Origin of the sequence: Thalassospira sp., from assembly GCF_002709775.1 — a bacterium.
GTDB lineage: Bacteria > Pseudomonadota > Alphaproteobacteria > Rhodospirillales > Thalassospiraceae > Thalassospira.
Genome location: NZ_PAQR01000043.1, coordinates 56,801 through 103,812, shown reverse-complemented (window position 1 = coordinate 103,812; position 47,012 = coordinate 56,801). Strand labels below are relative to the sequence as shown.

The window sequence follows — 47,012 nt, the reverse complement described above, 5'->3', positions numbered from 1 at the left end:
GGGCGGGCCAGATTATCCTTCGGCGTAGCTCGAACAGACTTCCGTCGACCCGTCCTTGCGGATGAGGAAGACATCATAGGCCTCGCGGTCGTCTTCTGGCCCCATGCCGGGCGAGCCATAGGGCATCCCAGGCACGGCGAGACCGACTGCGTCCGGGCGCTCATCGAGAAGGCGGCGGATGTCAGCGGCCGGGACATGGCCTTCGATCACGTAGCCCTCGATTAGCGCGGTGTGGCAGGAGACCATGCGCTGCGGCACGCCATTGTCGAGCTTGAAGCGAACCAGCGACCCACCGAACATGTCCTGGCCGGTCGGCACAAAACCGTTCTCTTCGAGGTGGTTCATCCACGAGAGGCAGCAGCCGCATCCGTTCGTCTTGCGGACGTCGATCGCCGTCGTCTCTGCGAGGGCCTGGGCCGCCGGGAAAAGGGCGAGCGTGATGGCAAGAGCTTGGGTCATGCGTTTCATGGGTCAGAGCCTTTCGGTTGTCATTTCGGCAATCTCGCTGCCGAGGTTTTCATTCAGAAGCGCCCGCGCCTCGGCCAGACGCGAGAGCGCGGCGGTATCATCCGCTTCGCTCTCGGCTGCTTCGGCGAGCCGGTCGTCAGTGAGGGGGTCAGTCGGGCGCCCATCCACGAGGACTTCGTAGTGCAGGTTCGGGCCTGTCGCCGTGCCGGTCGCGCCGACGCGGCCGATCACATCTCCCGCCGCCACGCGTTGGCCTTGTACCAGGCCCTCCGGCACGGCGCTCAGATGCGCGTAGCGCGTCATGGTGTCGGACCCGTGCGAGATTTCAACCACGCGACCATAGCCGCCGCGCCAGCCGATGAAACTGACCCGCCCCGGTGCCGTCGCTTGAACCGGTGTCCCACGTGCCGCTGCGAAATCAACGCCGGTGTGCATCCGGACGTTGCCAAAGACCGGATGCGTGCGGCGTCCGAACACCGAGCTGAGGCGCGCACCCTCGACCGGCTGTGCGAAGACGCGCAGCACCTCGCCATCGACGTAGATCGTCGCCTGACCGCTGCCGTCGTCCGGCCATACGATCTCGTAAAGCGAACCGCCGATCTCCAGTGCGGCGAAGGCGAGCTCGGGCTGTCCGATCCTGTCCTCGCCGACCCGCGCCTCGCGCCAGAGAAGCCTTAGTGTCTCGCCACCGGCCATCTCGCGGCGGAAATCCACGGTCCCACCCAGCATCTGCGCAAGGTCCACGGCAAAACGGGCGGGTATCCCGGCTTCGTCGAGTGCCGCGAAGATCGAGCTGTTGATCACGACTTCGCCGGCAAGGGTTACGATCTCCGGATCCGGAGCCACGACCTGTGTGGACAACTGCTCGCCGAAAACCACCTCGATCCGAACCCCGTCCTCGACGGCGAGTGAGACGGTGCGGGGGCTGCCGTCCATGGTCGAAGCAACAGTGACCGAGTGCCCCGGCCGCAGCCGTCGCAGATCGTATTCCGCGCCAAGCGCGAGGGCAACTTCGGCTCTGTCAGGTGCCGCAAGTCCAGCTTCGGACAGCAAGAAATCGAGCGTCTCGCCAGGTGCAACGTCGCGCGACCACGTCGACAGCGGTGGCTCGATCGCCCGTACCGGCCTGTCGGCAACAGCGACCTGCAGAAGGGGCAGCGGGCTGAGATTGTGTGCATCATCTGCCCATGCCGTCACGGGCAGCGTCACGGGAATGTCAACGTTCTGGGGGACTTCAGGACGTTGGGGCATCCAGCTACCTGCCTGGGCAAGTTCCGGCGGCACGGGTTCTTTCGACAAAAGATCGGAGATGGCGATAGCCGCACCCGAAACCGTCCCCGCAATTGCAACACAAGCCGCCAAAGTTCTGAGCCTCATGTCGCCCCCTCCATTTCTTCTGCCAGCGCGCGACGGATCTTCGGCACCGCGAATTCTCTGGCTTCGTGATAGTCGATCATGGTGACGAACCGCCCGGAGGCTGCGAACAGGAAGACGCTCGCGGTGTGGTTCATCGTGTAATCGCCGCTCTCCGTCGGCACCCTTTCGTAGGTGGCGCGGAAGCCGTCCGCGACGCGCGCTATCTGCTCCTCCGGCCCCGTCCAGCCACGGATCGCAGGATGGAAGTAGCCGACATATTCGGCCATCGTTTCGACAGTGTCGCGCTCGGGATCGACCGTGATGAAAACCACGTTCATCTCGTCGGCCTCGTCTCCCAGATCGTCGAGCCATCCCGAAATGTCAGAGAGTGTGGTCGGGCAGACATCGGGACAGTAGGTGAAGCCGAAGAACGCCATCGTCGGTCGCCCGATGAGGGTTTCCGGCCCGACCGCGTTGCCCTCATGATCCGTCAGACGGAAGTCCATCTCGGTCAGGGCCACAGGCAGCTGCCCGACAGGTGCGGGTGCACCGGGTCCGTCGACCCGCCACCAACCGACGAAGAGCATCAGGGCGACCGCCCCGACACCAGCCGCACCATACCCCAGGATCGCCCGTCGCCGCATCAGTCCTGCGGCCCCCTCGCGGCGATGCCGAGGATCGGCACGTCGACCGTCACTTCGCCTCCGCCGTCGAAGAGCAGGGTCAGCGGAAAGGTTTCCCCTTCCGTCATCGGTTCTTGCAGCCGCATCAGCATTGCGTGCAGGCCCCCCGGCTCGAGCGCGACGCTCTCGCCCGGGGCGATTGTGATCTCGCCCGCCGGGCTCATCGAACTCACACCTTCGGCATTGGTCTTCGTCTCGTGGATCTCGGGCATCATCGCGAGCGGTGTCTTAAGGCCGATCAGCGTTACCGGCTCGTCGCCAGCGTTGCGGATCGTCATGTAGGCCGCCCCGGGACGGTTCATCCCGATGGAGGCGCGGGACCACGCGTTCTCGACGACGACATCCTCGGGTCCGGCCAGCGCGGGCACCGAGAGCCCTCCAAGGGTCAAAAGCGCCGCCAGTGTGCTGGTTAAAATATACTTTTTCATCGTTTTGATCCTGCCCTTTCCATTCATTTTTGCGCGGAAGCGACTTCGGCAGCCACCAATCGCCGCAGTTCTGCCTCCCCGAACGGATCGAGCGGCTTGCCGTTCACGAAGAATGTGGGCGTCTGGCGAATTCCCACGGTCTCTACATCGGCACGATCCTGATTCAGGATCGCCACTACACCCGGTGCCAGCATTTGCGTGCGCGCGGCCTCGGCATCGAGCCCGGCCGTGGCGGCGACCTGTAGGATCAGGCCGGGCGCCGGGGCACCGTGTGACGCCCATCTCGGCTGTTCCCGCAGAACGGCCTCGAGCACCGGCACGTAAACGTCCTGCATGCGCGCCGCCTCGAGCACGCGGATGGCTTCCTCGGATGCCGCGCCGTGGAAGGGCGTGTAGCGGATCACGACGCGGACAGCTTCCCCATGCTCGGCCATGATGTCCTTCACGATGGGATGAAAGGCGCGACAGGCCTCGCAGGCCGGATCGAAGAATTCGACGATCGTGACGGGCGCATCCGCAGGCCCGAGGATGGGCGAGTAGGGGCGGATCATCGCCTCCGCAAGTTCCGGAGCAACGGGCTCCGCTTCGGCCACTGGGCCGGGGCGGTTTGCAAACCAGGTGGCTCCGCCGAAACCGGCGGCGCCGAGGGCAACAACGGACAGGATCAGGCCGCGTCGATTCATGTTCGTGTGTCCTTTAATGAAAGGGCCGACAGCGCCCCGATCAGCGCGAAGGCGGCGAGCGCCATCAGCGGGATAGGGATGCCGAAGACCAGTTGGTTGTCATCGGTGCAAGAGGGGCCGGTGGCCGTGCAGGGCTGGACGCGTTCGGGAACAAGACCGACGTACAGCCCCATGTGCCACAGGGCGATTGCGCCGCCGCCAAGCGCCAATGCGATGCCGTAGCGCCCCACACGGCCGTCCCGCCACCAAAGGCCCAGCCCGAGGATAATGGCCAAGGGAAACATGAAGGCGCGCTGGAACCAGCACAGCACACAGGGCGTCTGCCCCAGCACCTCGCCGATGAAAAGCACGGCAAGCGAGGCGACAAGCGCGATGATCCACGCCAGCCCGAGGGCTGTTTCTCCGGATATGCGGTTCATGTCGATCAGATCCTCTCTTCCAGATCGGCGAGAATCTCTTCGGCCGGGGTGCCGTAGGGCCAGGAGTCGGCAAAGCCCGCGTCGGGATCGAAGAGGAACAGATGCGACGTGTGGCCCATCGTGTAACCATCCGGCGCCGCAGCCTCTTCGACGCGTTCAAAGAAGATCGGAAACGTCTCGGATGTGGCGGCGATTTGTTCCGGCGTGCCCGTCAGCCCGATGATGCCCGCATCGAACAGCGGGACGTATTCGGCGAGTGCGGCGGGCGTGTCCCGTTCGGGGTCGATTGTTATGAAAATCGGCTGGACCTTGGCGGCATCGTCGCCCAGACCGTCCATCACCGCCGCGACCTCTGACAGGGTCGTCGGGCAGACGTCGGGACAGTTGGTGAAGCCGAAAAACACCAGCATCCAGCGCCCCGCAAAGTCCTCCTCGGTTCGAACCATACCCTGGTGGTCCGTTAGTTCGAATTCAGCGAAAAAAGGCGGTTCGGCGTCGGTTCGGGCGCTATCGGCACGATAATCGGACCAGAGCAAAAGCCATACGAAGGCAAGCGCTGCCACGCCTGCCAAAACCCAAAGAAATTTCTGCGCCGAAGTAAGGGACAATCCTGTTCGCCTGCTTTTGATTCTTATTGCATGTGCGTATAAATCCTCTAGCAGCTAGAGGTTCAAGCGCGAAATCATGGTATAGCTTGAACTCACGCGTCTGTGAATCCGACACTTGTTTATTCCGACGACAAAACCTACACAAACTGTATCTTTTTCATGGAGGCGAAAATGCTCACGATCGGTACTCTGTCAAAGAAGACCGGCACAAAGGTGCAGACCATCAGGTACTACGAACAGATCGGACTCATGCCCGAACCCGGCAGGTCCGAAGGCGGGCAGAGGCGCTACGACAATGCACAGCTTGACCGACTGTCCTTCATCCGCCATTCGCGGCAACTCGGTTTCTCGCTCGATGCGATCCGCGAGCTGCTCGACCTCAGCGACCATCCCAACCGCCCCTGCGACGAGGCAGATGCCATCGCGCGTCGCCAGCTCAAACAGGTGGAGCAGCGCATGGCCCGCCTGAAGGCGCTGCGCACGGAACTGAAACGCATGGTCCACGAGTGCAGCGGCGGGCGGACAGCGGATTGCCGGGTGCTGGAGGTGTTGCGGGACCATTCTGAATGTCTGACCGAGCACGACGAGATTGGGGCCTGATTGGGCTCTGTTGCAACAGAGCCGTCTTCTGGCGCCGCGACAGCGTGCTGAAGTCGGGCACAGCCCAGTCCAGGCCGAACAGACGCAGCAGGCTCTCGACGAACCCGGTTGTATGGCGCAGGGCCATGCCGAACAGCACCTTCATCGTCAGGCAGGTCTGGATGGCGGCGTCGCTGTCGTCTGGCTGGCGCCCGCGCTTGCCGGTGGGCGCGGCTCCCCACATCATGGCGGGATCGAACCAGATCGTCAGCGAGCCCCGGCGCTTGAGCGCCTCGTTGTAGGCTGGCCAGTTCCGGGTCTTGTAGGTCGGGGGTATCGGTCTGCTCATGCAGCCCAGCTACCACGCTGGATTCACAAGATGAATCCCCTCAGACCATTTGTGCAACAGAGCCAGCGAACGCCCTTCTGACCGTCGCGCAGATCGCAGGCGGAATCGTTTCGAGCAGTCTCGCGCTGATCGCGGATGACCTGCACAACTTCTCGGATATGGCGTCGCTGGTGATCGCTTTCGCGGCGCGCAAGATCGCGCGGAGGCCTGCGGACGAGCGGATGACCTTCGGATACGGCCGGATCGAGATTGTCGCGGCACTGATCAACTACAAGACACTCATCCTCGTCGGCGTTTATCTGATCTACGAGGGCGGTATGCGCATTATCGATCCGCCCGAGGTTCAGGGTTGGACCGTCGTCATCCTCGGCGGCGTGGCGCTCGTGGTCGACGCTCTGACTGCGGCGCTCACCTGGTCCATGCAGAAGGGCAGCGTGAACATCCGCGCGCTCTTCCTGCACAACCTCTCGGATGCGCTCGCCTCGGTCGCCGTGATCGTCGGCGGCACGCTGATCATTCTCTACGACCTGCGCTGGGTCGATCCCGCAATCACCATCGGAATCGCGCTGTACATACTGTATCTCGCACTGACCGAGATCGGCGGCCCGATCCGGACACTGATGCTGGGCAGCCCGCCGGATATCGACAACTCGGCCGTGATCGCCGCGATGCGGGACGTGGACGGCGTTACGGATGTCCACCACGTGCACCTATGGCAGATGCAGGAACACGAGGCGGCGCTCGACTGCCACGTGGTCGTCGCCGAAGATGGATGGACGAGAATTGAGGCCATCAAGGGCAAGATCAAAGCACGACTGAGCGAACGCTTCGGCATCGCTCATTCCAGCCTCGAATTCGAGAATGAAAGGAACGCCCACACCAACGCCAACCTCTACGGTCACGGTAGTAATGGCCATGAATGATCAGGAGGACGAATTGACGGAAGAACGATATTATCTCGCACCTTCAAACACTTAAGAGCAGGGCAAGCAGTGTCAGCTTGGTGGAGAAGGTTGGATATCAGGCCCATCCCCTCCGCCATTTTCCAGACTAGAAAACTAAAAAGAGCTCACTGTGGGAATCACGCCTAATTAAGCTGGCATGATGCGCATTGAGCCAGCATCCCGCGTGCGAGGACAATTATTTTCACGATTTGAACATCAGATTTTTCTCTTTAAATAGTCCATTGATTTCATCACGCACACCCAGCCCGCCCCTTCCGAATATTCGCGCAAAAAGTAAATATTCACTACATTAACTTGAGAATGCATCAAGTTCAATCTACGCTCGACGCGATTATCCATCGACCAGCATCAATTGGTAGAACCACACGCGACAAGAACAAGCACAAACATTATAAATACAACCGAATTTTCCTTAGGGAATTTTCATCACACAATAAAAATTGAAAATAAATCTCAAACACACAGCAACGACCGCCTCAAAACTTTGAAAATTAAATTTATTTAATTAAAGGATATCATTTTCATCAAATGGAAAAAATGTGCAATTATAATTGCAACACTATAATATTTATTAATACCACACAAAACCCGCCTAACGAAAAATAAATGATATCACATATAAAGCAATTCCGCTAACAAGAACAACACCACCATAGTATACTTGAACAACAAAATCACTCATGAATATTCATAAAACATTAAATGACAATATCTTATTTCAGATTATGTATACCACTATTTTTACTGGCCGACTTTGGGGTGTTTTGGCAAATATTTTATCTACGAATTTACACGGCATAAGATGTTACCGAATAAGCAGGCAAGAATTTCTTCTATAAAATTAGCCCTAAATTTTATTTACAAAAACATTTTGAAATTGCACCGATTTAGCATTTATTCGTAACCCACTTTACGCAAAAAACAGTCGAAACAGGACTAACGGATATGGCGCAGGAAAAAATTTATGTAGCCGGCCACCTAGGCATGGTCGGCTCAGCTATTATTAGGACACTGCGATCTGAGGGCCATCAGAATATTATTACGCGCTCACGGTACGACCTAGACCTTTGCAGACAGACCGATGTGGAAGCCTTTTTTAAAAGCGAGAAACCAGACCAAGTCTATCTGGCAGCGGCAAAAGTTGGCGGAATACATGCCAACAACACTTATCCTGCTGATTTTATTTATCAAAACATAATGATTGAAGCTAACGTAATAGATGCCGCATTCCGAAATGGTGTCAAGAAATTGCTGTTCTTGGGATCCAGCTGCATCTACCCTAAGTTGGCGATACAACCGATGACTGAGAGTACACTACTGACAGGCCCCCTTGAACCAACAAACGAGCCGTATGCTTTGGCAAAAATTGCCGGCATCAAACTGTGCGAAAGCTATAATCGCCAGTACGGCAAAAGCCATAAAATTGAATACCGTAGCATTATGCCAACTAATCTGTATGGTCCTGGCGATAATTATCACGCAGAAAACTCACATGTAATCCCTGCTTTGATTCGACGCTTTCACGAAGCAAAAATCAATCGGCAGCGCTCCGTACCAGTGTGGGGCAGTGGAGTTCCAATGAGAGAATTTCTTTTCGTTGACGACCTTGCGACAGCATGCCTACACGTCATGCAACTTGAAAAAACTGTCTATGAAAAATTTACAAGTGAAATGCAAAGCCATATCAATGTGGGAACTGGCGAGGAAATCTCAATTTTGGCACTTGCAAAAGCCGTGAAGGAAATTGTCGGCTACCAAGGAGATATAACATTTGACCAAACCAAACCGGATGGAAGTCCTCGAAAGCTACTCGATAGTTCAAGGTTGAAAATGTCCGGCTGGGACGCGAAAGTTACGTTAAAAGAAGGCCTACAACTCGCTTACGACGATTTCCTGAAGACCAACTCTCTAAAAAACTGAAATATGAGCCATGAACGCAGAAAAAAAAGTCGCACTGATTACCGGGATTACGGGCCAAGATGGCGCATATCTTGCAGAACTTCTACTTGAGAAAGGCTACATCGTTCATGGAATCAAACGACGTACAAGCCTGTTCAATACAGACAGGATTGACCATCTTTATCGCGACAGGCACGAGAAAGATGTTCGGCTGTTTTTGCACCATGGCGACCTCACTGACAGCACCAGCCTCATAAGGGTTATCCAACAAACCCAGCCTGACGAGATTTACAATCTTGCAGCTCAGAGCCATGTTGCGGTCAGTTTTGAAGAGCCGGAGTATACAGCAAATTCCGATGCGCTGGGAGCTTTGCGTATATTGGAAGCAATCAGAATATTGGGGCTAGAGAAGAAGACACGTTATTATCAAGCTTCGACATCAGAATTATTTGGTCTTGTTCAAGAAACCCCGCAGAAAGAAACAACTGCGTTTTACCCTCGGAGCCCTTACGCTGTAGCAAAGCTTTATGCTTACTGGATAACTGTTAACTATCGTGAAGCTTACGGTATGTATGCTTGCAATGGCATTCTTTTTAATCATGAAAGCCCAATACGTGGTGAAACTTTTGTAACTCGCAAGATCACCAGAGCTTTAGCGCGCATTCACCTCGGTCTACAGGATTGCCTCTATTTGGGAAACCTTGATGCAAAACGCGATTGGGGACACGCCAAAGATTACGTTGAAATGCAGTGGCTTATGCTGCAACAGGATCAACCCGAGGACTTTGTAATATCGACCGGTCAACAATACAGTGTTCGAGACTTTGTAAACGCAGCTGCGAAAGAAATCAATATGCAGATTAGTTGGGAAGGCCAAGGTCTCGCTGAAAAAGGATATGATCGCTCTGGGAAGTGTATTGTCTCTGTTGATCCCCGTTATTTTCGTCCTGCAGAAGTTGAGACTTTACTCGGAGATCCTTCAAAAGCTAAGTCAAAGTTGGGCTGGACACCAAAGACCAGCTTCAATGAACTTGTAGCCGAAATGGTTAGAGAAGACCTTGAATCTGCCAAAAGGGACTCCTTGGTAAAGCAGTCCGGCTTCAAGACAATGGATTATAACGAATGAACTCCACTGTACATCATAATAGTGGCAGAGATCGTTTATGACTAAAAAAGTTGATAAGTCTTTTCCCAAAATAACGAGTAACCAACTCACAACGCTCTCGCCTTGGGTCACACTCAGCGCGAAGAACGTGTCATGGGACAGTGCTGAAAAGCCATCAGTATTCCATTCTTTCCAACAGGCCGACTACGTAACAATGCTCGGCGTACGACCTGATGGGCTTATTCCCATTGTAAAACAATTTAGACCAGCCGTTGAGGAGTTTACCCTTGAGTTGCCAGGAGGACTGCTAGATCGAAATGATGCTCCAGAAAACATTGCAATAGGCGAAATGCGAGAAGAGACTGGCCACAATGTTCTGCACTCCCCCACCTTTCTAGGTTGCCTTTACCCGGATACTGGTAGGCTGGAGAATCGTTTTTGGGCCTATTTTTCCGAAGTATCGCCTCAAGAAAACTCCGATTGGAATCAAGAACCCGGCATAGAAGTTATTCTGGTAACACGAAACGAACTTCGTGAAATGATCTTAGATGGTCGCTTCAAACAGGCGCTACACATAAGTGTAATTGGACTAGCACTTACTAAAGGACTATTTAAATGGAGCTAATGAAACATATCGATGATTATGCTGATCAACGTGTGTGTATTCTGGGACTTGGATATGTCGGTTTGACTCTGGCCGTTGCAATGGCAGACGTCGGATTTGAAGTCGTCGGGGTTGAAATCAGGGAAACAGTCGTAGATTTACTGTCTCAAGGTAAAGCTCATTTCCATGAACCGGGTTTAGAAGAGAAGCTCCAACAAGTAATAGCAACAGGAAATCTAACTTTTGCAAAAGAAGTGCCTGATGATTGGGCCGGCAAGGTTTATATCATAACAGTAGGAACACCATTAGCCAGCAACGGTCTGTCGCGGATCGACATGATCGAAAACGTAAGCAGACAAGTCGCCAGTAAGATGAAGGAAGGCGATCTCGTTATTATGCGCTCCACTGTCAAACTTGGGGTAACTCGGAAAATAGTAACCCCTATCCTTGATAGTGCTGGTTGTAAGTATCATTTAGCGTTTTGCCCTGAACGGACACTTGAAGGCAAAGCTTTGACAGAGTTACGTTCACTTCCGCAAATCGTAGGTGGCGCTACGTACGGTGCCGGAGTACGTGCATCTCAACTATTTCAGTTTCTTACCCCCACAGTAGTGCGCGTGAGTGATGTTGAGACCGCTGAAATGATCAAACTGATAGATAACTCTCAACGTGATGTTGCTTTTGCATATGCAAATGAAGTGGCAAGGTCGTGCGACGCTCTAGGCATTAGTGCTGCAGAGGTAATACGTGCTGGAAAACTTGGCTATTCGCGTACAAACCTTCCAATGCCCGGTCCTGTTGGCGGTCCCTGCCTTGAAAAGGATCCACATATACTTGCAGAGGGCTTAAGGGAATTGGGAATAACGCCCGCAATAACTTTGGCTGCTCGTACTCTCAATGAGAACCAACCGAATGAGATTGTGGACTATCTTCAACAAATCACTTCTGATTTCACCGGTTTCCCTGACTCACCGAATATTACTTTAATGGGAATCGCATTTAAAGGGCAGCCGTCAACAGATGACTTGCGGGGAACAATGGCACGGCCGATCCTCAGCGCTCTGAGGAATGCCTTTCCAACTGCTAACTTTAAAGGTTTCGACGCTGTCGTAGCAGAGAATGAAATCAAAGATTTTGGCCTGATGCCTGTTGCAACGCTAGAAGATGCCTTCAAGGAATCTGATATCGTGTTGATTCTGAACAACCATCCAATTTTTGCTTCTATGCCGGTTTCTGTTTTGGCAAATTTGATGAACGCGCCGGGGCTCATTTATGATTTTTGGAACTGTTTCGACGCATTAGACCTTCACCTCCCATCGGGAAGAGGTTATATGGCGCTTGGCAGTCATGGTAGAGCTAAATTACCAACAGGAGTATCTTGATGTCAAAGCGCTATCTAGTGACAGGAGGAACCGGCTTTATCGGTTCCGGCTTGGTGCGGAAACTGGTTCATGCTGGAAACGATGTTAGAGTTTTAGATAACAACTCTCGAGGCACAACTTCTAGGTTGTCCGATATTCTAACCGACATTGAAATAGTTGAGGCCGACATTAGAGATAGGGAATCTGTAATTGCTGCCTCAAGAGGAATAGACAGCATATTGCACCTTGCTTATGTCAACGGAACTGAATTCTTTTACTCAAAGCCTGAACTTGTGTTGGACATAGCAATGCGCGGCATGCTGAACGTCATCGATGCTTGCAGAGTTCAAGACATTGGAGAGCTGGTACTCGCTTCTAGTTCGGAAGTTTACCAGTCACCCCCTGTTATCCCGACGAAAGAAGATGCTCCGCTTATTGTACCGGATGTCATGAATCCTCGGTATTCCTACGGGGGAGGCAAACTTGCATGCGAGCTGATGGCAATCAATTACGGCCGCTCAGGCTTTGATCGTGTTATGATTTTTCGTCCTCACAATGTCTACGGCCCAGATATGGGCTGGGAACATGTAATCCCTCAGTTCGCATTAAGAGCTAAAGACCTGACCTCGAAACAGCCAGACGGAATTATTCCGTTTCCAATTTTGGGAGACGGGAGGCAAACACGTGCGTTTTGTCACATAGACGACTTCATAGAAGGCGTGCACAAAATACTCAACAAAGGAAAGCATCTTGAAATTTATCATGTTGGCAACCCTGAGGAACTCTCTATTTCAGAGGTAGCCGATCATGTTATCAAATGCTTTGGTCGTGAAGTTGACGTTCGTCCCGCCGCTGCACCAGAAGGAGAAACGAGCCGTCGTTGCCCTGACATTTCAAAGCTGCGCGACCTTGGGTACAATCCGAGTGTTGATTTCGCGGACGGCATAGCTACTACAGTTAAGTGGTACAGCGACAACGCGCATCTATCTCCGCTGAAAACCTGATAATTAATGGAATATCCAATGAAGCACACTTCTTGCCCTGTTACGAACTGTCAGATCTGCGACAGTCGAGACCTTTCATCCATTATTTTTCTGGGTTATCTGCCACCAGTTAACACTATGCCTCCGATAAATGCATCTCCTGTAGAGGAACCCAGCTTCCCGCTCGAGTTACTCCGTTGCGATGATTGTGGCCTAGTTCAGATAGGACTGGAAGTTTCACAAGAAATTCTATTTCCTGAGAGCTATCCCTATCTTTCGGGTTCTACTCGTATTCTAAGAGACAACTTTGCGCAGCAATATCAAGAAGTCCAAGATGTTGTCGGCCTAGAAGAAGATGATCTAGTAATTGATGTTGGCTCGAACGACGGCACCCTTCTCTACAACTACCTTTTGGGAGGCCACAAAGTTTTGGGGATTGAGCCATCCCAAGCAGCCGATGTAGCAATCAAACAAGGAATAAACACCGAAAAAACCTATTTTGGTCTCGAAACGGCACACCGTGTCAGGGAAAAGTTCGGAACGGCAAAAGTTGTGACAGCATGCAATGTGTTTGCACATATCACCGACGTGCATGCCGTTGTCGATGGAATCGTAAACATGTTGAGCGAAGATGGGGTTTTCGTTTCTGAGTCTCACTATCTTACAGATCTTGTCGAAACTCTTCAGTACGATACAATCTACCATGAACATCTGCGCTATTATCACCTTGGTGTAATTAAGTCTTTGCTAGAAGCGCATGGCCTTGAGGTGTTTCATGTAAACCGGATTCCAACTCATGGTGGTTCAATTCGCGTTTTCGCAGGACGTAAAGGGCAAAGGAAAGTCTTGCCTTCAGTGAACGCTTGCTTGCTAAGAGAAGAAGAACTGGGTATCAACAGCGGCGCCGGACTCGCCGATTTTCGCGCTCGGGTTATCCGATCAAAACTTGACCTGTATGCAATGCTTGCACCAATTAAAGCTGCCGGACATCGGATTTACGGAATCGGCGCTCCGTCCCGCGGAAGCACCTTAATCAATTACCTTGGGCTTGATGACGGAATACTTGACGCCGTAATGGAAGTCTCGACCTCGCACAAACTCAACAAATATATGCCAGGCACAAGAATCCCAGTCCTAGATGAACGCAAGCTGTACGAGGACCAACCAGAATATGCATTATTTTTGTCCTGGCACATAGCCGAAGAACTCGCACCGATTCTGCGCAGAAATGGCTTCAAAGGGAAGTTTATCGTCCCTCTAGCAAAACCTAAGATTATAGATTGATTATGGCAGAAGTACGTGTCGCAGTTGTCGGATTAGGTTTTGGTGCAGCAGTACATCTTCCTGCCCTGACATCGATACCTAATGCCACACTGATAGGTGTTTTGGGTAGGGATGCTTCAAAAACTTCTTCAGTACTAAACAGGCTAAGCCTCCAACAAGACCTGCTCGCTCACAGTATTGACGAGATCCTTGGACGAGAACCTAATGTTATTATGCTCGCAGTGCCTCCTCACGCAAACGAGCAACTTGCATTACGAGCCATACGATCTGGATGCGCTGTACTTTCAGAAAAGCCATTGTCGAATACCCTCGCGAGCGCACAGCGTTTGGCGGATGCAGCGAGAGAATCTAGCTTACTAACCGGTGTAGATTTCCAGTTCGCAGAACTGCCTGTTTTTCAGCGTCTCGCAACCGCAATATCAAGCGGCCTAATTGGGCAAGTAAATCACGTAGATATAACCTGGGCTGTGCACTCCTTTGCACAACAACATAGAAAATGGTCGTGGAAAACAGACCAAAAATGTGGAGGCGGAGTATTGAGCTTACTCGGGTCACATTTGTTATATTTGGTGGAATGGTTATTCGGACCGGTAGTGCGTCTAACCTCTAGCTGTTCCTCGTCAAGTACAGCACATTTCACCCCCACCGGAGAAACACCGGCTGAGGACTTTGTTAATTTGAGCCTCGAACATGCGTCGGGAACTATAGTAAACGCTGTTATCTCCAATTCTTCTCCGGGAATACACCGGCATCTTTGGCACATTTGCGGAACCGATGGATCGCTTGTACTTGAGAATAATACGCCGGATTATATGCAGGGTTTCACATTAAATGGAATGGAAGATAGCAACGATATTACCAGTCACAGGTTGAGAGAAGTATCCGACGACGGCCGTATCGCTCCCTTTCGGTCTTTGGCACAGAGGTTCCTATCCGAAGTGGCCTCTGGCAGTACTGTGTTCACCCCCAGTTTTCACGATGCTGTTCGCGTTCAGTATTTAATCGAATCCGCAAAATTATCTTCGGAAAACAGAAGAACTTTATCGGTACAAAACAATGCAGCACGCATCAGATAATGTGTTTTTTTTGGGGGTAATCATTTGACTTTCCGTCAGATCAAACCGAACATTTTTGTTTCGCCAGCAATACTTGCCCCATTACCTCCAATTATTGCTTTCGATATTGGCTCAAGAAACAGCCCACATGACGTAGCCCAAATTGCTTCCAGCTCATCATTCTCTTGCTTTGAACCTAATAGTGATTATTTCCAAACGCACCGCATAACTAACAAGATCGACCACCTATATATTACGAAAGTTGTGTAATACACGCCATACGCGTAACACAGAGAACAAATACAACTTTTATTCTCAGACGTAACGTAATTGGACTATGAATTAGTCCGTTAGAAGCACTAGACATTAACACAGCTAATGATCTTGAGTTGGCACAAGCGACCCTTTCCTACGAAAAAATATCTTAAAGAGAGTTACCCACATTGAGATTTATTTTAAGAGATCAATCAATTCGAGCTCTATACAAGTTTGGGGTAGCAAAGTTTGTGCGCAAGATTGGCTTCAAACTGAGCTCTCGTTACAGAAGAGAGCTAGCGTCCAATGAGCTACAGATTGCAAGTATCGGCCGCTCCAGACTTGATGCTGTAAGAAAGCAACTAGATGAGAGGATTGATTGCGCAAACAAAGTTGCACTTGTAAGCTCAATGGACGGCATATCAAATGTACTACTTCAACTTCCAATTATGTCGAGCCTATCGGCTTGCGGCATAGAACCTGTCGTGATTTTACCTTCTTTCGCTTCTGAACATCAGAAGTCATTATACCAAATGATCGGGGTACGTCGGTTTGCATACTGGGATTCAGAGGAAGCTTCGAAGGAATTCAAAGAAACCCTATCCCACCTTTCAACCTGCAAAACCCAAGAAGAAGTACTAGAAATTACCTGGAAAGGTATTCATGTCGGAAAATTTGCGGTTTCAACACTGATGCGACGGTTAAGGTCTGGGACAATAAATCCTTCAAGCCCTGGCGTATACGAGCAATTAAAAGTTTTACTTCGGAGAACCATTGATCACGCGAATAGCGCTCTTAACTTGATTGAAACCTGGCAACCTTGCACTGTGGTATTGATAGATCGGGGATACACACCCGAAGGCCCCATGTTTGAGGCATGCATGCAGAACAATATCACTCCAATCACTTTGAATTCAGCTCACAAAGACAATGCGCTCATCCTGAAAAGATACGACATTACAAACGAAAATGTTCACCCCGTTTCACTTTCAGATGACACATGGAGTCACCTCAAATCCATTCCCTGGGATGAAGAGAAATGGAAAGTGCTGAAGGATGAAATTGAATATTGTTACCGCTCCGGTCAATGGTATGGCGAAGTCGCGACCCAATTCAACACCGAAATCATGGACGAAAACGCGATAAAGTCTTACCTTGGGATTAACCCATTAAAGAAAACAGTTCTTATTTTTCCTCATATTTTTTGGGATGCTACTTTCTTTTGGGGCGAAGATGTCTTCAATGACTACGAAGAATGGTTTCGTGAGACAGTGAAACTTGCCTGGGAAAACACATCCGTCAATTGGATTATTAAAGTTCATCCCGCGAACGTAGTGAAAAATATTCGTGACCGTAGTAATGCTGAATTTTCCGAACTTACAGTATTAAAAGAATTCGGGAAAATTCCGGATCACATCCATGTTGTCCCTGCAGACACTCAGATATCTACATTGTCCCTATACCAGATAGGAGACGTTTGCTTGACTGTTCGTGGAACAGTCGGTATCGAAGCCGCAGTATATGGACTAACGGTAGTCACTGCCGGAACTGGCAGATACGACAGATTGGGCTTCACAATTGACGTTGAGACAAGGGAGCAATATCGCCAAATCTTGAGCGAAATTGATAACATTGAAGCACCAGATACCAGCAAAATTGAGCTTGCGCGTAGGTACGCATATGGCATTTTTCTAACTCGTCCGGTATTGCCAGAATCCATTAACTTCACATACTCAAAATCGAGAGAAGCTAAGCTAACCGTTTCGATATCGGAAAAAGCAAGAGAAGACATCTTCTATTGCAAGGACATCCAATTACTCGAAAACTGGATACATTCTGGTGAACATGACGTACTAAATGCATGATTAACGATATTTTACATTTGAAGCTGAAAGTTTATATAAACACAATAAAAATATTTTATTTATTGCCTGATTGGTAAATATCTATATGCTCTTGGACAATTTTATCAATATCAAATTCTTTCTCTGCCTTTTCCCTTCCGGCTCTTCCCATTGAAATGCAGAGAGCAGGGTTTTCAAGCAGATTTTGCAAGGCATCTGCGAGAGAAATACTATCTCTAGGTGGTATAATTACGCCCGTTACTCCATCCTTAACAGCATCTCGACACCCCGGCATATCCGTTGTTACGATCGGTCGTCCACTAGCCGCAGCCTCAATCAGAACCTTAGGAAGCCCTTCTCCATAGAAAGATGGAAGAGTTACGATAGTCGCTTCCTTCATAACATTAACTATATCGGACCTATACCCTAAACGCTCAACTATTCCTTCGCGATCAATATCTTGTAGGTCTTCTAAAGACAAACTAGTTGGGTTCCCGGGATCAATATCGCCGACCAACTCGAAACGTGCGCGTACACCTCGGACTTTTAATATTCTAGCTGCCTCAACAAATTGCCACACCCCTTTATCGGAAAGCAACCTACACGCCATAACCACACGAGGCATGCCACCGGGCAGATCAGACATTTCGTACGACCGCAAATCTACCCCAGAGCCCTTGATAATCTTGGTATCCTTCGTGCTCAGCCCGGCGAGACGAGTAAGGCAATCTAGATCTGTAGAGTTTTGAAAGATGACTGTCTGATTTCTGTGGGACAGAGCTATACGATATGCGACAGCTACCACAGAACGAAGGAGACTTGCTTTGATCCCCTTGGCAACGAATGTATGCCCCAATCCAGAAATTGCGGCAACTAGTCGACGAACACCCAGAATCCTCGCAGCAATGCCACCGTATATCACTGGCTTAATAGTAACCAGGTGAACAACATCGGCCTTTACGTTAAAGAAGACCTTAAACACTTGGATAAAGGCCTTAATCTCCTTCAAAAGGTTGCTTTTACCTCGGGATATTGAGATCTTATGAACAGTAAAACCGCATTCCTCCAAGCTTTTCATGCCGTCTGTAATGCTTACAGCAACATGCACTTCGAAGCCCTGTTTTTGAGCGGCAATAGCTAGTGGTAATCGATGCGATAGAAAGAACCAATCCACATTTACCACATACAAAAGACGCTTCCCCATCGCCTTAGCGCTCAACAATTTCGGTGGGACGCAAAAGAATCTCTATCTCAGCAACCATGAAATCTTCATCTGGCATTGCTTTAAACTCGGATGCAAGGTTCGCACGTTTGATCGGCATACGTTCCCATTTTGTCTCAGAAAGAACTTTGACCGAGAAGCCCGCTTGCCGAAACAGCTCAATCATCTCGCTCGGGCGCAGTCGATTTGTGTAAAATCCTGCATCACTAAAAAACGAGCTTTCCCAAACTTTGTCCGTGAAACGTAAGTTATTTAAACCGCCAGAAAGATGGTCACGAAAGTCGATGCTGTGAACACCAATGCCATCAGGACTTACTACCCGGCGCAATTGCCTAGTAAACTCCGGAAACTCAGCTCTGGACACATGCTCCAAAACCACTTGCGACCAGAAGAAGTCAACAACTCCTTCTGGGATTTCTTTCAATGACTCTGTGCCCTCTGTTAAGTATTTAATATTTAATGCTCGAAGAGTTTCCGCCACGTCGATTGTATGTGACGAGATTGGCAGTTCCTTACCATTTCTTTTGAGTTTTTGAGCCACTTCACGAAAATCATTAATAGACGTATTGGCGAAATGTCCTGCGTCGACTAGCCACACAGACTTTGCACCAAACGCGCTCGCGACTGCACCAGATAAAATTGAATCACCTGGACCCAACTCAAGACAGCTGAACCCATCGCGTAATTTTCGGCATTCTACTGCCTTTGCGAAGTATCTTTCAAATGTACTAACTGCTCGTTCTGGGTCGTCCATTTGACCGTGCCGAAAGAGGCCTAGCTTTTGCCAAAACCGGTAAGAGAAAGGTAATTTGGATAAAAATAGCTTTGCGAGAACTTTCATCCACCACGGCACAAATTTCATCAAACCCATCTCTTCACCTTTTCCAGCCATAGCTGAAACATTAGCAACGTCCAGATAGGACCTGCAAAATTAACCTTACAATTCAAGTGTTGTCGCCATACAAAATTAACCTGATCAGGATCAAAAAACCCTTGCTCGTGTAATAGATTACTCGAGAGATTTGATGTTGCCCATTCTCGCAAAGGTCCGCGCAACCATGAATCTAAAGGAATACCAAATCCCATTTTCGGTCGCTTCATCAACTCTTTTGGTACATAGCGATACAGAACCTCTTTAAGCAACCATTTGCTCTCGTTGCCCCTCAATTTCATATCAATTGGTAGGGACCAAGACAGTTGGACTACTTCTTCATCAAGGAGAGGGACCCGGGCCTCAAGCCCTGCGCGCATGGTTGCTCGGTCGACCTTGGTAAGAATGTCATCTGCAAGATATCCTTTCGAATCCCACACCATCTGTCTTTCAATATCCGACAGGTCTAAATGGTTAGAACTCGAAGTGTAGTTGCAGTTAGTTGCATGCTTTTTACATTCTGATGCCATTATACTTTCAGGACTTGGCCACTGGGAAATCAATGCTCTTTGAATGTCCGACAGGTCAGACGATCCCAATACTCGTCCAATCTGGTGAATCTTTTGACCAGGAAGACTATACCTTGCAGACGGTGGTAGCACTCTAGAGATAGTATCCCATGCTGCAGGTGGAACAGATCGTCCTAAAACCGATATGAGCTTCCGAGCAGGGAACGGGACTTGTTTCAGTCTTTTCCAAAACTCGGAAACAGTCGCATACCTATCATATCCAGCAAATAACTCGTCTCCTCCATCCCCTGAAAGAGCCACCGTGACGTCCTCTCTGGCAAGACGCGATAGCAAATAAGTCGGAATCTGTGAAACGTCTGCAAACGGTTCATCATAAATATCAGGCAGTTCAGGGATTACCGACAGAGCGTCTCCATCAGTGATGTAGAGCTCAGTATGATCAGTGTTCAAACAATGTGCTACAGCAGCTGCATGCTGTGCTTCGTTATAATCTTGCTCATAAAAGCCAATTGAGAACGTCTTTACCTTTGTCGGACTAGAGGTTTGCATTAGAGCAGTCACCAATGTGGAATCAACTCCACCGGACAAAAACGCGCCCAGAGGCACATCTGAAACCATCTGTCTCTCAACACTTGCGAGAACTGCCCGCTCCAGGGTGTCAGCAGCTTCTTTTGCATCACATATTTGATTGCTGCGCCCAAACTGAACTGCTTTCTCCAACTGCCAATACGGCTCAGGTGCTCGCATCGTGCCTTCATGAAACTCTGCAACATGTCCCGGCTGAAGCTTAAATACACCATCAAAAATGCTAAGCGGTGCGGGGACATACCCCAACCTCAAGTACTCAGTTAAAGCTACACATGATATTTCAGGAACTTTACTCTCATAAACAGCGATCGGTTTGAGCTCAGACGAAAACATAATTTTGCCGTTGCACTCTGTATAATAGAGCGGCTTAATTCCCATCCGGTCTCGGGCAAGAAATAATTTTTTATCTTCAGAGTCCCAAACAGCGAAAGCAAACATACCGTTTAGACGAGTTAGGGTGTCTTTTACCCCCCATGCCTCAAATGCACTTAGCAACACCTCAGTGTCTGAGTGGCTGCGAAAAGACATACCCAACTGTTCTAAGCTGAACCGCAACACTTTGAAGTTATAGATTTCACCATTGAAGGTAACAATATATCGGCCACTAGCTGAAACCATTGGTTGCGCGCCAGCTGGAGACAAGTCAATGATCGACAGCCGGGTATGCCCTAATCCGACCCGAGCATCATCGGAAACCCAAGTCCCATATCCATCAGGTCCTCGATGTCGCAAGGCCGACGTCATTTTATCTAAGCTCTCTTTAGATACTTGATCTCCGTTGGGAACGACTACCCCAGCAATACCACACATGCTTAGTTGCGCCTTCCTTGAACAGCTACAGATTTCAAGTCTTCAAACACACCCAATGCGATATTCTTCCATGATAGATCATTACATGCAGTATTGAGGCCTCCTTGCGATATCTGAGTGTAGAAATCAGCCGACAACAATAATCGTTCTAACCCTTTGGTTAAACTTTCTGCATCAACGGAAGAAGTAATCACGCCATTAATTTCGTGCTTTACTTGCTCACGCAAGCCAGCAATCGGGGTAACAACAACAGGCATTCCATAGGCCATCGCCAAGCCAACAACGCCAGATTGACTGGCCTCGCGATATGGTAGAACCAGAATATCGCATCGCTCGAAGATCCCTAAGATCTCTGCCTCATCAATCCAGCGATTTACTAGCTTAATGTCTTTCAATTTAGCTATGTCTTCAAGATAAGGGCCAAGATCGCCCCCCCCCCAAATCTCTAATTCGACCTTCGGGACCGCCTCTTTCAATCCTCTAAATGCCTTTAGCAGAAGGTCCAAACCTTTGTAAGGCAGAACACGGCCAAAGAACAGAATGCGTGGCCGACGCTCAACCGGTAGAATACGTGGAGTATCTCTTATATATTCGCCAAAATGCCCGTGAACTGATCGAAAAATTCTATTTTTGGGGTAAGAAAATTGTTCTTGTAAGCTGTTTCCGACCGAACTGGTTAAAACAATAGCACCGTCTGACTTTCGAATATCGTAGTCCAATAGAAGACGTCGCCAAAGCTGATCTTCTCCAGGATGTCGATTTGCATCGTGAACTACTAACACATACTTCACGTGAAACTTTGCAAAGGCACCAACAATGCTCCAATTCCACAAATGATCCATCGTGCATACAACAATGTCTATGTCATTGTCCTTTAGGTATTTAAAGAACTTATACTTGATCCAAGGAAGCCTTATAAGACCAGCGACAAACCCGAAAACACTATTGTATGTGCTTATATCAAAACGCCCAAAAGCCGAAACATCTGAAAACTTGGAATACAGTTCTGACTGGCGAGACAACGATAGATGTAATTCGAGCTGATCAATTTTTGCCAATTCCTTTGACAGCTCTAAAGTATATTTAGGCCCCCCACCTCGGCGCCCCCAATGCCAAATCAAAACTTTCATGAGACAATTATTTTTCTTCTATTTAAACGAAAACTAATAGTTAATCTCAAACAATGCCTGGACGCCGTCTTCCGATATTGCCACGACCCGCCATCTGGTAATGTGAAATAAATCGATAAACTCCATCCATGCTTTGAATTCATGGTTTACCGAATATAATTCATCGAACAAAATGTAATAGTGGTGCCTCATTTGTCCGCAAATGGCGTCCAGAACAGGTCTGGTACTCATGTATATATCTGCATCAAAATGCAGCAGCTGCACATCTTTCAACTTTTCCGCGACGCAAAAGCTTGGGATTGTGTGGCAAAACAATCCCTTGTGGATTTTTATGTTTTCTTGAGGCACGGGCGGAATTTCACCAGTTCTTGTCACAAACTCTTCAACATTTACTTTCTGATCAGGAAAGTCATTCCATAACTCTGCGGGGTAACCAAAGCCCTTGATTGCTCCCTTTGGCAGCTTATCCCAAGCTTCCGGAATCCCTTCGAAACAGTCAAAACCATGGAATTCAGTTGAGCCAGGAAGGTTTTTCCAGAAATAGTACAGTGACCCGCCATTGTTTGTGCCGAACTCAAGAACCTTGCCTCCTTCCCCAAGACATCTAACCCTCTCAATCGCGATATCCCATATCTTGTGCTTCGACCCACTCTTCGAAAAACTAGGGACGATGAGAACATTTTGGTTAGGTGCTACTTCCTGTTTCCAGAAATGTTCAAAACTCAGAGTGTTCGCAATTTTTTGAATCAGCATGGAAAATCTATACAACGCCTTGGCGAATCCTTCACCAAAGATAGATAAATTAACAATAGTTCTACGCCATACACTAGGATGTTTGCATTTCAACTCAGACAAAACCTTCCCCCTGTCCCCTAGACCGACAAATCTAACTAAAAATCATTAGAGCAAAGACAGCACATATTACCAGTATAAATCACTACACTTGTTCAATTTTTCTCGGAAGCTTTATCTCGCCCGACAATGAACTAATATACCGCGAAGATATCAAGCCGATGAACTGCCACAACCAAATAACCCGATACTGATCAGCTAACAAGCTACTCAAAAACAAAGAAACAAATGCGAACAACAGAAAAACTTTATATTGGTTCGCCTCCGTCTGAGAGATCTCCCCCCCCCCAGAAATTGAGAGTATAGATTTAAGCACAACAATCCAGAGGCTCACCCACACCAAAAACCCCAATGCTCCTTGTTCTGCCAGTATCGTTATGAATAAGTTATGAGCACTGTTACCCACGCCAAAGCCATTTTCGCTGTACTCTTTCAGCATCCCTGGTCCCGTTCCAAATACAGGGAACTCCACCCACGTACTAAGTGCATTTATTAGAAGATAAATTCTCTCTAATCCAGGCACGCCCCCATACTCTGTCATAGCGAGCCCTCCTCTGGTTTTTGAGAGCAAACTATTGAGGAACACGTCGGGATCAAAGAAAATCTGGGCAATAGAATTTGACGTCAAAAGGTAATAAGTGAATGATATGTCACCAACATCAGCGCAAGAAAAGAACCTGAAATACCAGGCCGTTGTTAAAAATAGAATACCACTAGCTAGAATAAAAACTGCATAAAGCCCCATTCTTTTATCCCTGAGACTCAGGACGAGCATTATACAAAGAATGGTATAGATCACAAAAACCGATCTTGATACCGCGAATAGTAAAAACGAAAATATCACAAACAACAAAAAAACTAATGCACGCCTTAAGGTTATATTTGAAGCATTACGGTGCACCAAATAAAATAAAAACGGGATCGCAGCCAACATATAAGAGGAAAAATAATTTGGATTACCAAAACTACTTGAAACCTGTCCACTCGAATTAATAGGCCCCCCCTTTAAACCTCCAAAACAAGAAGCTACATCGTTCAATGAAAGGACCGCATATAAAATAGCGACAAATAATGCCACCATGACCGCACGAAATAGAGATATCAAATCCTCTTTATTTATCAATGAATTTGCCAAAACGAAGCAATAACTAACCGCGAGAGAAAGACCGGCAATTTCGGCAATACCGTACTTTATCTCATCCCACACAATGAAATTGGCCCGGAGAAGATAAGCAAAAAAGGACACTGAAGCGACAAAAGGGATAAAAATCAGGTTACTATCTATACTTCTCCAGCAAACAGCTAAAAACCTACCGCGAACGAAAAAGCCAATTACGGCACTTACTGCGAAAAAATCACCTATACCCTGAGTAAAGAAATGCGGAATAGGAGGAGCGTTCAACAATGGCGTGGAAACAATTGAAAGTATTAATCCAGATTTGAAATCCCATACCCCAAACACGAACAAAGGAATAAGCATAATCCATATTAAATTTACACCAAAAATTTCGTAACCTTCACCTATTTTTATCGATGATATATACACAGCATAACTAAATAATATCCAAAAAGATGTAAAAAACATCTCTTTAAAACCATAAATTCTAGCACCAGAAATAGATAAGTTGTTCCGAGGAACGCTCAAGTCAAACATTTTGCAATTCAGTCATATCTATCATTGATAAAAAATTTCTTTAAAACCATGCTCACTGGTAGTAACACTAAAATGATTTGGTGCCTTGTGCTTAACCCATCCACCTAAGTTTGATTTCCATTTGAGATACACATATATGGACCACAAAAATACTGAGTGGTCATATTTTCCTATAGCATGCTCATGTAATAACCGATCGCATTCCTTAGGATCGAATTGATTTTGCGACCTAACAAGATTTTTTAGATCTTGCCTAATATTTCCAGTTCGAAACCAGCTTCTGATTGGGAGTAAAAATCCCTTTTTTGGCCTATCTATAATGCTTCGAGGCAAAACATTAGAGAAAGCGTCTTTCAGAATTCTTTTCCGAACGCTACCAAATATTTTATATTCTTCCGGCAATTGAAGTGCAAATTTTACGATATCACTATCAAGAAACGGCAGGCGAACTTCTAGCCCATGCATCATTGCTGCATAGTCAACCTTCTTAAGCATGTCATTGGGCAGATTGAACATTATGTCCATCATTTGAATATCTTTAAGGTCACCCAATCCAAATTGCTTGGCATCTATTGTCTCATTGAACTGTGCTGAGGCTAAATTCATGGACCGTAGATGGCTATGATCAGCATATGTCCGCCAACTCAGGTAACTCTCCCACGGAGTTCGCTTCAGGTTTTTAAGGAAAAGGGCTGCGGCTCTGAGTTTCGGGTTTTTAATGAGGGCAGGGTTCGATGAAACTGGAACGTTCATCATAACCGACCTAAGCCAAGAGGGCATCGTAGCACCCATCATGATCGCAGGATATACACCGTATCCCCCAAATAGTTCATCGGCCGCGTCGCCGCCCAAAGCCACTTTTTCGTCTATTTGCGCGCAAATCAATGACGTCGGGATTATAGATGCATCAGCAAATGGCTCCCCTAAAGCATCTAAAACTTGGTCACATCCATCACGAACTGTGTCTTCAGTTACCTCAACCACACAATGCTCTACATTTGGAAGGGAACCGGCCACTTCCTTGGCGTAGACTGTCTCATCGAATTCAGGATCGTTGGGAAACCCTAGCGAATACGCCTTTATCTTGCTTGTACTGACTTCAGATGCAATCGTAGTTATAATTGAGCTGTCTATCCCTCCGCTTAAGAGGGTCGCGACAGGCACATCCGCACTCTCTAAACGCAATCGTGTTGCCGTAGTCAGGACAGTTCGCAACTCTCCAACTGCGTCATTATAACCAAAGCCTCTGTTGGTTTCGATTGAATCGACCTCTGAGCGAAGGTTGTAGTAGGTTCCCTTAGAAATCCCTTCGTCCTCTGTCCACTGCAACCAAGCCCCCGGCGCAAGTTGCTCCACTCCTCTGAAAATACTCTTAGGTGCAGGGATATAAGAGAATTGAAAATACTGGGCAAGTGCCGTGTCGTTCTCTTCCAGGATGTTTTTCCCGGCAATTCTAATCAAAGGCGGCAACTCCGACGCAAACGTTACTCCCAGTGCATCGCAATGAAAGAACAACGGTTTTTCGCCGAAACGATCTCTTGCCAAGCTTAGTGTCCGGGATTGCCTATCCCAAACAGCAAAAGCAAACATGCCTTCAAGGCGATTTAAGCAATCTCTTCCCCATTGTAGCCAGGCACAGAGCAAAACCTCGGAATCAGAATTCGTAGAAAACTCGTGACCAAGCGCGGCTAGCTCAGAGCGTATGCACCTATGGTTATAAATCTCTCCGTTGAAAACAAGCACATGAGAGCGCGTTTGCATAGGTTGCGAAGCGCGCTCTTCCAAGTCTACGATAGCCAGACGCCGATGCCCTAGGCAAACTCCATCGTCAACCCACAGCCTTCCGCCATCAGGGCCACGATGTCGAATTAGATCAAGTGCAGCTCCAAAATCTTCTTGATTCGGCAAACCAGTGCGGCGCCCAACCCATCCTAGAATACCGCACATTTAACGTTTCACTCCCAATAGCACGTCATAGAGAGTATCGTACCGCCTTCTACTTGCCCAAATTGAGTACTTTTCGCCAACGTGTGCCCTTGAATGCTTCCCCAAGCTTGCAGCCAAGGATTGATTGCCCAACAGCTCGCATACACCTTGAGCCAATGCTTCAGGGTTTCGATCAACAATTAAACCGGTTACACCGTCAATGTGACATTCGGATACGCCTGGTGCATCTCCAACAACTGCAGGAAGGCCAGAGGCCATACCTTCGAGCACTGCGTTACTCATGCCTTCCCATTCTGATGCAGAGACATATATCGAAGCTTTTGCTAGAACGGCCGGAACATCGCGCCTTCGTCCGAGCAAAACAACATGGTCAACTAATTCTTTTTTCCTAATTTCATATTCCAAAACCTCTCTTTCAGGCCCTTCCCCGACAATCCACAACTTAGTATTCGGATAATTATCTATAATATTACTTAGCGCCTCTAAAAGCATTAGATGACCTTTAGAAGGTATCAATCTACCTACAGAAATTAATATATCTCCACGTTTCAAAGGTAGATTTTCTGTAATATTTTGGGCGGCAGCGTCAAACTCATGGAGATTTATACCATTCTCCAGGGCCAACAACTTGGAAACATCAGTATAAGGATGTAGTGAGGACACTACTGATTGGGAGTTTCCAGCAACAACGTTAAATGGCGCATACAAAAGCCGAAAAATCTTTTTCAGGCGGCTCACTTTTTTTGTCGTTCTGTGAACATATGCCCAACCTATATCCCGATACATCATTGCAATAGGCCATGCAACAAGCGCGGCTTGGAAGCCATGGACAACGCAAATATCAATATTTCGATTTTTTAGTACCCTCCACAGCCGCCATTGAAAGAATATCAGGTAAGGCAGAAGCAAGAAAAACTCACTCCATGCCAAGCCCGCTCGTTGTGATCTTTGAGAAAAAGTAATCTGCTGCAAGCGCTTAGAGCGCTTTCGAAAAAGCTCAGCACACTCATCGTCCTTGAACAAAAAAGCGAAATTTTCGTTCAATTTTTCATTACTATTAGCGGCAAATAATTGAGAAAGTTGCTGCTCTCCTCCATTTACCCCATACGTTCGCATTAAGTGCAAAACATTAATATCGTTCTCTAGAGCAACGACCACTTAGATTATCTCTCTCAAAATAGATCAAAAAGGCGGCTAAATTTTCACTTTAATTGACGCAACCTACGCACCAGTTGCCATTTTATATGCTTCAGCAAAAAATCAAACCAACCACCTATCCAACTCCGCCCATACCGACGTGCTATTCGCTTAGACTCTGCAAATGCCCAATCTGGTCTCTGGTAACTTATTCCGCCTGCGTACATCACGGTTACTGGAACTTCAATATAGCGCGTCGGGAAGCGTTGCGTTAACTTCAAAACCATGTCGTAATCGGCAGCTATCCGGTACTGAGTATCGAATAGCCCGACTTCACAATACATGCGCCTAGGTACAAACATAACGGGTTGCGGCATGTGCGAAGCTCGGAGCTCACGCTTACGCGAATACGGCTCCCCAAGCAGTCGCCGCTTACCGAGCATGTCAACATATAACATTTGTGCATGGCAAACGGCGTTTCGGTCCAATTCCGGTATTAATTTTGCCAACGTATCAGTAGAGAAATATACGTCATCTGCATTAAGGAAATGGATTACTTCTCCTTGGGCTAAAGACAAGCCCTTATTCATCGCGTCATATAATCCATTGTCCGGTTCACTAACAAAGGTGGAAATTGCATTCCCATATCCGCGAATAATATCAGTCGTACCATCCGTCGAGGCACCATCGACAATAATATACTCAAGCCCATCTATACTCTGAGCCAAAACACTGTCGATGCAGCGGCCAATAACAGAGGCACCATTTCTGACAACAGTTATAACAGATACAAAAGGCTTGGGCGTTTTTTCGGTATGATTTTCTGCAGTCATTCAATTAATGGCCTAATCTAATCTCATGGCATAAACCTATAAAAGCATTTGCCTGATCACGGAGCGAGAAGGTTTCTTCAGCATGCTCTCTAGCATTGACACGCATGTCAGACAACTTCCCTAAATCAGAAAGCATATCGAGAATTGCGCGCCCTAAGCTATCTCTCTCTGCAACCTCGACAAGACGACCATTCTTCCCATCCCGAACAATATCGGGCATGCCGCAAAGATCAAATGCCGCAACCGGCGTTCCACATGCTATCGCCTCTAGAGCAATGTTAGGGAGATTGTCCTCAACAGACGGAACGACCATTACGTCAGCAAGATTATATGCAGATACTAGCTCTTCATCACTCTCCAGACGGCCAAGAGAAATTGAACTTATAGGCAAATCTGATGTCTGAAAGCTATTGCTGCCGAATGTTACCGCACAAACCTCGGGGGCAAGAGGGCTCTCAGAAATCAACTGCAACGCATTCTTTAATTTGTCATATCCTTTACGATGATCATCAGCTGGGCTCATTGCACCAAAAGCAATGACTAGCTTATCTTCCGGCACCCCCCATCTTTTCCTCGCTAGAGAGCGGTCAACAGGGCGATAAGTGGTTAGATCAACACCTGTTGGTATAACCTCAATACGCAGGCCATCAAACAATGAGCTACGCTTCGCCAAAGCCGCCATCCAGTTACTTGGAGCTACTATTGTTAGATTAAGTGAGCGCCAATGCACTTTTTTTTCAAGCCATAGCTTATGCGATACATCGGAAGGTGAAGGAGACCGAAGTTTCGGGCAGTTACCACAAGCAACTTCAAATCGGTCACAACTCCCTGGGTAGTGGCAGCCGCCTGTAAAAGGCCAGCAATCTGATAAACGCCATATCAATGGCTTAGCCAACGTGGCCAACTTTTCTGGAGTTAAGCAAGCGCCATTCACCCAATAAGCCAGAATCACTTCCGCTTCTTGCACCAATAGATTTTTCGGTGGATCCAACAATGAAAATCGGGGGAAAGAGAGGAATTCTGATGCATTCACAGCAAGGTTCCGTGACACCTTTGCTTCAATATATTCATAGAGCCTATTACGCTGATGCCCAAAAGCATTGCGAGCGATAGTTTCGACCGAAGAATCTGATGTTCGCTTCCGGCTGACCAACATTTTTGAGTCCACGTTGGCATTCTGGAACGATGTATGGATGCGATAAGCCGCTCTTCCAGCACCACTGCCACCGTCACTATGGCTCAAATGCAACACCTTCATCTGACAAAACCTTTACCTCAAAAATAAAATTAACCTTGCACGCAAAAAGCATTTAGAAACCTCGCTTCTTGATTAAAGTAGAGAGCTCAAAATCCGATCATGGCACCTAAAAACACACGCAATTTCAAATTACTTTTTTTTTGATTCGTTAAAACGCTCAATCGACAACATTCTCACTAGAAAAGTTGGCGAATTTTTCTAAAGTCTCCTTACTTACATGATGCTCGATACCCTCGGCATCAAACTCGGCGATCTCGGGGTCAACTCCGATGGAGACGAGGAAGTTATAGACGATCTGGTGGCGTTCGCGACATTTTTTGGCGAGGGTTTCGCCTTTTTCTGTCAGGAAGATTGAACGGTAGGGGCGGGAGGTGACGTAGCCGTCGCGTTCCAGGCGTTTGATGGTGTTATTGACCGTGGCCGCCGTTACGCCAAAGCGTTCGGCCAGGGCGACCGAGCGCGCTTCGCCTTCCTCAGCGATCAGGTCACCGATCATTTCGACGTAATCTTCGGTCACTTCGCGGGCATGTGCGTCGCGCAAGCGTGCGAACACTTCGGCCTTGTTGTGACGCGGGTTCAGCGGCGTGTCTTCGCCCATTGATCTCTCCACTCCAGACTCCTGAAACCTTCATAACAAGTAAGTACGCAAATAGCAATTTAGCCTTGACTAACTTTAAAAGTCCGCACATAAATAGGGGATATTCACCAGAGTAATTCCAATTTGCCGCCGGATGCCCTGATGCTGCTTTTCCCCACCCTTCGCCATCTTACCTTCTGCTTTGCCCTGCTTGTCCTCGCATTGATTGCCGGCACGAGCATGTCACATGCTAAACCGCTCAATGTGGTTGCGACGACATCGATGATTGCCGACGCCGCCCGCCAGGTCGCTGGTGATCGCGCAGAGGTCAAGGCGCTCATGGGCCCGGGTGTGGATCCGCACTCCTATCGTCAGACCAGAAGCGACATTGCCGCCATGGCGCGCGCCGATCTTGTGCTGTGGCATGGGCTTTATCTGGAAGCGCAGCTGGAAGAGTTCTTTGGCGATCTTGGCAAACGCCGCAATGTGGTTGCGGTTGGCGGGGCCGTCGCCCGTGACAAGCTTTTGAGTCATGCCGACTATGAGGGCCGGTTTGACCCGCATGTCTGGATGGATCCGAAACTTTGGGAGACGGTGGTTTATGCCGTGCGCGATGCGCTGATTGCGACCGACCCGGATGGTGAGTCGACCTATAGCACCAATGCCGATGCCCATGTTGCCGAGATCGAAAAGCTGATCGACTATATGTCAAAGGTCACCGCCACGGTGCCCAAGCAAAGCCGCGTGCTGTTGACCGCCCATGACGCCTTTAGCTATTTCGGACGCGGCTATGATTTTGACGTACTGGGCATTCAGGGCATCTCAACAGAATCCGAAGCCGGCCTGCGTCGGGTCGAGGAACTAGTCGACACCATCGTTGATCGCAAGATTTCCGCCGTGTTTGTTGAAAGTTCCGTCCCCGAGCGTAATGTCCGCGCCCTGATCGAAGGGGCCGAGGCCCGTGGCCAGAAGGTTACGATTGGTGGTACGCTTTATTCCGATGCGATGGGCGATCCGGGCACCTATGAAGGTACTTATATCGGCATGATCGATCATAATGCGACACTGATCACCCGTGCCCTGGGCGGCGATGCCCCCGAAGGCGGTTTTCAGGGCAAGCTTGCCGCCGGTTCGTAAGGTTGGCTCGATTTAAAGCGAAACACACGACGTAAAACGAAACAGGACGACCCCCATGAGCAGCGCCAAACTGGTTGCAGAGTCAGGCAAGATACTCGACGTCGCGGCAAAGGATGCGCCGCTGACCGTGCGCGGCCTGACCGTGTCTTATGGCAACAAGCCAGCGGTATTTTCCGTTGATGCGTCCATCCCGGCAGGATCGATGACGGCAATCATCGGCCCGAATGGTGCGGGCAAGTCGACGTTTCTTAAAGGCACACTTGGCGTTGTGCCCCGCCTGTCGGGTGAAGTGCGGATTTTTGGCAAGCTGTTTGAAGATGCGCGTGATCGGGTTGCCTATGTGCCGCAGCGCGCCAGTGTTGATTGGGATTTTCCGGCCCGCGTGATCGACGTTGTCCTGATGGGACTTTACGGATCGGTCGGGCTGTTTCGCCTGTGGCGGGCGCGCCATCGTGCACAGGCAATGGACTGCCTGAAACGTGTCGGCATGGCCGACTTTGCCGACCGCCAGATTGGTCAGCTTTCCGGTGGACAGCAGCAACGTGTGTTCCTGGCCCGTGCCTTGGCCCAAAATGCAGAGTTCTATCTGCTCGATGAGCCGTTTGCCGGTGTTGATGCCGCGACCGAACGCGCCATTGTTTCCGTACTCAAGGAGCTTAAGGCCGAAGGCCGCACGGTGGTCTGCGTGCATCATGATCTGTCGACGGTGGCGGAATATTTTGATCGGGTACTTTTGATCAATGTGCGGCGCATTGCCGAAGGCCCGGTCGACACGACCTTTACGGCCGAAAACCTTCAGGAAACCTATGGCGGGCGGCTTGCCGCCACCCATATCGATGAATTGCATCTGGCGTAACGCGCATGGGATTTGTTGATTATTTCATAAGCGCCCTTTTCCTGCAGGCTGGCTACAACAGCGCGCTTGTTGCCATTGGTGCGGGGCTGCTTGGCCTGTCGGCTGGCAGTGCCGGGGCGTTTATTTTTCTGCGCAAACGCGCGCTTGTTTCCGACGCCATCAGTCACGCCACCCTGCCCGGTGTCGGCCTTGCCTTTATCATCATGGTGGCGTTTGGCAGTGACGGGCGCTGGTTGCCGGGGCTTATCCTTGGATCGGCAATTTCATCGGCCATCGGGCTTTTGATGGTCGAATGGATCACCCGCAAAACCCGCCTGACCGAGGATGCCGCGATTGGCGCGGTCCTGTCGGTGTTTTTCGGGTTTGGCATTGTGCTTTTGACCGTGATCCAGACCATGTCATCAGGCCGTCAGGCCGGGCTTGAGAACTTCCTGCTGGGCTCAACGGCCGGCATGCTGATCTCAGAAGCCACCACGATTGCGATTGCGGGGGCACTGGCGGCAGCATTTGTGTTCCTGCTGCGTCGCCCGATGACGCTGGTGGCGTTTGATCCGGAATATGCCGCGACCACCGGGGTCAATGTCCGCAATATCGACCTTGCCATGATGGGGCTTGCCCTGATTGTCACGGTGATTGGTCTTAAGATCGTCGGGCTTATCCTGATTGTAGCCCTTTTGATCATTCCGCCGGTTGCGGCACGTTTCTGGACTAATCAGGTTGGCAAGATGATCGGCATTGCCGCGGTTATTGGCGGGCTTTCAGGTTATATCGGTGCGGTATTGTCGGCCGCTGAAGCATCGCTTCCAACCGGGCCAATCATTGTTCTGGTCGCCTTTGGTTTCTTTTTGATATCCGCTTTGTTCTCGCCGTTGCGCGGCGGGTTGGCATCAGCCCTGCGGCATCAACGGTTCCAGCGGCGCGTACATCGCCGGCAGGGCTTACTGTCACTCGCTCGCCGTGAACCGATTTATGACGGGCTGACCATTCGCATTCTGCGCCGTGCCGGAATGATCCGTGCTGATGGGGTTGCCACCGCACGTGGCCGGATTGCCGCAGAAAAGGCCGCCCATGATGAGGCCCGCTGGGCGATGGCGCGCCGGATGTTGCCCGATGATTCCGCGATTGAACGGTATGATGGTCTCACCCCGATCGAACGGATGATGACGCCCGATCAGATTGCCGAGATCGATCGCATGATCCTGAGCGCGCAAAACGCACAAGCCCAGCAAGGAGCAACGACATGATCGATGATCTGATCACGGCCCTTGGCGCGGAATTTGTCCAACTCAGCCTGACGCCAATCGTGATTGGCACACTGGCCGCCATTGCCTGTGCGCTTCCGGGCAATTTCCTGTTGCTGCGCCGTCAGGCCCTGATTGGCGATGCCATCAGTCATGTGGTTCTGCCGGGTATTGTCGCGGCCTTTCTGGTGACCGGAACGATTACCGCCGTGCCGATGATGATCGGCGCAGGTGCGGCCGCCATCGTTGCGGTGATCATGATCGAAATCGTCAAACGGTTGGGTCGGGTTGAGCCGGGGGCGGCCATGGGGCTGGTCTTCACTACCCTTTTTGCCGCGGGTGTTCTGTTCCTTGAAATCACTGACACCAGTTCGGTGCATATCGATGTGCAGCATGCGTTGCTGGGCAATCTTGAAAGCCTGATCTGGTTTGACGCCGAAGGCTGGGGATCGCTTCTTGATCCCGCAGCCCTTGCCACCCTGCCCCCGCAATTGCCGCGTTTGGCGGTTGTTCTGGTGGGCATTACCCTGTTCATTTTCCTGTTCTGGAAAGAACTGAAAATCTCGACATTTGATGCGGCCTTTGCCGGTGCCATTGGCATTCGTCCCCGCGCCCTTGGCTTTGCATTGGTGGTTGCCACCGCCGTTGCGGCAGTGGCCGCCTTTGATGCGGTCGGGTCGATCATCGTGATTGCGATGTTTGTCTGCCCGCCCGCAAGTGCGCGCCTGATGACAAACCAGCTTGCCCGTCAGGTCGGATGGTCGGTTATCTTTGCCACCATTTCAGCTGTTCTCGGTTATGTCTTTGCCGGTTACGGCCCGGGCTGGTTCGGATCACCCTATGCGGTCAGTGCGGCGGGAATGATTGCCACGGTTTCGGGGGTGATCCTGATCCTGACCTGCCTGTTTGGTCCGCAACGCAAACGCACCGGTCAGCACGCCGAAGCCTGATTGTTTGATCTGGCACGCCTGCTCGAGCACGGGCATAGTAAAGCGATGAGTGATCGCGCGCGAAACAGCCTTCAACGGATATGTCTGATTGCCATCCTAGTTCTGACCGGTGGGGCAGCAAGCCATGCCCAGACGGAACAGTTGGCCACCGAGTTGCGTCATTTTGGTGACATCGAACTTGTGGTGTTTGAAGGGCGTGAGGATTTCCTAAGCAAGATCGACGCGGCACTCGGTCTTGGCAATATCAAGAACCCGGATCAGACCTTTGCCAGATTGCCCCGTTCGCCGTTTACGGTGACTGGTCGCAAGGGTGATGCGGCGCTGGCAACCTGCCGGATTTTTGTCCCGACCAAACTCACACCGGAAAGCAAAACCGAAATCTTTGCCGAACTGATGCGCAACTGGTTTGGCGCAAAGCTTCACTATGCCAGCACGGCTGATCTGACATTTCGCTGGCTGATTTTTCATGAAGTGCGCCATTGCCAGCCCGATCATTTCGGCGGTGACGTGGTCAAAGATCATCAGGATGAGCATGAGGCCGATCTGTTTGCGTTTAAGCAACTGGCTACTGCGCAAAATCGCGATCAGTTGGCCACAGACATCATCGCATTCAGAATGATCACCGCCGCCCTGATAGCAGAGCCCAGTCATATGACGGGTTTGTCGCTGAAGCGTGCCGTTGAAGAAAGGCCGCCACTTAATGCCAAGACGGAAATAGCCGCCTTCAAGGCCGTCCGCGCGATGATCGGCGCGCAGGCCAAATCAATTGCAACAACGGTCAATCCGACGAATCGCGAACTGATCCGTGCGATTACCGAATTGCGCCACGATACCGATCAGGCAACCGATCCGCTGAATACGGAAATCCTGATTGCACTGGATGATGCGATTGCGCATTTCGCGCCGGACCTGCATCAATCGGTCGCAACAGTCCGGTAGACTGATCCCGGTGGATCAACCCTTGGCCGTCCGGCCCGCCTTGCGCCAGAATGTCATGGCGACACAGCGATCACGATCAAGACCGAGTTCCTTGCGCCAATAGGCATGGATCGGTTTGTAATCCGCCTGCTCCACCCCGGCCCAGCAATAGATGTGATCACGTGCATCGGGCATCTCAACCGATCGAATGGCATCCTGAATCAGACTGCGTTCGACCGCCTGGGCGTCATCGCGAAACAGCCATTGGACCTTGATCTGGCTGTTGGTGGGAACGGCGATGACGTCGGATTTGCTGCCGACTTCGATAATGGCGTGCCCCGTTACATGATCCGGCATTTCAGCCAGATATCGTCCAATGGCCGGAAGTGCTGTTTCGTCGCCGGCAAACAACATCCAGTCAGCATCCGGCAATGCGGTCCCGAGCGGCCCGGTCATGGCGACCACGTCGCCAGCACTGGCATGCATGGCAAAGGCCGATCCCGGGCCGTTATCACCATGCATGACGAAATCGACATCAATCCAGCCTGCCTTGGCATCCATCGCACGGATCGTATAGACGCGCTGTTCGATGGTGTTTTCCCCGCTGGGCCAAACCGGCATGCCGTTATCAGCCAAGGTTGGCCATTGCGGATTTTCCTGCCCGCGTGGCGGAATCAAAAGACGCACATGAATGCTGTCACTGTCATAGGCCTCAAGGTCATCGGCATGCAGGCGCAAGCGGCGCATATGCGGTGAAAGATCGGTGATCTCGCCCACACGCAGTTCACAGAAATTGGGCAGCTTGCCATTGCTTTTGCCCGCCCCCTGCCAACGGCAATCAAGATCGGCATCAGGAACAGCCCCCTGCAGCACCGATATGATCGCCGACTTCATCTGCATGACATCGACTTCGGTCGTTGCCCCCACCTCGACCTCAAGCGTGGTATCGGTGCTGCTTAGCTGGATATGGCCGATGGAGACCGATATGCGTGTGTAATCCGCATCACCCGTCACATCGCAATCATGTTCACGATAGAAATCGGCCGCCTGTTTGATCAGGGCAGCACTGCCGGGAAGTGCGATACGTGTCTTGGCCGTCAGAAGCGATGTGGGCATGAAATTCTCGGATGGTGGGACGCGAATGGAATGTACCCACCGTAATAATAACAATGATAGGCATTCTCAATAAAAATTATCATTGATTTTCATCGCCCGTGATAGATGTTTGGCAATTGCGCTTGCCTGCCCCGCACGGCAACCCCAACACTCATCTGATCATCGGAAGTCTGAACAAAGCGATGCCTGACAAAATCCGCCGTCTTAAATCATTCGAGTTTCCCCAGGCCGTTGAATGGGCCGCCAAAGAGGGCTGGAACCCCGGCATCAATGATGCAGAGGTGTTTTTTAACACCGACACCGATGGCTTCTGGGGCGCGTTTGACAAGCAGGGACTGGCAGCCGCGATCTCGGCGGTTCAGTACAGTTCGGATTTCGGGTTCGTCGGATTTTACATCTGCCGTCAGGATCGTCGTGGTTCCGGTCTTGGCTATCGCCTGTGGCAGACGGTGCTTGAGGACAGTGTGCTTAAGACCATTGGCCTTGATGGTGTCGTTGATCAGCAGGACAATTATCGCAAATCCGGTTTTGAATTTGCCCATCGCAATGTCCGCTATGGCGGTGTCGTAACAGCCAATGTCGAAACCCCGGATGATCTGTTCACCCTTGAGGTGAACGACATCGCGATTGTCGATGCGTTCGAGCAGACCTGCAAGCTTTTCCCCGAAAGCCGGATCGAGTTCCTGCGTGGCTGGATCGGCAATGAAAAGCATACGGCACTTGCCCTTAAGGGGCCGATGGGATTGCGCGCCTATGGCGTGATCCGCCCGTGTCAGGAAGGCCACAAGGTTGGGCCGCTTTTCGCCCCGAATGCCAAGGATGCCGAAATCCTGTTTGGCGCGCTTTTGCAAAGCCGCGATGATCAGACCGGCAAGGTCTATCTTGATGTGCCCGAACCCAATCAGGCGGCAGTTGATCTGGCGACCGCACATGGCATGGTGCCGGAATTTGAGACCGCACGCATGTATAAGGGCCCGGCACCCGAACTTGATCTTGATATGATTTTCGGGATTTCGTCCTTCGAGCTCGGCTAGTTTCGGTCCAACTTTACCCGTAAGACATTGCAAACATCAGAAATTGTCAGGATTGCACTCCTGTTCTTTCACGCGCGCCCGGTGTAAAACCGGGCATCCTGCCAAACGAATATGATCATATTATTCTTAGGTGGGGTTGAGGAGTGCGCGAAAGTCTGGCAACAAACATTTAACGCCAAAAGTATAGCGTTGGTTATTCCAACGCCGTAATTTTACAATCAGGCGGGACTGTTTGTGGGAAGTCTTTCACTTCTACGAGCAAGAAGTTATTGCAAGCATATGGAAAACGGGATGTGCAACCCCAATTTCAGAAGTGTAGTGCGCGTTTCATTTCCATCTGGTAGCCGCCCATACAGGGGACTTTCATCTGTGTGGTTGTCAGACCAATGATCAAGTTGTGACCCGCTACGTATTGTTTTCAGTGACGGGACAATACGTTTAAAGAATTTGTTTTAAAGCCGGATACCAAAAACCGACATGGATATAGCGACACTTATTGGCATTATCGCCGGGATGGGCGTTATTTTTGGCGCCATTTTGCTGGGCGGCAGCCTGAGTTCATTTGTCGACGTACCATCGATCATGGTGGTGTTTGGCGGGACAGCGGCGGCAACCCTGATCAAGTTCCCGATGCGCGACGTGGTCAAGTCGCTCAAGATCGGGATCGGCATTGCTTTCAAAAACCCCAAGGAAGATCCGCTTTCGATTTACGAAAAGGCGATTGAGCTTGCCGGCCTTGTGCGCAAGAACGGTCTTCTGGGCTTAGAGAATGTCGAGATTGACAACGAAATCATGGCGCGCGGCATCCGGATGTGCGTTGACGGCCATAGCGGCGAAGTCATCAGAAGCTCGATCTCGAGCGAAGTGGAAAAATCCATCCAGAATGACGAGCTTGGCGAACTGATGTTCCGCGGTATCGGTGATACCGCACCGGCCTTTGGCATGATTGGGACGCTTGTTGGTCTGGTGCAGATGCTGGCCAACCTTTCAGACCCGGACGCCATCGGCCCGGCCATGGCAATTGCGATGCTGACAACGTTTTACGGTGCGGTTCTTGCCAACCTGATTGCGCTTCCGGTTGCCGACAAGCTGGCGCTCAAGGTGGATCGTTTGAAAAACACCAAACAATTGATCATTGAATCAGTCGTGCAAATCCAGGCCAGCCAGAGCCCGATGGTCATGAAGGAAATCCTGGGTCCGTATCTTCCGGGCGGTGTTCCGGCCGACGAAGAAGGCGGCGGAGAATGATCATGATGGCTCAGATCAAACAGGCAACAGGCTGGGCATAGGCCATGGCAAAGAAACCCGCAGCAGGCGCACCGGCTTGGATGGCGACGTTCGCCGATCTGATGTCGTTGCTGCTTGTCCTGTTTGTGCTGCTGCTGACCTTCGCCGAGATGGATGTCATCCGCTACAAACAGATTGCCGGGTCTGTAAAGGCCGCATTCGGGTTTTCCCAACAGGATCAGCTGGCCGGCGTGATCGAACTCGACGGGTCGATTGTCGGCAAGTCGCTTAAGGCGCCAACACCTGACACTCCGCGCGTGGTTTCAGAAATCCCCCAGGCCGAAACGCCGGAAGTTGAAAGCAACGAAACCGACAGCAAGGAAGAAAAGGCCGAGGCGCTTGAAGAAACGCTAAGCACTGTTCTTGATAATATGGGTCTTCAGGATCAGGTCGGTTTGGAGCGCATTGACGGCGAAGTTGTCATGCGCTTCCCCAACGAACTGGCCTTCCCGTCCGGCTCATCGGGCATGACCGAAGAATTTGCCGCCATCCTGAACCGCGTCGCCCCGGTCATCAACCAGACCGAAGGGGAAATTCAGGTCGCCGGCCACACCGATAATGTTCCGGTTTCATCTTCGTCTCCCTATATATCAAACTGGGACTTGTCAGCGGCACGCGCGACATCGGTTTTGCACTACCTGATCAATCAGAATGGTACTGATCCGAGCCGAATGGTGATCCAGGGTTACGGCGAAAGCCGACCGCTTGAAAGCAATGACACCCCGGAAGGCCGTGCCACCAACCGCCGCGTCGAGATCACCATTGAAATGGTCGAGAGCAACTATGACGGTGAAGGTGCCGGTGCAGGCAACGGGAGTGCCGCGGGCGCCCCAACATCTGATGGCGGGGATGATGTTGGTGACGGCGATATTGGCACAGGGGATGCCAATAACGACGAGGCGTCGGGAAGACGGCGTACATTTAGCATTCCTGCTGGTCCCTGACGGATTTTGATCCACGGGTCCGACGGCCCGGGTCGGCCAGAATATGCGAGCAAAGGGGACATCACGCATCATGGCGAGCCATGACAACAAGAAAAAGACGATCCTGTATGCGGACTACAGCGAACGTAACATCACCGCAGCGCGCGCCGCTGTGGAACCCCTTGGCTTTGGCAAATTCATTGATTGTGATGATCGCGAACGCACGGTCGAAATGGTTTCCGAACTCAAGCCGGATCTGGTGTTGATCGGTCTTTATCTTGATGGCATTCGCGGCATTTCCACCATTCGCGCCATTCGTGATTCCGCAACCGACGACAACCCGCATGGGCGTGAAGTTCCGATCCTTTTGGGTGCCCCCAAACTTGACCGGCGCGGCATGCGCGATGCGGTCGATGCCGGGATCGAAGGCGTATTTCGCCAGCCGGTCGACCCCGAACGCCTTGCCAAAATCATTGAAGCGGTCCTGAAAAAACCGCGCCGTTTCGTATTTGAAGAAAACTATTTCGGCCCGGCCCGACCGCAAGACCTTGCCAAGATGGCCGGATCAAAACCCGCAAAGAAGCCAACCGCCAGTGCGACCCCGGCGGCGGCCGATAACCCCACCAGCAAGGCACAACCTGAAACTCCGGCGGTCGAAGTTCCGGAAAGTGCAACGATTGCCAAGACACCGGAAAATGATGGTGCCGGTCCGATCACGCGCACCCGCACGCCAAAGGCATCGCCGGCTGTTGGCATGACGACCAATCTTGATCTCGCTGATGCCAAACCGCGCCTGAATGGCACGGGGCAGACATTTGGCGATGGTGAGCTTGTTGGCGCGCCCAGTGCCGGCGACAAGAAAACCGGCAAGCAGAACCTTGAAGCCGTGCAGTCCGCGCGCGAGGCTTTAAGCCCGGCGACGGCGCGCAGCGAAGACAAACCGTCCGACACCCCGGATGAGGAGATCGAAGCCGAAGAAGACATCGAGGTCGAGGACGAAGAGCTTGTTGAAATTGATCTGCAGGAAGCGCTGATCAGTCACAAGCTTTGGGTCGATACCGGCGGGCGCGAAGGCACAGTCATGTCCATCGAACACGCCGATCTGCGCGATGCAGAGCTTGAAGGCATCGACCTTAGTCGCTGTGGCCTGCCCTTCGCCAGTTTCCAGCGTGCCAATTGCAAGGATGCGGTGCTGCGCCGTTGCAACCTGATTGCGGCTGACTTCGTTGAAAGCAACCTCGACAATGCCAATCTGGCGGCAAGCCGTTTGACCGGGGCACGGTTTAACAAGGCGATGGTGCGCAACACGGTGTTTTTGGGATCGGACCTGTCGAACGCCAATTTCCGGGGCCTGCAGATGATCAATTGCGATCTGAGTGGCACCAATCTTTCGGGCGCAGATTTCCGGGATGCCGATCTAAGCTGCACACGCGGCCTGTTTGCCGAGCAAATCCAGCGCGCACGCGTCAACGCCAATACCCGCCTGCCCCGCGACCTTAAGCTGCGCGGTTAATCCAGATCACAGACCATATGCAGGCTCGGAAAGCTGAAATCCGGGGCAAAGGGTGCGGCGAAATCGCCAATCACCCGAAAACCGCGTGTTTCATAAAACCGTCTGGCACTCAGCGTGGAATAGCATTCAAAGCGCGTGACATTCTCAGACGCCTTGGCATCTTCTACGCAACGGTCAAACAGCATGCTGGCAATGCCCATGCGCGCATAAGCCGGATCGACCGCGAAATGGCGGACATGGGCCAGCCCCGTTTGCACATCTGCATCATCGCTGCCCGGACGGACTGCTGTCCAGCCACCGGCACCAACGACATCGCCCGCTTCGGTCTTGGCCAGATAATAGGTGCCCGATGCCAGAAGATCCGGGTTGGCCCGGGCGAGAAAGGCCATGCCACGTTCAAGAACATCGGGCGCATAGTCATCGACGAGAAACGTCGCGTAGGATCGCTTGAACAGTGCCGTGACGGCGTCCGCATCATCGGGTGTGGCAATGTGAAGCGTGATCGCGGCCATATGCGTTCCTAGCTATCTGCGGCCAAACATCTTTTCGATGTCATTGAGCTTAAGCTCGACATAGGTCGGGCGGCCATGGTTGCACTGTCCCGAATGCGGGGTAGCTTCCATCTGGCGCAAAAGCGCATTCATTTCATCGGCATTAAGTTTGCGGCCAGAACGCACCGATCCATGACAGGCCATGGTCGCACAGACATACATAAGCCGGTCTTTCAGCGCCATGCCCTGCCCCAGTTCGGCGATTTCATCGGCCATGTCGCGCACCAGTGCGCTGACATCGACCTTGCCCAGCATGGCGGGCACTTCCCGCACAACAATTGCACCGGGACCAAACGGCTCGATCACCAAACCAAGCTCGGCAAATTCCTCTGCACGTTCGGCAATACGATCAGCGGATGCCTCGTCGAGTTCGACCACTTCGGGCAGCAACAGTCCCTGACGCTTCACGCCACTTTCGGCGAGATCAGCCTTCATGCGTTCATAGACAATGCGTTCATGGGCGGCATGCTGATCGACAATCACCAACCCGTCACGGGTCTGGGCAATGATGTAGTTGGCATGGACCTGCCCGCGCGCCGCCCCCAGCGGATGATCAACAAACTTGCCTTCATCAGCGATGTTATCAATGCGGGCCGATGGCGCAGCCGCGTCATAGCCGCCAGTCAACGCTGCGGCTGCGGCAGCAGCAAAACCGCCTTCACCGCCTCCGATGTTAGCGCTACCACCCGATCCGCCAAATTCACGTCCGCGATCAAAAAGCCCGCCATAATTCCCCTGATTTTCCATCGGGGCCTGGGCAGCGTAATTGCGTTCAATGGCAGCATGACCGGGCACACTTGGCTGATATTGCCCGATGTTAAATCCGCCGCCCGTCCCGGTGCGTGCGCCACCGCCATAAGGAAGCGAGGGTCCCTCACCTTCGCGGCGCACAGCGCCCAGCGCCATGTCGGCGACTGTGGTCGAGGCCCGATGGCCTGCGCCGGCCAGTGCATGTTTCAACGCCCCGACAATCAGCCCGCGCACCAATCCGGGATCGCGGAACCGGACCTCGGTCTTGCCGGGATGGACGTTGACGTCGACATCACGCGGCGTCAGCTCAAAGAAAAGTGCCAATAACGGGTGACGATCACGCGCCAGGAAATCCTGATAGGCGCCGCGCACAGCCCCTTGCAACAGCCGGTCCTTGACCGGGCGGCCATTGACAAACATGAACTGCATCTGGGCATTACCACGGTTAAGCGTCGGCACCCCGGCATAGCCGGTGAGCCGGATGCCTTCACGCTCTGCCTCGATCTGAAGGGCGTTATCCTGAAATTCGCGCCCCATCACTGCACCCAGCCGTTTCAGGCGGGCATCAAACAGATCGCCTTCGCAGGCCGGGTAATTCAGGATCGTCTTGTTGTTATCACCGCTCAGCGTAAAGCCGACATCCGGGCGCGCCATGGCCAGACGATCCATGATCTCGCGGGCATACATCTGTTCGGTCCGCGCGGTTTTCAGGAACTTCAGACGTGCTGGCGTGGCATAGAAAAGATCACGCACTTCAACCCGCGTGCCATAGGGATGGGCGGCCGGTTCCGGTTCGCCCTTTGCCCCGCCTTCCACCGCCAGCGTCCAGGCATTTTCGGAGCCGCGCACACGGCTGGTCAGGCGCATGCGCGACACCGACCCGATGGATGGCAAGGCTTCGCCGCGAAAGCCCATGAAACCGATATTAAACAGATCATCGTCGGGCAGCTTGGAGGTCGCATGGCGTTCGACCGCCAGTGCCAGTTCGTCGGGCGTCATGCCCTTGCCATCATCGGTGACAGACAGCAACGTCCGGCCGCCATCACGCAGATTGACATCCACCCGCGTCGCCCCGGCATCGAGCGCATTTTCCACCAATTCCTTGAGGGCCGCCGCAGGACGTTCGACCACCTCACCGGCGGCAATCTGGTTGATCAGGTTCTGTGGCAGGACGCGCAGGGTCATGAAGGCGGTGCTCGTGATGTTCGAATGGGTATTGTTGTTTGAACTGAACCTATCAAAGCACAAAGCGCGGCGAAATCCCTTTCACCGCGCTTTGCAACTTTTAAGGCCTTGGGTTCGGTCTGCGATCAGAAGGCCAGTTCACCTTCAGGCTTGCCCACCACAGTGACCGTGACATTGGCTGGATCCATCAGATCAGCCGCAACCCGGTTGACGTCATCAAGGGTCACGGCATTGACCATGTCATTGCGACGATCCAGGAAGTCCATGCCAAGGTCTTCCTTTTGCATACCGACCAGCATACCCGACAGGTTGCCAAGGCTTGTGAAGCGCAGCGGGAAGGCGCCGGTGAGGTAGGCCTTGGCATTATCAAGTTCTTCCTGATCAATGCCATCCTGCTTCATCTTGCTCCATTCCGTGCTGATCAAAGACAGGCTTTGACCAATTGCGTCATTGCGCGTGGCAACCCCGCCCATCATCATTTCGGCATGGTCCAGATCGGCAAGGTAGCTATAGACACCATAAGCAAGGCCGCGCTTTTCACGGACTTCCTCGGTCAAACGTGACGAGAAACCACCACCGCCAAGGATGTAGTTCATCACATAGGCGGCATAGAAATCAGGGTCCTTGCGCTTGATGCCTTTCTGGCCCCAGATCGCCTGACTTTGCGGAATGTCCTGTTCGATCACTTCGATATCACCGAAAGTCGGCGTGACATCGGCGACCGTCGGCAGATCGCTTTTATCGGGCAGCGCGCCGAAGGCCTCATCAAGCAGCGGACCAAGTTCCTTTGCCGTGATGTCACCGGCAACACCAACAATCAGATTATCCTTGGCAAAGGCCCGGCGCACAAAGCCGCGAAAGTCATTGGCATTTAGGCCCGCTACGGTTTCAAGCGTGCCCGACACCGGACGGCCATAGGGATGGTCGCCAAAGATCGAGGCAAAAAACGTGCGGCTGGCAATATCGCGCGGATCGGTTTCAGCGCGCTTCAGGCCCGAGACGATCTGGGCACGAATGCGTTCAACCGCCTCGTCATCAAAGCGCGGTTCGGACAGGGCCAGACGCAGCAGATCAATCGCGGTATCGCGTTCACGGGTAAGTGTGGTCAGCGATCCCGCAAAATCATCACGCCCGGCATCAAAGGACAGGCTGATGGAACGGTTTTCCATCTCACCGCGGAAGGTCTGGCTGTCCATGGCGCCGGCACCTTCGTCGATCAGACCCGAAACCATGTTGGCCAAGCCAAGCTTGCCATCGGGATCGGTGGCCGCACCGGCACCGGTAAAGGCGATATCCATGGTCATCAGCGGGTTCATGTGATCTTCGATCAGCCATGCACGAATGCCGCCATCCGAAATCACTTCCTGAACCTCAACCGCCTTGGCCTGTGTGGTTAAGCCCAAACCAAGGGCGGACGCAAAGGCAACACCGGCAATCTGTTTAAACAGCTTGTTCATATCAGTGTACTCCTTCGCCAGACGTGATCGGAAGCGCCGCACCAGCCCCGGTGACCGGGCCACCTTCGGGCGGCATCAGCCAGCCGGTGACAGATTTCTTGTCATCGAAGACCCGTTTGGCGGCCTCATTGACTTGATCCACCGTCACAGCCGAAATCCGGTCCGGCCAGCTTTCGACCTGATCGACGCTGAGGCCAACCGCAAGCGACTGACCAAGTACACGCGCACCGGCCGAAAGCGAATCACGGGCAAAGACCGCACTATCAAGAAGCTTCTGCTTGGCCCGGTCGAGTTCGTCCTGTGTGACACCATCTGACACGACCTTGGCAATCTGGGCCTCGACAGCCTTTTCAAGATCGGCAAGGTCAACATCACCGCGCGGAACCGCATAGACACCAAAGCTTGCCAGATCAACTGCGACCGGATCATAGAAGGTCCCGACGCTTGAAGCGATTTCCTGATCAACGACAAGCGCCTTGAAGAAGCGGCTGGTGGTACCCGACCCGATGATTTCGGAAAGCACATCCAGCGGTGCGGCGTCGGCCCCGTCGGTGTTGTAGGACGGGGCAAGGTAATAACGCGACCAGGATGCCTGACCGACCTGCGGGTCGCGCATGGTGACCTTGCGCGGGGCGTGCTGAACCGGTTCCTGAACCCTGTTACGCGTCATGTCCTTGCCGCGCGGAATGACGCCGTAATATTTTTCGGCCATCGGCAGCAGCTCATCCATGGTGATATCGCCGGCAACGACCAGAATGGCGTTATTGGGCGCATACCAGTCGCGATAGAATGCGAGCGCGTCTTCGGTGGTAAGCTGCTCCATTTCATTGAGCCAACCAATGATCGAACGGCCATAGGGATGGGCCATATAGAGGGATGCGCGCATCTGTTCGCCCAGAAGCGCACCCGGGCTGGTATCGAGGCGCGAACGGCGTTCCTCAATGATCACATCACGTTCCGGGAGAACCACATCATCAGAAAGCTTCAGATTGGTCATGCGGTCGGCTTCCATCTTCATCACCAGATCAAGCCGGTCCCGAGCGATGTTCTGGAAGTATCCGGTATAGTCCCAGCTGGTAAAGGCGTTGTCATTGCCGCCATTGCGCGCAACGATCTTGGAAAAATCGCCCGGCGCAATATCGTCGGTCCCCTTGAACATCAGGTGTTCAAGGAAATGGGCAATGCCCGACACACCTTGCGGCTCGTCGGCCGAGCCGACCTTGTACCAGACCATATGGGTGACAACCGGTGCACGGTGGTTTTCCACCAGCACGACCTGCATCCCGTTATCAAGGGTTGCGGTTTGCGGGTTGAACACCGCCGCACGGGCCAGCCCCGGCACGAAGGCAAGGGTGAGTGCGGCAAGGGCGAGCACAGCCAAGGAGCTGCGCGTCACGGATCGGAAAGTTCCAGAAATTCTCATTGTGGCGTCCCATTCCAAATCAGGCATGGTTAGGGTCAGGACCTACTAATTTGATTTGACTGGTTCACCGGATTTGTGCGGATACGCGAAGTAAAGCTGCAGACAGATATATATCTTTCAAAGCTTTACGACAAAGTAGCCCGTGCAAATCCGGTTAATCCGAAGGACAGACGTTATATTTGCGAACTCCTGCGTCAAACCCCTTGGCCGGGATACCAGCCCGCCCGACGTGCTTTTCCTTGCATTTCACAAATATAACGTCTGCCATTCAAATCAAATTAGTAGGTCCTGACCCTGAGCAAACAGGGTGTTTGAATGCCGATGCGCCAGAACA

General features: G+C 51.4%; 42 protein-coding genes and 1 pseudogene. 19 read left to right on the top strand and 24 right to left on the bottom strand.

Annotated features, from left to right (window positions below; translation table 11 throughout):
• Window positions 1–12 precede the first annotated feature (12 nt).
• Genes CMO10_RS15160 through CMO10_RS15130 form a run of 7 tightly spaced genes read right to left on the bottom strand, consistent with a single transcriptional unit; the run spans window position 13 to window position 4,645 of the window.
• Complete coding sequence (locus tag CMO10_RS15160; protein ID WP_008889347.1) at window positions 13–468, bottom strand: DUF411 domain-containing protein; 456 nt, start codon at window positions 466–468, stop codon at window positions 13–15.
• Between the two features lie 3 nt (window positions 469–471).
• Complete coding sequence (locus tag CMO10_RS15155) at window positions 472–1,845, bottom strand: M23 family metallopeptidase (protein WP_297023867.1); 1,374 nt, start codon at window positions 1,843–1,845, stop codon at window positions 472–474.
• Window positions 1,842–2,411, bottom strand: coding sequence for an SCO family protein (locus tag CMO10_RS15150; RefSeq protein WP_297023865.1), 570 nt, complete (start codon window positions 2,409–2,411; stop codon window positions 1,842–1,844). The genes CMO10_RS15155 and CMO10_RS15150 overlap by 4 nt, the downstream gene beginning before the upstream one ends.
• Before the next feature lie 56 nt (window positions 2,412–2,467).
• The gene (locus CMO10_RS15145) at window positions 2,468–2,935 is read right to left on the bottom strand and encodes a copper chaperone PCu(A)C (RefSeq protein ID WP_008889344.1); all 468 of its coding nucleotides are present in this window, start codon (window positions 2,933–2,935) and stop codon (window positions 2,468–2,470) included.
• A 23-nt stretch (window positions 2,936–2,958) separates the two neighbouring features.
• Window positions 2,959–3,618 (bottom strand): DsbA family protein, encoded by a 660-nt coding sequence (locus CMO10_RS15140; protein ID WP_008889343.1) that lies wholly within the window; start codon window positions 3,616–3,618, stop codon window positions 2,959–2,961.
• Window positions 3,615–4,037, bottom strand: a complete 423-nt coding sequence (locus CMO10_RS15135) for a disulfide bond formation protein B (protein WP_008889342.1) — start codon at window positions 4,035–4,037, stop codon at window positions 3,615–3,617. Before CMO10_RS15135 ends, CMO10_RS15140 begins: the two co-directional genes overlap by 4 nt.
• Window positions 4,038–4,042: 5 nt before the next feature.
• Window positions 4,043–4,645, bottom strand: coding sequence for an SCO family protein (locus CMO10_RS15130; RefSeq protein WP_008889341.1), 603 nt, complete (start codon window positions 4,643–4,645; stop codon window positions 4,043–4,045).
• A 171-nt stretch (window positions 4,646–4,816) separates the two neighbouring features.
• On the opposite strand from CMO10_RS15130, the gene CMO10_RS15125 reads away from it, so the two are divergent.
• Entirely contained in the window at window positions 4,817–5,245 is a 429-nt protein-coding gene (locus CMO10_RS15125) for a MerR family transcriptional regulator (protein ID WP_297023872.1), read from the top strand.
• 22 nt (window positions 5,246–5,267) lie between these two features.
• Here CMO10_RS15125 and CMO10_RS15120 read toward each other — a convergent pair.
• Window positions 5,268–5,573 (bottom strand): annotated as a pseudogene (locus tag CMO10_RS15120) (transposase); the annotation flags it as partial.
• On the opposite strand from CMO10_RS15120, the gene CMO10_RS15115 reads away from it, so the two are divergent.
• The 9 genes from CMO10_RS15115 to CMO10_RS15075 all read left to right on the top strand — a co-directional run bounded on the left by CMO10_RS15115 (window position 5,528) and on the right by CMO10_RS15075 (window position 16,949).
• Window positions 5,528–6,496 (top strand): cation diffusion facilitator family transporter, encoded by a 969-nt coding sequence (locus tag CMO10_RS15115; protein ID WP_363928345.1) that lies wholly within the window; start codon window positions 5,528–5,530, stop codon window positions 6,494–6,496. The pseudogene CMO10_RS15120 and the gene CMO10_RS15115 overlap by 46 nt on opposite strands.
• Window positions 6,497–7,483: 987 nt before the next feature.
• Window positions 7,484–8,458 (top strand): GDP-L-fucose synthase, encoded by a 975-nt coding sequence (fcl, locus tag CMO10_RS15110; RefSeq protein ID WP_297023858.1) that lies wholly within the window; start codon window positions 7,484–7,486, stop codon window positions 8,456–8,458.
• Between the two features lie 10 nt (window positions 8,459–8,468).
• Entirely contained in the window at window positions 8,469–9,563 is a 1,095-nt protein-coding gene (gene gmd / locus CMO10_RS15105) for a GDP-mannose 4,6-dehydratase (protein WP_297023856.1), read from the top strand.
• Between the two features lie 37 nt (window positions 9,564–9,600).
• Window positions 9,601–10,167: an NUDIX hydrolase gene (locus CMO10_RS15100; RefSeq protein ID WP_297023854.1), complete on the top strand. Its 567-nt coding sequence runs from the start codon at window positions 9,601–9,603 to the stop codon at window positions 10,165–10,167.
• On the top strand, window positions 10,167–11,528 hold the full coding sequence (locus CMO10_RS15095) for a nucleotide sugar dehydrogenase (protein ID WP_297023851.1): 1,362 nt from the start codon (window positions 10,167–10,169) through the stop codon (window positions 11,526–11,528). Before CMO10_RS15100 ends, CMO10_RS15095 begins: the two co-directional genes overlap by 1 nt.
• The gene (locus CMO10_RS15090; RefSeq protein WP_297023848.1) at window positions 11,528–12,511 is read left to right on the top strand and encodes an NAD-dependent epimerase/dehydratase family protein; all 984 of its coding nucleotides are present in this window, start codon (window positions 11,528–11,530) and stop codon (window positions 12,509–12,511) included. The genes CMO10_RS15095 and CMO10_RS15090 overlap by 1 nt, the downstream gene beginning before the upstream one ends.
• An 18-nt stretch (window positions 12,512–12,529) precedes the next feature.
• Complete coding sequence (locus CMO10_RS15085; RefSeq protein ID WP_297023845.1) at window positions 12,530–13,774, top strand: class I SAM-dependent methyltransferase; 1,245 nt, start codon at window positions 12,530–12,532, stop codon at window positions 13,772–13,774.
• A gap of 2 nt (window positions 13,775–13,776) precedes the next feature.
• Window positions 13,777–14,850: a Gfo/Idh/MocA family protein gene (locus CMO10_RS15080; protein ID WP_297023842.1), complete on the top strand. Its 1,074-nt coding sequence runs from the start codon at window positions 13,777–13,779 to the stop codon at window positions 14,848–14,850.
• Window positions 14,851–15,272: 422 nt separating this feature from the next.
• Complete coding sequence (locus CMO10_RS15075) at window positions 15,273–16,949, top strand: hypothetical protein (protein ID WP_297023838.1); 1,677 nt, start codon at window positions 15,273–15,275, stop codon at window positions 16,947–16,949.
• A 55-nt stretch (window positions 16,950–17,004) separates the two neighbouring features.
• Here CMO10_RS15075 and CMO10_RS15070 read toward each other — a convergent pair whose 3' ends face one another.
• The 11 genes from CMO10_RS15070 to mntR all read right to left on the bottom strand — a co-directional run bounded on the left by CMO10_RS15070 (window position 17,005) and on the right by mntR (window position 30,358).
• Complete coding sequence (locus CMO10_RS15070; protein WP_297023835.1) at window positions 17,005–18,132, bottom strand: glycosyltransferase family 4 protein; 1,128 nt, start codon at window positions 18,130–18,132, stop codon at window positions 17,005–17,007.
• A 4-nt stretch (window positions 18,133–18,136) separates the two neighbouring features.
• Entirely contained in the window at window positions 18,137–19,042 is a 906-nt protein-coding gene (locus CMO10_RS15065) for a class I SAM-dependent methyltransferase (RefSeq protein WP_297023832.1), read from the bottom strand.
• Window positions 19,012–20,949, bottom strand: coding sequence for an asparagine synthase (glutamine-hydrolyzing) (gene asnB, locus CMO10_RS15060; RefSeq protein ID WP_297023829.1), 1,938 nt, complete (start codon window positions 20,947–20,949; stop codon window positions 19,012–19,014). Before asnB (CMO10_RS15060) ends, CMO10_RS15065 begins: the two co-directional genes overlap by 31 nt.
• Window positions 20,950–20,951: 2 nt before the next feature.
• A complete protein-coding gene (locus tag CMO10_RS15055) occupies window positions 20,952–22,079 on the bottom strand; it encodes a glycosyltransferase family 4 protein (RefSeq protein ID WP_297023826.1) in 1,128 nt (375 codons plus the stop codon).
• 33 nt (window positions 22,080–22,112) lie between these two features.
• On the bottom strand, window positions 22,113–22,934 hold the full coding sequence (locus tag CMO10_RS15050) for a TylF/MycF/NovP-related O-methyltransferase (protein WP_297023823.1): 822 nt from the start codon (window positions 22,932–22,934) through the stop codon (window positions 22,113–22,115).
• Between the two features lie 82 nt (window positions 22,935–23,016).
• Window positions 23,017–24,585: an O-antigen ligase family protein gene (locus CMO10_RS15045; protein WP_297023820.1), complete on the bottom strand. Its 1,569-nt coding sequence runs from the start codon at window positions 24,583–24,585 to the stop codon at window positions 23,017–23,019.
• A gap of 21 nt (window positions 24,586–24,606) precedes the next feature.
• Window positions 24,607–26,532, bottom strand: a complete 1,926-nt coding sequence (asnB, locus tag CMO10_RS15040; RefSeq protein WP_297023818.1) for an asparagine synthase (glutamine-hydrolyzing) — start codon at window positions 26,530–26,532, stop codon at window positions 24,607–24,609.
• Entirely contained in the window at window positions 26,533–27,690 is a 1,158-nt protein-coding gene (locus CMO10_RS15035; RefSeq protein WP_297023816.1) for a glycosyltransferase family 4 protein, read from the bottom strand.
• 44 nt (window positions 27,691–27,734) lie between these two features.
• Window positions 27,735–28,502, bottom strand: coding sequence for a glycosyltransferase family 2 protein (locus CMO10_RS15030; protein ID WP_297023814.1), 768 nt, complete (start codon window positions 28,500–28,502; stop codon window positions 27,735–27,737).
• Window positions 28,503–28,506: 4 nt separating this feature from the next.
• A complete protein-coding gene (locus tag CMO10_RS15025; RefSeq protein ID WP_297023809.1) occupies window positions 28,507–29,760 on the bottom strand; it encodes a glycosyltransferase in 1,254 nt (417 codons plus the stop codon).
• Between the two features lie 157 nt (window positions 29,761–29,917).
• The gene (mntR, locus tag CMO10_RS15020; RefSeq protein WP_297023804.1) at window positions 29,918–30,358 is read right to left on the bottom strand and encodes a manganese-binding transcriptional regulator MntR; all 441 of its coding nucleotides are present in this window, start codon (window positions 30,356–30,358) and stop codon (window positions 29,918–29,920) included.
• Between the two features lie 141 nt (window positions 30,359–30,499).
• Here mntR and CMO10_RS15015 point away from each other — a divergent pair, with 141 nt between their 5' ends.
• From CMO10_RS15015 to CMO10_RS14995, 5 genes are read left to right on the top strand one after another with little or no spacing between them, the layout of a single operon-like run.
• Window positions 30,500–31,474 (top strand): metal ABC transporter solute-binding protein, Zn/Mn family, encoded by a 975-nt coding sequence (locus tag CMO10_RS15015; protein WP_297023802.1) that lies wholly within the window; start codon window positions 30,500–30,502, stop codon window positions 31,472–31,474.
• 55 nt (window positions 31,475–31,529) lie between these two features.
• Window positions 31,530–32,330, top strand: coding sequence for a metal ABC transporter ATP-binding protein (locus CMO10_RS15010; RefSeq protein WP_297023799.1), 801 nt, complete (start codon window positions 31,530–31,532; stop codon window positions 32,328–32,330).
• Between the two features lie 5 nt (window positions 32,331–32,335).
• Complete coding sequence (locus CMO10_RS15005; protein ID WP_297023796.1) at window positions 32,336–33,574, top strand: metal ABC transporter permease; 1,239 nt, start codon at window positions 32,336–32,338, stop codon at window positions 33,572–33,574.
• The gene (locus tag CMO10_RS15000; RefSeq protein WP_297023794.1) at window positions 33,571–34,521 is read left to right on the top strand and encodes a metal ABC transporter permease; all 951 of its coding nucleotides are present in this window, start codon (window positions 33,571–33,573) and stop codon (window positions 34,519–34,521) included. Before CMO10_RS15005 ends, CMO10_RS15000 begins: the two co-directional genes overlap by 4 nt.
• Window positions 34,522–34,566: 45 nt before the next feature.
• Entirely contained in the window at window positions 34,567–35,460 is an 894-nt protein-coding gene (locus tag CMO10_RS14995) for a hypothetical protein (RefSeq protein ID WP_297023792.1), read from the top strand.
• Between the two features lie 15 nt (window positions 35,461–35,475).
• Here CMO10_RS14995 and CMO10_RS14990 read toward each other — a convergent pair whose 3' ends face one another.
• Complete coding sequence (locus CMO10_RS14990) at window positions 35,476–36,555, bottom strand: siderophore-interacting protein (RefSeq protein WP_297023790.1); 1,080 nt, start codon at window positions 36,553–36,555, stop codon at window positions 35,476–35,478.
• A 182-nt stretch (window positions 36,556–36,737) separates the two neighbouring features.
• On the opposite strand from CMO10_RS14990, the gene CMO10_RS14985 reads away from it, so the two are divergent.
• From CMO10_RS14985 to CMO10_RS14970, 4 genes are all read left to right on the top strand, one after another.
• Window positions 36,738–37,589 (top strand): GNAT family N-acetyltransferase, encoded by an 852-nt coding sequence (locus CMO10_RS14985; protein WP_297023786.1) that lies wholly within the window; start codon window positions 36,738–36,740, stop codon window positions 37,587–37,589.
• Between the two features lie 477 nt (window positions 37,590–38,066).
• Window positions 38,067–38,837 (top strand): motility protein A, encoded by a 771-nt coding sequence (locus CMO10_RS14980; RefSeq protein WP_297023783.1) that lies wholly within the window; start codon window positions 38,067–38,069, stop codon window positions 38,835–38,837.
• Window positions 38,838–38,881: 44 nt separating this feature from the next.
• The gene (locus tag CMO10_RS14975; RefSeq protein ID WP_297023780.1) at window positions 38,882–39,820 is read left to right on the top strand and encodes an OmpA family protein; all 939 of its coding nucleotides are present in this window, start codon (window positions 38,882–38,884) and stop codon (window positions 39,818–39,820) included.
• A 70-nt stretch (window positions 39,821–39,890) separates the two neighbouring features.
• Window positions 39,891–41,312, top strand: coding sequence for a pentapeptide repeat-containing protein (locus CMO10_RS14970; RefSeq protein WP_297023778.1), 1,422 nt, complete (start codon window positions 39,891–39,893; stop codon window positions 41,310–41,312).
• On the opposite strand, the gene CMO10_RS14965 is transcribed toward CMO10_RS14970, so the two are convergent.
• The 4 genes from CMO10_RS14965 to CMO10_RS14950 all read right to left on the bottom strand — a co-directional run bounded on the left by CMO10_RS14965 (window position 41,309) and on the right by CMO10_RS14950 (window position 46,678).
• Complete coding sequence (locus tag CMO10_RS14965; RefSeq protein ID WP_297023775.1) at window positions 41,309–41,824, bottom strand: GNAT family N-acetyltransferase; 516 nt, start codon at window positions 41,822–41,824, stop codon at window positions 41,309–41,311. The genes CMO10_RS14970 and CMO10_RS14965 overlap by 4 nt on opposite strands.
• Window positions 41,825–41,836: 12 nt before the next feature.
• Window positions 41,837–43,798, bottom strand: coding sequence for a DNA mismatch repair endonuclease MutL (gene mutL / locus CMO10_RS14960; RefSeq protein ID WP_297023772.1), 1,962 nt, complete (start codon window positions 43,796–43,798; stop codon window positions 41,837–41,839).
• A 125-nt stretch (window positions 43,799–43,923) separates the two neighbouring features.
• A complete protein-coding gene (locus CMO10_RS14955) occupies window positions 43,924–45,255 on the bottom strand; it encodes a M16 family metallopeptidase (RefSeq protein ID WP_297023771.1) in 1,332 nt (443 codons plus the stop codon).
• A 1-nt stretch (window position 45,256) separates the two neighbouring features.
• A complete protein-coding gene (locus tag CMO10_RS14950; protein ID WP_297023769.1) occupies window positions 45,257–46,678 on the bottom strand; it encodes a M16 family metallopeptidase in 1,422 nt (473 codons plus the stop codon).
• Window positions 46,679–47,012 lie beyond the last annotated feature (334 nt).

Bases quoted from the DNA above. Each gene is read 5' to 3' on its own strand.
- CMO10_RS15005 (WP_297023796.1), top strand. From the start codon at position 32,336: ATGGGATTTGTTGATTATTTCATAAGCGCCCTTTTCCTGCAGGCTGGC.
- CMO10_RS15055 (WP_297023826.1), bottom strand. From the start codon at position 22,079: ATGAAAGTTTTGATTTGGCATTGGGGGCGCCGAGGTGGGGGGCCTAAA.
- CMO10_RS14970 (WP_297023778.1), top strand. From the start codon at position 39,891: ATGGCGAGCCATGACAACAAGAAAAAGACGATCCTGTATGCGGACTAC.
- CMO10_RS15085 (WP_297023845.1), top strand. From the start codon at position 12,530: ATGAAGCACACTTCTTGCCCTGTTACGAACTGTCAGATCTGCGACAGT.
- CMO10_RS14995 (WP_297023792.1), top strand. From the start codon at position 34,567: ATGAGTGATCGCGCGCGAAACAGCCTTCAACGGATATGTCTGATTGCC.
- CMO10_RS15030 (WP_297023814.1), bottom strand. From the start codon at position 28,502: ATGACTGCAGAAAATCATACCGAAAAAACGCCCAAGCCTTTTGTATCT.
- CMO10_RS14980 (WP_297023783.1), top strand. From the start codon at position 38,067: ATGGATATAGCGACACTTATTGGCATTATCGCCGGGATGGGCGTTATT.
- CMO10_RS15140 (WP_008889343.1), bottom strand. From the start codon at position 3,618: ATGAATCGACGCGGCCTGATCCTGTCCGTTGTTGCCCTCGGCGCCGCC.
- CMO10_RS15065 (WP_297023832.1), bottom strand. From the start codon at position 19,042: ATGGCTGGAAAAGGTGAAGAGATGGGTTTGATGAAATTTGTGCCGTGG.
- mntR (WP_297023804.1), bottom strand. From the start codon at position 30,358: ATGGGCGAAGACACGCCGCTGAACCCGCGTCACAACAAGGCCGAAGTG.
- CMO10_RS14985 (WP_297023786.1), top strand. From the start codon at position 36,738: ATGCCTGACAAAATCCGCCGTCTTAAATCATTCGAGTTTCCCCAGGCC.
- CMO10_RS15010 (WP_297023799.1), top strand. From the start codon at position 31,530: ATGAGCAGCGCCAAACTGGTTGCAGAGTCAGGCAAGATACTCGACGTC.
- CMO10_RS15155 (WP_297023867.1), bottom strand. From the start codon at position 1,845: ATGAGGCTCAGAACTTTGGCGGCTTGTGTTGCAATTGCGGGGACGGTT.
- CMO10_RS14955 (WP_297023771.1), bottom strand. From the start codon at position 45,255: ATGAACAAGCTGTTTAAACAGATTGCCGGTGTTGCCTTTGCGTCCGCC.
- CMO10_RS15095 (WP_297023851.1), top strand. From the start codon at position 10,167: ATGAAACATATCGATGATTATGCTGATCAACGTGTGTGTATTCTGGGA.
- CMO10_RS15150 (WP_297023865.1), bottom strand. From the start codon at position 2,411: ATGCTCTTCGTCGGTTGGTGGCGGGTCGACGGACCCGGTGCACCCGCA.
- CMO10_RS14975 (WP_297023780.1), top strand. From the start codon at position 38,882: ATGGCAAAGAAACCCGCAGCAGGCGCACCGGCTTGGATGGCGACGTTC.
- CMO10_RS15080 (WP_297023842.1), top strand. From the start codon at position 13,777: ATGGCAGAAGTACGTGTCGCAGTTGTCGGATTAGGTTTTGGTGCAGCA.
- fcl (WP_297023858.1), top strand. From the start codon at position 7,484: ATGGCGCAGGAAAAAATTTATGTAGCCGGCCACCTAGGCATGGTCGGC.
- CMO10_RS14965 (WP_297023775.1), bottom strand. From the start codon at position 41,824: ATGGCCGCGATCACGCTTCACATTGCCACACCCGATGATGCGGACGCC.
- CMO10_RS15125 (WP_297023872.1), top strand. From the start codon at position 4,817: ATGCTCACGATCGGTACTCTGTCAAAGAAGACCGGCACAAAGGTGCAG.
- mutL (WP_297023772.1), bottom strand. From the start codon at position 43,798: ATGACCCTGCGCGTCCTGCCACAGAACCTGATCAACCAGATTGCCGCC.
- gmd (WP_297023856.1), top strand. From the start codon at position 8,469: ATGAACGCAGAAAAAAAAGTCGCACTGATTACCGGGATTACGGGCCAA.
- asnB (WP_297023818.1), bottom strand. From the start codon at position 26,532: ATGTGCGGTATTCTAGGATGGGTTGGGCGCCGCACTGGTTTGCCGAAT.
- CMO10_RS15100 (WP_297023854.1), top strand. From the start codon at position 9,601: ATGACTAAAAAAGTTGATAAGTCTTTTCCCAAAATAACGAGTAACCAA.
- CMO10_RS15090 (WP_297023848.1), top strand. From the start codon at position 11,528: ATGTCAAAGCGCTATCTAGTGACAGGAGGAACCGGCTTTATCGGTTCC.
- CMO10_RS15045 (WP_297023820.1), bottom strand. From the start codon at position 24,585: ATGTTTGACTTGAGCGTTCCTCGGAACAACTTATCTATTTCTGGTGCT.
- CMO10_RS15025 (WP_297023809.1), bottom strand. From the start codon at position 29,760: ATGAAGGTGTTGCATTTGAGCCATAGTGACGGTGGCAGTGGTGCTGGA.
- CMO10_RS15160 (WP_008889347.1), bottom strand. From the start codon at position 468: ATGAAACGCATGACCCAAGCTCTTGCCATCACGCTCGCCCTTTTCCCG.
- CMO10_RS15135 (WP_008889342.1), bottom strand. From the start codon at position 4,037: ATGAACCGCATATCCGGAGAAACAGCCCTCGGGCTGGCGTGGATCATC.
- CMO10_RS14950 (WP_297023769.1), bottom strand. From the start codon at position 46,678: ATGAGAATTTCTGGAACTTTCCGATCCGTGACGCGCAGCTCCTTGGCT.
- CMO10_RS15145 (WP_008889344.1), bottom strand. From the start codon at position 2,935: ATGAAAAAGTATATTTTAACCAGCACACTGGCGGCGCTTTTGACCCTT.
- CMO10_RS15015 (WP_297023802.1), top strand. From the start codon at position 30,500: ATGCTGCTTTTCCCCACCCTTCGCCATCTTACCTTCTGCTTTGCCCTG.
- CMO10_RS15070 (WP_297023835.1), bottom strand. From the start codon at position 18,132: ATGGGGAAGCGTCTTTTGTATGTGGTAAATGTGGATTGGTTCTTTCTA.
- CMO10_RS14990 (WP_297023790.1), bottom strand. From the start codon at position 36,555: ATGCCCACATCGCTTCTGACGGCCAAGACACGTATCGCACTTCCCGGC.
- CMO10_RS15000 (WP_297023794.1), top strand. From the start codon at position 33,571: ATGATCGATGATCTGATCACGGCCCTTGGCGCGGAATTTGTCCAACTC.
- asnB (WP_297023829.1), bottom strand. From the start codon at position 20,949: ATGTGTGGTATTGCTGGGGTAGTCGTTCCCAACGGAGATCAAGTATCT.